Genomic DNA, 43,436 nt, shown 5'->3' on the forward strand with positions numbered 1-43,436 from the left:
TTTCATTTAAAAGCTCCTGAAAAGGAACTGGTTTTTTATGATCTTCAAATAATTCGTGAGCGATTTCAACTAAAGCCATTTCCTTTAGCTGTTCCTGTGAATATTGTTTGATACCCAAGGTCGGACACTCCCTTTCTATTACTTATATGTATCTGTTTTATCAATAATGAAAGCGATATTGTATTGTTCTTATACAAACCATACCTCTCATTATAAACAAAATAAAACAGAATATGCTACCCTTAACAGCGTTAATTTAAATAAATTTACAAGAGTGATCCGACTGATAGATATTTTGCCTTATTCTGCGAGCATTCTGGAGATAACCAGCCTTTGAATTTCTTGGGTGCCTTCGTAGATTTGCGTAATTTTCGCGTCGCGCATATAGCGTTCTACCGGATAATCCTTCGTATAGCCATAGCCGCCGAAAATCTGTACAGCTTCGGTCGTGACCTTCATCGCCGTATCCCCTGCCAGCAGTTTGGACATGGCGGAGGCTTTTCCATACGGAAGGCCTGACGATTCCAGCCATGCCGCTTGGTAGGTCAATAGCCTTGAAGCTTCTATCATTGTCGCCATATCTGCAAGTTTAAAAGCTATGCCCTGCTGCTCGGCGATCGATTTGCCGAACTGTTTTCTTTCTTTTGCGTATTGAAGCGCCGCATTAAGCGCTCCCTGGGCGATGCCAACAGCCTGTGCCGCGATGCCGTTTCTTCCTCCGTCCAGCGTCTTCATCGCGATTTTGAATCCTTCTCCTTCTTCACCGAGAAGATTTTCTGCGGGAACGATACAGTCTTCGAAGATGATTTCTGTTGTCGGAGAAGAACGGATGCCTAGTTTCTTTTCTTTCTTGCCTGACAAAAATCCTTCAAAATCCTTTTCAACAATAAAAGCAGAAATGCCTTTTTTCTTTTTTTCAGCGTCAGTGACTGCAAATACAATGTAAATATCAGCGGCGCCGCCATTTGTGATAAACACTTTTGATCCGTTTAATACATAGTCATCACCGATTCGCTCAGCAGTTGTTTTCATCCCGCCAGCATCTGAACCGGAGCCTGCTTCAGTCAAAGCGAAAGCCCCGATTTTCTGCCCAAGCGCCAGCTGTGTTAAGTATTCTGACTTTTGTTCTTCTGTGCCAAATGCAAACAGCGGCCAGCCGCAAAGCGAAATATGGGCGGAAAGCGTCACGCCGGTGGAGGCGCAGACTTTTGACAGTTCCTCCACCGCTATGACGTATGCCAGATAGTCACTTCCGATTCCGCCGTAAGCTTCAGGCCACGGAATCCCTGTTAATCCTAAATCCGCCATTTCCCGAAACAGGTCACGATCGAAGCGTTCTTGTTCGTCACGTTCTGCCGCTGTCGGTGCAACCTCATGCTTCGCAAAATCACGAACCAATTTCCGAATCATTTCGTGTTCTTCTGTTAATGAAAAATTCATCGCTTTTCCCCCATTGTCATATCAGCGCCCAAGACAGATTGAGCCAGAAGCTCCGCGACATCATACGTTTTGACACGATCTTCCGCTTCTTTTGCCTTTGTGCCGTCCCCAAGCATCGTGAGGCAGTACGGACAGCCGGAGCTGATTACCGACGGATTGACTGCCAGCGCTTGCTCTGTTCTGGCGACATTAATCCTGTTTCCTGACTCTTCCTCCATCCACATTAAGCCACCGCCAGCTCCGCAACACATGCCGGTTTCCCGGTTTCTCTCCATTTCAATAAGCTGCACGCCCGGAATGGCTTTTAGAATCTCTCTTGGCGGATCATAGACTTCGTTGTACCGTCCCAAATAGCACGAGTCGTGGAAGGTGATCGTTTCATGAACTGGGTGCTGCGGTTTTAGTTTCCCGTTCTTCACCAGATCGGCCAGCACTTCCGTATGATGATACACTTCGCCTTCAAAGCCGAAATCAGGATATTCGTTTTTAAATAAATTGTATGCGTGCGGGTCAATCGTAACGATTTTTTTCACATTATTTTTTTCAAATTCCGAGATATTCTTTTCGGCCAGTTCTTGAAATAAAAATTCATTTCCGAGGCGGCGCGGGGTGTCCCCTGAATTTTTTTCTTTGTTGCCGAGGATCGCAAAGGTCACACCTGCTTGGTTCAGCAGTCTCGCAAAGGAGATGGCGATCTTTTGGCTTCTGTTGTCGTACGAACCCATGGAACCGACCCAGAAAAGGTATTCGAATTCTTTTTCCTCTTTTTTTACTTCTTTTACTGTCGGAATCTCGGCATCTGGAGCTGCGTCGCGCCAATTTTCACGTTCCTTGCGGTTGAGGCCCCACGGATTGCCCTGTCGCTCAATACTCGTCATTGCCCGCTGTGCGTCACTGTCCATTTTTCCTTCAGTCAGCACGAGATAGCGGCGGAGATCAATAATTTTATCAACATGCTCGTTCATGACGGGGCACTGATCCTCACAGTTTCGGCAAGTGGTGCAGGCCCAAATTTCTTCTTCGGTAATGACGTCGCCGATTAAGCTCGGATTGTAATCAAGCGCGGCGGCGGCTTCCCGCGATCCGCTCCCTGAGGCTGCCGCTGCCAGCTGGTTCCCTCTCGTATGGCTGAATGCTGCAGCCGGCACCCATGGCGAGCGCGAAGTGACGGCAGCACCTTTTTCTGTGAGGTGGTCCCTGAGGCGTAAAATTAAATCCATCGGCGACAGCATTTTTCCGGTGCCTGTCGCAGGGCACATATTGGTACAGCGGCCGCACTCGACACACGCATACAGATCAATCAGCTGGGACTGCCTGAAATCCTCGATTTTTCCTGCTCCGTAGCTTTCTTTTGTTTCGTCAGTGAAATCAATTTTTTCAAGCTTTCCTGACGCTTCAAGTCTGTTGAAAAAGACGTTGGCAGGACCGGCAATTAAATGAGCGTGCTTTGACTGCGGCACATACACTAAAAAGCTCAGTAAAAACAGGAGGTGCACCCACCATGCGATATAGAAAATCACCGCAGCACCCGTCTCCCCGATGCCGCCGAGCAGAAACGCGATTCCTGAGGCGATTGGCTCGCTCCAAGAAAGCCCGTGATCATGCCAGATCAGATTCATTGCGTTCCCTAGTAAAACCGTCAGCATTAAACCGCCGATAAAAATGAGAACAAGTCCAGATTTAAAGCCTCGTTTCAGCCTGACGAGCTTTTCGATATACCGTCTGTAAAATGCCCAGCCAACCGCAACTAAGATCAGAAACGTAACGATTTCCTGAAAAAAAGTGAAGGCGGGATAGATTGGGCCAAGCGGCAGATTTTGATCCGGGACCAGACCTTTGATGATAAAATCAATCGCTCCGAACTGAACCAATATAAAGCCGTAGAAAAACATGACGTGAATGATCCCGCTTTTCTTATCCTTGAGCAGTTTTTTCTGTCCGAATACATTCACCCATATGGCCTGAAGCCGTTCCTTGATCCGCTTATCGAATTGTTCCTTTTGGCCAAGCCTGATGTAAGCAACCCTTGTTTTGACCAAATAAACAAACAAATAAACAGCGTAAGCGGTTACAATCAGAAATAATAATGCATTGACAATAAGAAAGCCGCTCATTCCAATTCCCCCTTTTTACTGATGAAAACCGTTATCCCCTGCCCCAGAATCTGTATAAGGTTATCTTTATGATAAATAATGAATGAGTGTTCAGTCAATAATTAAATTCCCGCTGTTCGGGCACAATATCTACTACTACGGAAAGGAGTGCCGGGATGAAGGTATTTTTCGTGATTCTCATTATTGTCATCATACTATTGGCTATAATCCTGCTGGATATCTTTATAGGCCGCGCCGCTTACAGAAAGAAAGCGTACGAGCCTGTTTTTTCAAAAAAGAAAAGTGATATCGAATTAATTCACTGCGGCGCTGACCTTGTTGAACGGATGATGGAAGATATACGCGATGCCGTCTCTTCTGTTCACGTGATGTTTTTTATTATGAAAAACGATGAGGTCAGCCACAATATGTTTACACTGCTGAAAACAAAAGCCCAGGCCGGTGTTTCGGTTTATTTGCTTCTGGATTGGTCGGGCAGCCAAAAAATTAAAAAACCGGCGCTGAAGACGATGAAAAACGCCGGCGTCCACGTTCATTTTCTGAACCGGCCTCGTTTCCCTTATTTCTTTTTTCATATACAAAAACGAAATCATCGGAAAATTGCTGTGATAGACGGAAAAGTCGGCTATGTCGGCGGGTTTAACATTGGTGAGGAATACCTTGGCAAGAAGGCGAAGTTCGGCAATTGGGAGGATTATCATCTGCGTATGACGGGCGAAGGTGTCCGCGATCTGCAAACGCTTTTTACAGCCGACCTGAAACGAAATACCGGCTCAGCCGAACTCGGTCCGGATGTTTGGCCCGAACTTCCGCAAGGGAATACCCCTCATAAGATTTATGCGACTGACGGCTATGCTCTTGAAAAAACGTATTTGGCAAATATCGCAAGGGCGAAAAAGCGTATTACGATTTGCACGCCTTATTATATTCCGACTAAACCGCTTCAGCAGGCTTTGGTCAAAGCAAGAAAAAACGGTGTGGACGTTACGTTGATTGTGCCCATGAAATCTGATCACCCTCTGGTCAGAGAAGCTGCTTTTACATATTATTCGGAGCTGCTTGATGCCGGCTGTCTCATCTACCGTTTTTACCAAGGGTTTTATCATGTGAAAGCCTTGATCATTGACGATCACTTCAGCATGATCGGCACAGCCAATTTTGATCAGCGGAGCCTGTTTTTAAATGAAGAGGTAAACGTTGAAATCGATGATGTTGCATTTACAAAAGAAGTCTATGCCACGATTGAAGAGGATATTAAAAAGTCGGACCTGCTGACAACAGAAAATTTCAAAAAGCGCACGTTCAGGCAGCGCCCGGCGGAATGGCTCGGTAAAGCATTATCTTATTTTTTATAAAGGAGAGTTCCTATGATTTTCAGATTCGGGTTCGTCTCAAATGCGATGAGCCTTTGGGATGCGTCTCCCGCCAAAACACTGACATTCGCCCGTTATTCAAAGCTGCCCGAGGATGAGAGAAAAGAAGCCCTTTTGGCTGCGACAAAAGCTAACTTGCGCAATACAATGAGAACCCTTCACTACATCATCGGCCACGATATTCCATTGTACCGTTTTTCCAGCTCAATTGTGCCGCTGGCCACTCATCCAGACGTAATGTGGGACTTTGTGACGCCATTTCGCAAGGAGTTCCGTGAGATTGGGGAGCTTGTGAAAAAATACAATTTGCGCACAAGCTTTCATCCTAACCAATTTACCCTGTTTACGAGCCCTAAGGAATCTATTACAACAAATGCTGTAACCGATATGGCTTATCACTACCGCATGCTTGAAGCAATGGGGATTGCAGACCGCTCGATTATCAACATCCATATCGGCGGCGCTTACGGAAACAAAGAAAACGCTCTGAAACAATTTCATCAAAACATAAAACTGCTGCCGGAAGAGATCAAGCAGCGGATGACGCTGGAAAATGACGATAAGACGTATACCACGGAAGAGACGCTTCAGGTCTGTGAGCTAGAGAATGTTCCGTTTGTCTTTGATTTTCACCATTTTTACGCCAACTCGGATGATCATGCGGACCTGAATGAAGCACTTCCACGGATGATCAACACATGGCAGCGGATCGGATTGCAGCCGAAGGTCCATCTTTCCTCCCCTAAGTCGGAGCAAGCGGTGCGCAGCCATGCGGATTATGTAGATGCCAACTTTTTGCTGCCGCTTTTGGAGCGCTTCAGGCAATGGGGAACCAATATTGATTTTATGATCGAGGCGAAACAGAAGGACAAGGCGCTTCTCCGGCTGATGGATGAATTGAGCTCAATCCGCGGCGTGAAACGGATTGGCGGCGGCGCTCTGCAATGGAAAACATAAGTATAAAAAAACAGGTTTACAGTTTGTACACATTGGGAACATACGCTATATAAGACAAGAATCGATGGAGGAGAAAGAACATGAAAAACATCAAGTCTCTAAAGGTAGCCGCACAGGCATTCACTTTAAGAAATTTGATTCATCTTTATAAAATGTGCCATTCCGGAAGCCACGAGGTTTATATTTACTCAAAGAAAACGATGTGCAAAATCAAAAGCTTAATCGAGCTGGAAACATTCCGCATGGCTCATAATGAAAAGGAATATCTGATTGTGGTTGAAGGGACAAAAGCATCTCAGCTGGTTGAAAAGTTTCAGAATATGATCGAGCCCGCTGAGAGAGAAGCGCTCTAACTTACATAAAAAAGGATAGACAGTGATGTCTATCCTTTTCCTTATGCTCGTTTATCATGGAGCTGCGCCGCCTGTACAAATCGTTTCAAATCGGTAAACCCAGCTTTGTTTCGGTATTTTGTTCATGAAACAGCGGGATGCCGGTCCCTAATACAACGGGAATAACAGTGATGTTGAAATCGTCGATGACGTCCTCTTTCAAAGATGTTAAGCGGCCGGTGATGCCTGACGTCTTCACTGATAAGCGTCACGTGTTCATCATGATAGTGTCGGACGTTCCCGTAAAACGCTCCCCGTACGGAATATTGGGTGTGAGAATATTAATATGTTCATATGTGTTCCGTCCTAATATGACAGTACCAACGGTCTGATAAAATTCACTGTACCCGTTATCACCCTTTCCTCCTATTGCTGCACCATCTCTCCAAACTGTGCTTGATGCAGTCTGCTGTAAATACCGCCGGCTTCGATCAGTTCCTGATGCCGCCCCTGTTCCTCAATACCGTTTTTTGTCACGACGACAATTCTGTCCGCATGTTTTATCGTCGCCAGTCTGTGGGCGATCACCAGCGTCGTGCGCCCCGCCGACAATTCTTGAAGCGCCTTTTGGATCGCCGCTTCTGTTTCTGTATCAAGAGCAGAAGTTGCTTCATCGAGAATTAGGATAGATGGATTTTTCAAGAACATCCTCGCAATTGAAAGGCGCTGCTTTTGCCCGCCGGAAAGCTTTACGCCGCGCTCTCCGATGACGGTGTCCAATCCATCCGGCATGTTATTGACAAGTTCTTCTAAGTGAGCCTGCTTTACAGCTTGCCAGATTTCCTCTTCTGATGCGCCCAAACGGCCATATGCAATATTCTCTCTCAGTGTGCCCGAGAATAAGAAAACGTCCTGCTGCACAACGCCAATCTGCTCGCGCAAGGAAGACAGCGTCATGTCTTGAATGCTGACGCCATCAATGGTAATGTCGCCCTCCGATGCTTCATAAAAGCGCGGAAGCAGACTGCAAAGCGTTGATTTCCCCGCTCCGGACGGTCCGACAAACGCTACCGTTTCCCCCGCCCGAATGGTCAGGTTAATGTCATGAAGGACATGTTGATTCTGATCATAGCCAAACGAAACATGCTGATAGCGGATATCGCCTTTCAGCCCGGAAACGTCTCTCGCCTCAGGAGAATCCTGAATATCCGGCTCTGTCTCCATCAGCTCCATGTAGCTTTTAAAGCCGGCAATTCCCCTCGGATACATTTCAATAATGGCGTTAATTTTGTCAATCGGCCGAAACAGGACATTTGTTAACAGCACAAACGCTACAAATTCTCCGTATGACAAGGAGCCGCGAATCACAAACCATGTTCCGCATAAGAGGACAAACAGCGTGACAAACCGTGTCAGCATATAGCTGATGGAACCGTTTTTCGCCATGATTTTATAGGATGACAGCTTAGTGATCCGGAACCGCTGATTGTTGACAGCGAAGCGCTCTTTTTCAAACGATTCATTGCCGAACGCCTGAACGAGCCGGATGCCGCCGATATTATTTTCTACCCGCGCGCTGAAGTCTCCGATATCCTTGTTCAGCGTCGTAAACGCTTTGGTCATTTTTTTGTTGAAGTAAAGCGCCAGCCAAATGACAATCGGCATGATAATAAATGTCAGCAATGCCAGCTGCCAGTTAATAAACAGCATAACCCCGAACGCCCCGAGAATCGTCATAATGGCGATGAACAAATCTTCTGGACCGTGATGGGCGACTTCGCCGATGTACATTAAATCGTTCGTCAGCTTCGACATTAACGTTCCCGTCTTGTTGTTGTCGTAAAATTTGAAGGACAGCTTTTGCAGATGGTCAAATAGCGATTTTCTCATATCGGTTTCGATATTGATTCCGAGCATATGCCCCCAATACGTGACGATATATTGGAGAGCCGAGCTGAGCGCGTAAACGACAAACAATCCGATTGAGGTCGCGATGATCAGGCCCCAGTCTCTCCCCGGAAGCAAGGTATCAATGAAATAGTTGACGATCAAAGGAAAACTCAGCTCCATTAAGCCTCCTGCAATCGCCGAGAAAAAGTCGAGAAAGAACAATGTTTTATATGGTTTATAATACGCAAAAAATTGCCGCAGCACTCTATCTTCCCCCAATGCATCAATAACTGATAAGATTTCTCAATTATACTATACACGGGCTGTATGAAAAGACAGTATTTCTTTTTTCTTACAGAACGCTTGAAAAGAGTCGGGCAACTGACTCCTTTGTCCGATCGGCCATTCCTCTTTTATAAAAACCGACAGGACTAAGTTTCTCACTTTCCATCATATCCTCTTCGAAATGGTCTTCCAGGGTGCGGATTGCTTCGGCATCCGTGAAGAAAACATTCACCTCAAAATTGAGCTGAAAGCTGCGCATATCCATGTTTGCGGTTCCGACTGAGGCGATATCGCCGTCAATGATTATCACTTTTTGATGCATGAAGCCTTTTTGATATGAATATACCTCAATCCCCTCTAGAAGCAGCTCAGGGAAATACGATCTCGACGCGTATTGCGTTAAAAAGCTGTCATTCGTCTCCGGCACCATAATTCGCACCTGGACCCCTTTTGTCGCCGCGGCTTTCAAAGCCGTGCGGATGGATTCATTCGGGACAAAATAAGGTGTGGCAATCCACACAGATTTCTGCGCTGTAGAGATCATTTCATAGTAGAGGTCACTCATGCTCTCCTTCATGTCAGGCCCTGTCGCGACGATTTGATAAATGCCTCCTCCCTCCACGGGAACTGGCGTATTGTATTCTTTTTGATCAATTAACACTTCATTAGAGACATATTCCCAATCCAGCATAAAGATAGCGTGAAGCGTTTGCACAATTTCTCCTTCCAGCCGCAGATGAGTGTCTCTCCAAAAACCGATGCCCGGGTCTCTGCTGATATATTCCTTCCCGACATTCAATCCGCCGACAAAGCCATATTTCCCGTCTATGATCACGATTTTACGGTGATTTCGAAAATTTAATTTCTGATTGAAGAACCCGTTTTTCAGCGGAGAAAAAGGAATGATGTCCACACCCGCTTTTCTCATTTTCATAATATCTCTACTTGCCAATTTGATGCTGCCCGCAGCGTCATACAAAAAACGCACCTCGACACCCTGACGCGCCTTCTCCATCATAATCTCCATCATGCCGCGGCCAAGCATGTCCGATTTGAACATATAGTATTCGATATGCAGATAAGATTTTGCTTTCCGCATTGCTTTGAAAATATCAGGAAAGGTTTCTTCCCCGTTTTTCAAAACCTTTACCTTGCTTTTCGTGTTGATATTCATATGTGAAGCCCTGATGGAATAGGTAAAAAACCTTTCTTGATTGTCCTTCAATCCGGTCACTTCAGGCGTTTCCTCCATGTCAAACTGCTTTCGAAGCTTCTCCCTGTTGTACATTCGTTTTGTTTTAAACAGCTTTCCTTTTACATACAGCTGTCCGGAAAACAGATAAAACATGTAGCCCGCGATCGGAAAAAAGACAAGAATATGTATCCATAACAGCGTGTGCTGTGATGTTCGGTTTTCAAGGATTAACGAATAAATGCTGAACAAAATAATGCCGGCATAGCAAAGCAATCCTCCGTAAAACTCAAGTCTGGAAACCGGAAAAACCCAGATGATGTATGCCCCAATGAGCATGATATATAAAAAGAAAAACTCCAGTCTCCTTTTCAGCATTTGTCCCCTCTCCAATCCGATCCGATTACCTTCGTATTTCCTCTTATTTCTAACCTTTAAACCTTTCTATGAAAAAAGCCTCTCCGCACACGGGGCGGAAAGGCTTATGATGATGCTTCCTGTGTTTGGCCGGGTGTGATGTTCTGGAGCAAAGCCGGATTGAGGGAGTAGCTGCTTTTGATTTTATTTTTGAAGAAGCTGACGATCAGGCCCGTGACCGCAATCGACACTAAAGAGAAGAGCCCTTTCAGCAATCCGACGGAGACAATGCCGACCAGCACTACGCCAAAATCGAAGAGGAAATTCACCGTACCCGGATTCCAGCCATAGCGCTTTTGCAAAAATAAAGCGAGAATATTAGCACCGCCAAGGGATGCCTGATGATAAAACATGAGCGACAGGCCGAACCCGATTAATGCTCCGCCGCAAATCGCGCCGGCAAACGGTGAAAAAGAGACAGACGGCAGCCAGTGATCAACGCTTGTAAACAGAGTCAGTGCTGTGACTGCAAATACAGTGGATAGGGTGAATTTGACGCCCATTCTGATGAGAGAAAATACATAAAACGGGATATTGATCAGAAAGAAGATTATGGCAAACGTGGAGTGAAACAAGTATGTCAGGCTTAGTGACAATCCGGCTGTCCCGCCGGTTAATACGTGAGAATGTCTGAGTGTCAGGACCCCGGCGCCTGTCATAAGACAAGCAGTGAAAATGAGTAACATCCGCTTCATTCTTCACTCTCCTTTTTCACATGTTATGTCCAAATACAAACATAACAGGATCCCTGGCTGCCCAGCTATTACCTTGGCAGAAAATATCTTATGTTTTTATTCTTTCATCAAACGATTTATCATAAAAAATCCCCCTCTTTGAGGGGGGATTTTTACAAGCGTTTCCGATACACGACATAGCTTCGTGTCAAATACTTGAGCGGCAGACTGAACACGTGAACCAATCTCGTAAACGGCCACAGGATAAAAACGATGTACCCTATCAAGATATGAAGCTTAAACCATAGGGGGACACTCTCCATCAAGGAGGCGTCAGGCCTGAACAAAAAGATCTCCCTGAACCACGGCCCGATTGTTGTCCGATAATCAAATCCTCTCGAATCGATGTTGAGAAACGTGGCGGCAACGCCTGTCAACATCATGAACAGCAGCAGGATGAGCATAAGGATATCCGATGGCGAACTGGTTTTGCGGATTCTTTTGTCAAACAGCCTTCTGTACGTCAGAATGAAAAGTCCGGTACATGCCGCAACCCCCGCCGGCAGGCCTGCGCCAATCGCCATTTTGTGATAAACATGCTCTGAAATGCCAATGGAGGTGTACAAGGCTTCCGGCATCAGAATTCCCATGAGATGTCCGCCGATAACGCACAGCATGCCCCAGTGAAAAAGTATGCTGCCCGCCGCGAGTTTTTTCTTTTCTAACAGCTCGCTTGATTTCGCCGTCCAGCCAAATTGGTCATGCTGGTAGCGGTAAATATGGCCGCCGATAAAGATCGTTAAAACAATGTATGGCAATACGCCCCACAGGATCTGCCCGCTCATGCCTGAACAGCCCCTTCAACGCTTTCACGCACGCCGATGTTTTCCAGTGCGGCCAGCAGCACGTGCAGCAGCTCAGCATATATGCTCTTATTTTTTTCGAGGCGGGATGCCAGTTCCCTCACATTGGACCTATATTTCTCAAACACGCTTCTCGCTGCTTCAATCTCCGCAACCGCTGCAAATTCCAGCATAAGCGGCAGGTAATCAGGCAGCTCTTTGTCAGTCTGCAGGAAGCCTGATTGCTGGTATGTGTTTTTTAAATGCAGCAATTCAACGCCGCGTTCTCTTTGCTCACCTGAATGAAAGTAAGTGACGTACATATTCGTTTTTTTCCCGAAGTCAAACGTATAGACATAGTGGTCAATCAGCGCTTCTGGTGAAAAACAGGCTAACGCCTCTAAAAAGCGCAGCAGCTTCTCACGGATTTGCCGATTGCCAATTTCATGAATCAGAGCCTTCCAATCGGGAAGCTCAGCTCTCCACTCTTCATCCGGATACGAAAGAAGACAGGAAAGAGCAGAGAATGCGATTTGCCGATCTGTGGTGTTCATCTGTTTACACCTCATTTATCAAAAGTTAGAAACAAGAGCCCGGGCCGCCGGAAAATGATAAGCCGCAGCTCCCTTGTTCAGTGTATAAATCAGAAATGTTTTCACGGTGGCTGCTCGGAATCACAAAGCGGTCATCATATTTTGCGATCGCAAGCAGCCGATACATGTCTTCAATTTGCTGTTCTGTTAAGCCGACACTGGAGATCAGTGCCGGGTCGATGGATTTATTCGTCTGGACCGCCCTCATATACTGGCGCATGACAGACATTTTCTTTAACGTTGACCGAATATGATCTGTATCACCGGCCGTTAATAGCTGCGCCAAATAGTCAATCGGAATTCTCATTTGGTCAATAGCCGGAAAAATGTCTTCCGCTGTTTGCCGGCTTCCCTCTCCTTCAAAGACATTCATGATCGGGCTCAAAGGTGGAATGTACCAAACCATCGGCAATGTCCGATACTCCGGATGAAGCGGCAGGGCAATTTTCCAGTCGATGATCATCTTATAAATGGGCGATTGCTGTGCAGCCTCTATCCATTCTGTCGGGATGCCCTGTTCTTTTGCTTGTTTAGCAACCTCGGGATCATTCGGATCAAGAAACACTTCTAATTGAGAATGATAGAGATCCTTTTCATTTTCAGCAGATGCCGCTTCCTCCACCTTATCCGCGTCATACAGCATGACGCCCAAATAACGGATTCTCCCCACGCATGTCTCAGAGCAGATGGTCGGCAGTCCCGCCTCCAAACGCGGAAAGCAGAGTGTGCATTTTTCGGCTTTGTTCGTTTGCCAGTTAAAATAGACTTTTTTATAAGGGCAGGACGAGACACAATATCTCCATGACCGGCATGCGTTTTGATCCACAAGTACAATACCGTCTTCCTCACGTTTATACATCGCGCCAGACGGGCAGGACGAGACACATGCAGGGTTGATGCAATGTTCGCAGATACGCGGAAGATACATCATAAAAACTTCATCGAATTCCGTTTTAATAGACTCCTCCATCTTTTGAACGTTTGGATCTTCAAGCCCCGTAATGTGGCCGCCCGCCAGATCATCCTCCCAGTTCGGCCCCCATTCAATATTCATAAAATCTCCCGTCAGCGACGATTTTGGCCGCGCTACAGGCTGGTGTTTTTTCTGCGGACTGTTAGTCAGCGTTTCATAATCATAGTTCCAAGGCTCGTAGTAATCATCAATGGTTGGCTGATTCGGATTATAGAAAAGATTTGCAAGGCGGTTGGTTTTCGGGCCTGATTTCAGCTCGAGCTTTCCTTTTTTTAAGGTCCAGCCGCCTTTATATTTGTCCTGATCCTCCCATTGCTTCGGGTAGCCGATACCCGGCTTTGTTTCTACATTATTGAAATACATATATTCGGCACCGGAACGGTTTGTCCATGTGTTTTTGCAGGTTACGCTGCACGTGTGGCAGCCGATGCATTTATCTAAGTTCATGACCATTCCGATTTGCGCTTTAATCTTCAAGCCAATCGACCTCCTTCAGCTTGCGGATGACCACATTCAGATCACGCTGATTCCCCGTAGGTCCGTAGTAGTTAAAGCCGTAGCTGAGCTGGGCATAACCGCCGATCATCTGTGTCGGCTTGACGTGAATTCTTGTCGGACTGTTATGGGTGCCTCCGCGGTTATTGGTCAGTTTTGTGCCGGGCACGTTGATATGGCGGTCTTGGGCATGATGCATAAACGCCATTCCTTTTGGTATCCGGTGAGACAGCACCGCTCTCGCTACGACAACCCCATTTCGGTTAAAGCATTCAATCCAATCGTTGTCTTTGATATCCGCATCCCCCGCATCATCTTTATTCATCCATACCGTAGGCCCGCCACGAAATAGCGTAAGCATCGGCAAGGAATCAAAATACATGCTGTGCACGGACCATTTATTATGCGGCGTCAAATAATTGAGGACAATTTCTTTGCCCTCTTGATCAGGCCGCTTGCTTAGAAACGGACGATGCTGGAGGATCGGTTTAAAGGTCGCCATCGTTTCCCCGAATTCCATCATCAGTTCATGATCGACATAATAGGATTGTCTGCCTGTCAGCGTACGCCAAGGAATCAATTTTTCCACATTTGTCGTAAACGGCGAATACCTGCGCCCGCCTTTTTCAGAGCCTGTAAATGCCGGAGATGTGATGACCGTTTTGGGCTGGGCCGTGATTTGTTCGAATGTAAAGCATTCTTCCTCCCGTTCTTCCGCCAGGTCTTTCAGCTCCAGGTTTGTGATGTTTTCAAGCGATTCCCATGCTTTTACGGCAACTTTCCCATTAGAAGTGGACGATAGGGTTAAAATCGCTTCTGCCGCCTGCTTTGCTTCACTTATATTCGGACACCCCTTTGCAACGCTGTCCGAGGTGATTTCTCCCAATCTCTTTTTGAGTGATTCATATTCATCGGCTATCGACCAGCTCATGCCTTTTGTTCCGCTCGGTTTTAAGGCGGCGTTTGAGCCGAGCGCAGTCATTTTATGAAAGATTTGCTTGTAGTCCCTTTCAACGACTTGAATGTTCGGCATCGTTTTCCCCGGGACGGCTTCACATTCGCCTTTGCTCCAGTCATTGATTTTGCCGAACGGCTGGGCCAATTCCTGCATGGTGTCGTGAAGGAGCGGCGTCGCGACTACTTCTTTCACCGGGTCCATATCGACTTCTTCTGCCAGCTCAGAAACGGCTTTAGACAGCGCCTTGAAAATATCCCAGTCTGACTTCGATTCCCACGGAGCTGAGATCGCCGGAGCAAAAGGATGAATGAACGGATGCATATCGGTGCTGCTGAGATCGTGTTTTTCATACCATGTCGCCGCTGGAAGCACGATATCGGAATACAGCGCGGTACCGGCCATTCGGAAATCAAGATTGATTAACAAATCGAGCTTTCCTTCCGGAGCCTGCTCACGCCATTTGATTTCTTCAGGACGGATGCTGTCGCTGTCGTCATTCATCAAGCCGTTCGTCGTTCCCAAGAGATGCTTGAGAAAATATTCATGCCCTTTTCCCGAACTGGAAATCAGATTCGCCCGCCATACAAAGAGATTTCTTGGGAAATTCACTTCATTGTCAGGATCTTCAATGGCGAATTTCAGCTTTTTCTCTTGAAGCTGTGAGGCCACGTACGCACCAACGTCTTCAGGTGTTGTTGCCCCCGCTTTTTCAGCTTCTTTGTACAGGTCAATTCCGTTTTTATCAAATGTCGGATAAGACGGAAGCCATCCGAGTCTTGCCGCCAGCACATTGTAGTCAGCGTGATGCTTGTAGCGGGAGGATGCCGCGATCGGTGATGCCAAGTCACTGACCGGCTGATCCTCGTAGCGCCACTGGTCAGTCGCAAAGTAGAAAAATGAGGTGCCGTTTTGCAGCTTGGGCACACCCTCCCAGTCCTTTGCATTTGCAATCGTCTGCCAGCCTTCAGCAGGGCGGAGTTTTTCCTGACCGACATAATGAGCCCAGCCTCCGCCGTTAACACCTTGGGCGCCTACCAGTAATACGAGATTTAATACTGCCCGGTAGATCGTGTCAGAGTTGAACCAGTGGTTGATCCCCGCTCCTACAATAATCATGGAACGGCCCTCTGTATCGATCGCATTTTGGGCAAACTCTCTAGCTATCTTAATGACGGCTTCTTTTTTGATCCCTGTCACCTGCTCCTGCCAGGCTGGCGTAAACGGTTCAGGATCGTCATACGAGCAGGCTGATTTCTCCCCGATCCCCCGATTCACGCCGTAGTTAGCCAAGATCAAGTCAAACACGGTTGTGACATACACATCTTCATTATCTATGGCCAGTTTTTTAATCGGCAGGTCTCGCTCAAGCACTCTGTTTCCCTCATTTGAGAAATAAGGGATTCGAACCGTGCCGATCTCGTCCTCTATGCCGTGCACTGAGAGCCGAGGTTCAATCGGTTCGCCTGTTTCTTCATCTATCATGTGCAGGTTCCATTTCTTTTGGCCGTCCCAGCGGGAGCCCATTGTTCCTTGCGGGATCGCGAATGCGCTTGTACGTTCATTCCACACCGCAGGCTTCCACTGATCATGCCCCGTCTGCCGCCCGATGTCCTTCGCATGAAGAAAACGCCCGGCTGTATACACGCCATCCTCTTTAGTTAGAGTGACAAAGAACGGGAAATCCGTGTATTGCTTTGCGTACTCTATGAAACGCTCTGTCTTCTGATTAACGTAAAACTCCTGCAAGATCACATGCCCCATCGCCATCGCAAGCGCGCCGTCTGTTCCTTGACGAATGCTCAGCCAGTCATCCGCAAATGTTGAGGATTCCGCGAAATCCGGGCTGATTGAGATGACTTTTGCCCCTTTATAGCGCGCTTCTGCCAAAAAGTGCGCATCAGGCGTCCTTGTGAGCGGGACATTGGAGCCCCATGTGATGATATAGCCTGAGTTGTACCAATCACTGCTTTCCGGGACGTCTGTCTGGTCGCCCCAGATTTGCGGGGATGCCGGCGGAAGATCCGCATACCAATCATAGAAACTGAGCATAGGGCCGCCAATCAAAGACATAAACCGCGAGCCTGACGCGTGGCTGATCATGGACATGGCCGGAATCGGGGAAAACCCGACATTCCGGTCAGGCCCGTATTTCATGACTGTATAGAGCAGAGAGGCCGAAATCAGCTTCAGTACCTCCGGCCATTCAGCGCGCACAAAACCGCCTTTTCCCCGCGCCTGTTTATAGGACTTCGCTTTATCCGGATTTTCAACAATCGATTTCCATGCTTCCAAAGGGCTTTGATGAGCCTGCAATGCTTCCCGCCACAAATTGATCAGCACACCGCGTACGTATGGGTATTTCACACGGAGCGGGCTGTAGATATACCATGAAAAACTGGCCCCTCGCGGACAGCCTCTCGGTTCGAAATCAGGCATATCCGGGCCGGTTGACGGATAATTCAGGTTTTGCCCTTCCCATGTGACGATGCCGTTTTTCACGTATATATTCCAGCTGCAGGACCCTGTGCAGTTGACGCCGTGGGTGGAGCGGACAACCTTATCGTACTGCCATCTGTTTCTGTATACATTCTCCCAATCACGATCTTCATAGGTTGTTTGACTATGTTTATTTGATTGATGCTCAATAGGAGAGAAATAGTTTAATCTCCTAAACAACGGACTCATTTTCTTTTTTTTCATGAGTATTTCACTCCTTCCGAGTCAGGTATTCTAAGTTCACTATAAACAGAGGCAGGATATTTCCTTGTGAACTATGTCACACACTCCCCTTTTTTCACAGAAAGTTCACATGAAGAAGAAGGAATGGAAAGACTGATCAAAAAACCCGACTCCTTTTAGGAATCGGGTTCAGCGTTTTCATCCTGAGATCTATGCAGATAACGCAAAAACAGCTCATAAGAGAAAAAGACATTTTGCTGGAGCATCACCAGAAAATTCATCTGCAGCTTCGGGTAATAGGACATGATTTTTTTTAATATGTAAAAAGGGATATTGAGCATAAGAATGTCTTCGGATGTGCGAACTGAAATGAATGGAGATAAGAACAGCCCGCCTTTTCGATCGACGGGAAACACATCGCCTTTTTCCCACAGCGCAACGGTTTGCGACCCTTCAGGCAGCCTGCTGTCAATAAAACGAATACTGCCTTTTAATACAATATAAATGGATTGAGAATGGAGAAAAGATGGATCCTGATCACATGACCCGCGGATAAACGTCCCGTTATTCAGCAATGTTTCGACAATGGGTAGAGGCACTTCATTAAACATAGGAAGTTGTTTCAAAAAAAATAAATAGTCACACTGATTCATAGGGAAGCCTCCTGTGCTAAGGATAGCTTTAGTGTAGCCCGGCCGATCCATGACAGCAGTGATGTATTTCACAGATGAAATGATGAATGTCACATATTGTCGGTATTGTCGCTTTTATAATGAAACAAGAAAGGAGTGTTTCGATGAGGGCGCTTATTCCGAAGCAGCACGGCGCTTGGGCCATGCTGCTCATTCCATTTTGCCTCGGTACGGTGAAGGGAGGAGCGGTTCTTTGGCATATTCCCCTATTTTTAGGCTGGCTGTTTCTTTATTTGGCTGTTCATCCTGTTACGCTGGCATTAAAAAAGAAACAAATCAACGCCTATCAAAAGTGGATATTTTATTACAGTGTTCCAACCTGCAGCTTTTTGCTTGCCGCTGTCATCCATAAGCCGTCTTTTATCTGGCTTGCCTTTTCTTTGCTGCCGCTGTTTCTCATTCATGTGTATTATGCCCGGCGAAAAAATGAACGAGCGCTGCTGAATGATTTTGCGGGCGTCTTTTTCTTTTGTGCAGGAGGATTCGCCAGCTGCTGGCTGGGGACGGAAACTCTTGACGGCTGGGCATGGTTTATTTTTGCACAATCTGCTTTGTTTTTTATCGGAAGTTCATTTTATGTGAAGTCGGTGATCCGGGAGAAGAATAATAGAGGATTTGCCTACTGGTCGTGGGTCTATCACCTGCTCCTCCCCTTACTTTCCGCAGCTTTCGGCGCGGGCTGGGCCGTTCTCGCCTTTATCCCCAGCAGTTTGCGTGCTTGGTTTTTTCACGGAAAGAAGTGGCCTGTTCAAACGATCGGCATTCTTGAAATCGTCAATGCGTGCTTCTTTTTCGCCATCATGTGCATTTGGCTAACAAGATAAAAACAAGGACATATTGCTGTCCTTGTTTCCACTTAATCAATATTGCAAATCTCTAACGGGCAATGTTCGCATTCAATCTCACACCGTAAATAGTCCCGCTGATGCAGTACAATCTTTCCGGATTCCTCTATTGAAATAACCCCTTGTTTGCGGAGATCACCCAGCATGCGGTTGACGCTCTCTCTTGCCGCCGCGCAAAATTTCGCCAAATCCTGGTTTGTCAGGGCAATGTTAATGAGAATGCCGTCACTCCGGTTCACTCCATAGCTGTTTGACAAGCGGATAAGGGTGGAATAGAGTGCCCCTTTTTTGCCATGAAGAAGAAGGTCTCTGATTTTGGATTGAATTTTGCGCAAATGGGTGCTCATCCATTTCATAAATTCAAATGTCAAAGCACCATTGTGGATTAGTTCCTTTTCAAGTCTGCCTTTATTGATGACAAGCACTTCGCCATCCTCCAGCACTTTTGCACTGAGCATATATCTTGGTTCTTCTGTGAAAAGTGTTAATTCACCGACAATATCATTTTTTTGGCAGATTCTAAGCGTCAGGTCTTTGCCGTCAGACGTCAGTTTCCCGATTTCAATGAGTCCTGACTGAATCAGATAAAGCTCTTCTGCATCCATTCCTTCTCGAAACAGGTATGTGTGTTTTTCGATTTTTCTTTTTGTGCTGATGGATTCCAGCAATTGATGAAGATCACTGGAAATAAGATCCTTATCAGATGTTCGAACAGAGAGAAAGTTCATGAGCTCACCTCGAAGAAAAGTCACGTTGTGTATTTATTGTAACGTGAAATCATTTGCGCTTTTCAGAAAAAACTTACAATCTCGTGAATTCCCCAGTCGCTGGCGGCCCTTCAGTTTACGCTGTGCCCGCTTCTCTCTGTATGTGTTTTCATTCTTTCCTGCCAATACATCCATATGACAATGACAAAGCTTGCTAACGCGACTTCCGAAAGCGCCATAAATCCGATGGCGTATTGTCCCGTCGCCTGAAATACACTCGCTAGGATCAGCGGAGGGAAAAAACCGCCTAATCCGCCCATGGCAGACACAACTCCGTTGGCAATTCCCGCTTGTTTAGAAAAATAGAAAGGAACCAGTTTAAAAACCGTCCCGTTTCCAATCCCTGAGCACACCGCAACCGTTAGCGCCCCAAAGGCATAAATGCCGATCGTCGGCGAAAACGACAGAATCACGCCCGATAATGTCAGGCCGGCAAAGACAAACATCAGGATGCGGAGCGGACTCACTTTATCAGCCAGCCACCCGCCCGCCGGCCTGAGCAGCGTGGATACAGCAATAAAACCTGCCGTCCGCAGCCCGGCATCCGCAGGACTCAGATCAAACTGTTCAACAAGAAAGTTTGGCAGATAGATTGTAAACGCGACAAAAGCGCCAAACGTAATAAAATAAAAGAGACTCAGAAACCACAGCACATGATTTCGGTAAACAGCTTTGATTTGAGTCTTTACGGACACCTTCACTTTCTTCTCATGCCGGTCACCGAAGAAAAAGTGCAGCAAAGCAAATAAAGCCAACAGGACCATATACATTTGCACCGTACTTTTCCACCCCGCCGCTTGTGCAATCACGGGAGCTGCAAATGTAGTGATCGCGGTTCCGATATTCCCGGCGCCGTATATACCGTTTACAACGCCATGTTTTTCTTTAGGATAGTACTTCGGAAGAGATGTAACCCCAATGGAAAAAACGGCTCCCCCAATCCCTAAGAAAAAACCGCCCGCGATTAAATCAAACAGAGAATCTGCAATACTGATCCAAAATACAGGGAATAAAAGCAATATAAAGCTGATCATAAAAATGATCCGCGCGCCAAATCTGTTGGTCAAATATCCCAACGGAATGCGGAGAAGCGATCCTAATATAACGGGTATGGCCGTTACCAAGGAAATTTCGCCTTTGCTCAAATGAATATCTAATGTGATCTGGGAGATAAGTGACGAAATCAGCACCCAAACCATAAACCCTGCCACCAAGCTCAATGACTGCAGCGATAATTGAAAGTGTTGACGGTTAATCATTCGGCTTGCCCCTTTCACTGATTCAATAATCAGCCTTATCATACAAAAACTCGGTGAAGAAGTTTGTGAACTATATCACACGATTCTGTAACAAAAAAAAGGACAAAGCCCTCTGGCTTTGTCCTTTCAGCATGATTACATTTTTTCAGGAGCCGATACGCCGATCAATTGAAGCGCGTTGTTCAGCGTGATTTGCGTTGCCTTCATTAAAGCTAGGCGCGCACGGCTTTTCTCTTCGTTTTCAGGGTCGATGACTTTCTCCGCATTATAGAAGCTGTGCAGAGCTGAAGCCAAGTCATAAATATAATTCGTCACACGGTGCGGAATTCGTTTTTCCGCCGCTTCCGCCACTGCCTCTGGGAAGCCGCCGATTGTTTTCAGCAGATCATATTCTTTTTCTGATTGAATAGGGCTGAAATCTAGATCCGCCGCCGGTGTGAGTCCTTGTTCTTCCCCTTGGCGAAGCATGCTGCAAATGCGGGCATGTGCGTATTGCGCATAATACACAGGGTTTTCGTTAGATGTTGATACAGCAAGATCCAAGTCAAAATCCATATGCGTGTCAGCGCTGCGCATCGCGAAGAAATAACGCACGGCATCCAAGCCGACTTCGTCAATCAGGTCGCGCATCGTTACCGCTTTCCCCGTCCGTTTGCTCATTTTCATTTTCTCACCGTTTTTGTAAAGGTGCACGAGCTGAATGATTTCTACTTCCAACGTTCCTTTTTCATAGCCAAGCGCTTCAATTGCCGCTTTCATACGCGGGATGTAGCCGTGATGGTCGGCGCCCCATACGTTGACCAGCTTATCAAAGCCGCGGTCAAGCTTATCCTTATGGTACGCGATATCAGGAAGCAGGTATGTGTATGTGCCGTCCTTTTTGATCAGTACGCGGTCTTTGTCATCACCGAAGGTTGTGGAACGGAACCAAGTCGCACCGTCTTCCTCATAGACATGGCCTTTCTCACGCAGCGCGTCCAGCGCTTTATCGATTTTTCCGTTTTGGTACAGTGATGTTTCAGAATACCACACGTCAAACGGCACGCGGAAGTTTTCCAAGTCTACGCGAAGCTTTTCCAGCTCGTATTTCAAACCATATTCTCGGAAAAATGCGAGGCGTTCGCTTTCTTCTACGTTGACGAAACGGTCGCCGTATTCCTCAGCGAGACGCTTTCCGATTGAAATGATATCCTCGCCGCGATAGCCGTCCTCCGGCATCGGTTTTTCCAATCCGAGCGCTTCAAAGTAACGGACTTCCACAGAAAGCGCCAGATTGTTAATCTGGTTTCCGGCATCGTTAATGTAATATTCGCGGCTCACATCATAACCCGCTTTTGCAAGCACATTGCACAAGGAATCGCCCACAGCCGCACCGCGCGCGTGGCCTAAGTGAAGGTCGCCCGTCGGATTTGCAGATACGAATTCCACTTGAACGCGTTCACCGTTTCCGATGTTTGTTTCTCCATACGCGTCTCCCGCTTCCAGTACAGATGGGATCAGCTTCGTTAAATATTGATTGTCCATATAAAAATTGATAAAACCAGGACCGGCGATATCAAGCTTTTCAATAGAAGCCTTTCCTTTATCAAAAGAAGTGACAATCTCCTCAGCGATTTGGCGCGGCGCTTTTTTTGCGATTCTCGCCAGCTGCATCGCCATATTTGTTGAATAATCGCCGTGTGTTTTATCCTTCGGTGTTTCTAAAACGACGTTAGGAATCTGGCTTTCTTCAGCCAGTCCCGCTTTCAGAACGGCTGCTTTAATTTCCTCTTTCAGCACGTCCTTCATTTGTTCCGCAATGTTCATGCGTGAGTTCCTCCCTCATACGTAATCGTCATATTATGTAAATGCTGCTGCTCGTCTCCGACATGCATATCATATGCGATACTGATACGGCCTTTTTCTTCGCCGAGATCAGATTGAATCGATTTTGTGCTCGTTTTCAGCTCAAGCTCACCAAATGACATTTTATATTTGGCGATTGTGGAAGCTCCAGTTACAAAACGCTGGTTCATTTTGACAGCGCCTGATCTCATGACAAGCACTTCGTCTTCGCTTACTTTCACAATCGTTTTCACTTTGCCTAAGTCGTGTTCTTCATAATAAGATAGATACACTTTATTCTGTTTCACATAGTAAAATCCGGTGGTGCGGAATTCGATCACTTCTTCGTTTCCGTCATCCTCGACTACAGATTTCACATGGATTGTTATCGGTGTCTCTTGCTTCATTCTGACACGTCCTTTTCATCTTTCCACTTTGACTTGAATAGTATAATCATTCGGTTTGTAAACTTCAACTGCTTCTATCTTACCATCATTGCTCATCAGATTTGAAGATAAACCTCAGAAAAAGCAATTCCTTTATAGAAGAGAAAATCATACCACTAATTACCTTGAGGGAATATTACATTTTTCCGAATTCTACCGTTTACAATTCACATTTTCTTCAAAATATATGTATTGAATTGGTAATTTGATAGTTTTAATATAAAAGTACATCAAAGATCTGCTAGAAAAACAAAAAAAGGGAGGATTCAATTATGAAAAAAGCTGTCATTGTAGAAAACAAAGGTTGTGCAACATGCTCAATCGGAGCCGCTTGCTTAGTGGACGGCCCTATCCCTGATTTTGAAATTGCCGGTGCAACAGGTCTATTCGGTCTCTGGGGATAAGGTTCTCCGGAAAAGGGCATAGTAAATTACTATGCCCTTTTTAACTAAAATACAAAATTTAACTAAAATCTACATCTTGGTTATACATACACAATGATTTTTACATTTGAATCATATGTATAGGGGATGGTATTTTGTTTATAGAGCAGATGTTTCCATTTATTAATGAAAGTGTAAGAGTCCACCAGTTGCCTGAGGGCGGTGTGCTGGAAATTGACTACTTGCGTGATAACGTCTCGATCTCTGATTTTGAATACTTAGATCTCAACAAAACGGCTTACGAGCTTTGTATGCTGATGGACGGTCAAAAAACGGCTGAACAGATTTTAGAAGAGCAATGCGCAAAGTATGATGAGTCGCCGGAAGACCATAAGGACTGGTACTATGACATGCTCAGCATGCTTTTGAATAAGCAGGTCATTCAGCTTGAAAACCGTGCACGCTTTCACAAAATCGTCACCAGCGGAAGCAATGAATTTCCAATGCCGCTGCATGCCACATTTGAGCTGACACACCGCTGCAATTTAAAGTGCGCTCACTGCTACTTAGAAAGCTCGCCGGAAGCGCTCGGCACCGTATCCATTGATCAATTTAAGAAAACAGCTGATATGCTGTATGACAACGGCGTTTTAACGTGTGAAATCACAGGCGGCGAAATTTTCGTTCATCCGAACGCCAATGAGATTCTTGAATATGTGTTAAAGAAATTCAAAAAGGTCGCCGTCTTAACCAACGGAACGCTGATGCGAAAAGAAAGCCTGGAGATGTTAAAAGCCTATAAGCAAAAAATCATCGTTGGCATATCACTGGATAGCGTACAGTCCGACGTGCATGATTCATTTAGAGGGAGAAAAGGCTCTTTTGCCCAAACCTGTAAAACGATAAAATTGTTGAGTGATCATGGTATTTTTGTCAGAGTCGCCATGTCGGTTTTCGAAAAAAACATGTGGGAAATCCACGACATGGCCCAAAAGGTGCGCGATCTCGGTGCGAAAGCGTTCTCTTACAATTGGGTTGATGATTTCGGAAGAGGCAGATATATTGTCCATCCGACGAAAGATGCCGAACAGCACCGCAAATTTATGGAGTATGAGCAAAATGTCATTGATGAATTTAAAGATTTGATCCCGATCATTCCGTATGAAAGAAAACGCGCGGCGAACTGCGGCGCCGGCTGGAAATCGATTGTGATCAGCCCGTTCGGAGAAGTACGCCCGTGCGCGCTCTTCCCGAAGGAATTTTCATTGGGAAATATATTTCATGATTCATATGAAAGCATCTTTGACTCCCCTCTTGTCCATAAACTGTGGAAAGCGCAGGCGCCGCGGTTCAGCGAGCATTGCATGAAAGACAAATGCCCGTTCAGCGGCTATTGCGGAGGCTGTTACTTAAAAGGGCTGAACTCCAACAAATACCACAGAAAAAACATCTGCTCCTGGGCCAAAAATGAACAATTAGAAGATGTGGTCCAGCTTATTTAGGAGGGAAACAATTTGTCACCAGCACAAAGAAAAATTCTACTGTATATCCTTTCAATTATTTTTGTCATCGGCGCGGTCGTCTACTTCGTAAAAAGCGATTATGTGTTTACGCTGATTTCTATCGCCATCGCCATTATTTTCGGTATGCGCGCGCGGAAGGCTGACTCGCGATGAGCATTTTGGATATACACGATGTATCCGTATGGTACGAGCAAGACAACGTTATCTTAGAAAACGTAGATTTACATTTAGAAAAAGGCGCCGTTTACGGACTGCTCGGGGTAAACGGCGCCGGAAAAACAACGCTGATCAATACGCTGACTGGGGTTAACCGCAATTTCAGCGGACACTTTACGCTGTGCGGCATTGAAGCGAACGCCGGCATGCCGCAGAAAACATCAGATGAGCTGAAGATCCGCCGCTACTTCGCTGCCGATTATCCACTTCTTTTTACAGAAATTACGGCGAAGGACTATGTTTCTTTCGTTCATTCTCTGTATCAGAAAGATTTCTCAGAGCAGCAGTTTAACAGTTTGGCAGAGGAATTTCACTTTTCCCAATACACAAACCGGAGAATTTCCGAGCTGTCCCTCGGCAACAGGCAAAAGGTTGTGTTGATGACTGGGCTATTGCTCGGGGCTCCCCTGTTTATTTTGGATGAGCCGCTTGTCGGCTTGGATGTGGAGTCAATAGAGGTCTTCTATCAGAAAATGAAAGAGTATTGCAAGGCAGGCGGAACGATTTTGTTTTCTTCCCATCTGCTCGATGTGGTGCAGAGATTTTGTGATTATGCGGCCATCCTTCATCACAAACAGATCCGGAAGGTCATTCCGATTGGAGAGGAGACCGATCTTCGGCGTGAATTTTTTGAGGTGATCGGCCATGAATAACCTGTTTCCGATTCTGTCATTGCTGTTCAAGCAGCTTTACGGCCGCCAAGGAAAAAAAGACGCCATTCGTATCACCGCAGGGCTTGCCGTTCTGGCCTTGTTTGAAATCGGGCTGATCCGCCAGGCAGGCATTGATGAATCAACTTTAGGAAAAACATACATCACACTCGCGCTTCTGTTTATGAATGCGTACATGGTATTTCTCTCTGTTGCATCCCAATGGAAGGAATCTTACATGAAGCTGAGCTGTCTGTTGCCGATCTCTTCCCGGAGCTTCTGGCTCGCTCAGAGTGTGGTTTTGTTTGTTGATACTTGCTTGAGAAGGACGCTCTTCTTTTTCATATTACCGCTGTTCTTATTCGGAAACGGAACGCTGTCAGGAGCACAAACCCTGTATTGGCTCGGCAGATTTTCGTTTTTTACTGTCTATTCAATTATTTTCGGCGTTTTGTTAAGCAATCTCTTCGTTAAAAAAAGGAGAACGGCACTCCTGCTGCATGCGGCGGTATTCACCTGCGTGTGCTTCAGTGCGGCTTTGATGCCTGCCGTGACGATCCCGCTATGTACGATTCACATGCTCTGGGCTATTGCGATTGACTTCCCTTCATTTTTGCAGGCGCCTCAGCAGCAGAGCAAGATGCATTCTTTTATGCGGTCATCAGAATTTTCGTTTTATAAAAGAGAATGGAACCGGTTTATTTCCTCTAAAGCGATGCTGTTAAATTATATCGTGATGGGGGCATTCAGCGGCTTCTTCTCGTTTCAGATGATGAACACCGGCATTGCCGATCAGCATGTCGTCTATATCGTAATTAGCGCTCTCCTGCTGATCTGCTCACCGATTGCTTTATTGTATTCTCTTGAAAAAAATGACCGGATGCTGCTGATCACGCTTCCGATTAAACGCAGAACGATGCTTTGGGCGAAATATCGCTTTTATTCCGGTTTATTGGCCGGCGGGTTTATTTTGATTGCCATGATAATGGGCTTGATCAGCGGCCGGCCGATTTCACTTTTGACTTTTTTGCAGTGTATGGAATTGCTGCTGGCGGGGGCTTATATTCGGTTAATTTCAGATGAAAAAAAGCCGTCCTTCAGCTGGCAAACGGAGCAGCAGCTCTGGAGCGGTTTCTCTAAATACCGTTCCTATGTATTTTGTATTCCTCTTTTTTTAGCAACTTTAACAGGCACTGTTATTTCCTTGGCAGTCATTCCGATTGCCGGGCTGATCATTGTCTATTTACTGCAAAAACAGGATGGTGGTTTCTTTGATACAAGCGGAAAAAGAGAACGGCTTGGAAGTTAACCTGCTGACGACTGATCAATTTTCAACCATCTCGATCGCCGCGAGCTTTCTGAAGCCGATCGAAAGCGCGGCGGAACCTGAGGAGGAAGCAATCTATTTTTACGGCGCGGCTGCACACCAGAAGCAAAATATCATCGACACCTTCGGCTATGCCGCCGGCCGCCGCTTCATGTATTCAGCAAATCTCTTTTTTGACCAGCAGCTGAAAACGTACGGGACACGCATGATTCACCCGTTATATGGTGAGGGGTTTCAAACAGATACCGTTCTGAACACTTTTGTTGACATGTCCTCTTTTCCGGTTTCTCTTTCTGCCAGCGCAGCGGAAAAGGCAAAAGCCGAACTGCTGCTGAAAATGGAAAAGAAATTCGCTGACCCGTTCTCCTATTCAGCAGCCCGTCTGGCGGAAGAAGCCTTTGGAAACCCGATGTATGGCACTGCTATGTTTGGCCGAAAAGAAAAGCTAATAGCTGTGCATCCTAAACGTTTTCTGGATGCGTCGGAATTTATCGCTGATTTATTTTCTCAGCAGAAACAGCTGAACATATTAGGAAATATACAGTCATGTGATGTTCAGGGACATGCCTCAAAGGCGTCCGCCGTGTCTGCTGTAAGAAAACCTGTGAATCAGCATATTTTTGAAACAGAGACACGCAGTACAGCGGGACCGTCCGTTATGACACTTGGCTTTGACTGCGGAGACATGAAAGATATCCGCGATTATTTAGCCATCCAGCTGATAGACGGATTGCTCGGCAAGTACGGCCATTCCGCTTTATTTCGGCATTTTCGCGAAAAAGATTTGGCTGTTTACCATGTAATCACCCGCTATGACATCATGAGCAATATGCTGCTTGTTTCCGTATGCACCGACCAGATTTATGAAAACGAGATTCCTCCAAGAATATTGGAAGCTGTATCAGGTTTTCACGCGGATGGACCCGAATTAAACAAGGCAAAGCAATTTTTAATCAATGAAATCCTGCTGCAATTTGATTCTCCTGAAGGGCTCTTAGCCTATATGGGAATCCTGCGCCGTTTCTCTTGCACAAAAGAAGACTTGCTGGACAGCATCTCAGCGGTCACTTGCCGTGATTTGCTGCAATTCACCAAGAAAATTACATATATCGGAGCTCATGTAGTAAGGGGATGAGAGATATGGAAAAGGAAGCCTTTTTTCAACAGCTGGATGAACGAACCGATATCAGATACGCAGAAAACGGAATGAAAATATTTAGGTTACAATTTCCCCGCGCTCATTTAAGACTGTGCAATGTCAAAACCGACTTTGGAAGCCGGGATGTCCGCTTACAATCAGAAACCGACGGCAGACTGCTGCCATATGGCACAGCGCACTTTTTAGAACACCTCCTCTTTTGGCATAACGGCCGTAATCTGTATAGTGATTTTTTTGAACACGGAGCGCTGTTGAATGCATTCACTACTTACACTGATACAAATTTCATGTTTACCTCATTGCCGGATCGGCTTAGACAAACCATTCCAATCCTGCTTGACGCATTATGGAACCACTCGTTTGATGAGCAGATCATTGCTCAGGAAAAAGCCGTGATTACAAGTGAAATAGAAACGGCGCTTCTTAACCACCAGCTTCATTACCATTATCAGCTAATCCAGATGCTGTCTCCTGCCTCACCAGCCGCAGTCTTCCCCGCGGGCAGAAAAAAAGACATTGAGGCTCTAACGGTCTGTGATCTGCAGGAAGCCTATGCGGCCGCCTACCAGCCCCATCGGATGACGCTATTTCTGATCGGCGGCACAGAAGACGCGGAAACTCTTTTGCCTTCTCAGCTCAGGCTGGAAAATCGCTCTAGCAGCCGCTCTGACAGAAAAATCATTCCTGCATGCCCTCCCCTCTCACAAAAAGCCGTAAAGGGTGATGAGGAGCAGCCGGAAGACACTTGGACCGGAATACAAATCGGGGCGCTCCCAGGAGAAAACGGACTTTTGACATTGAAGCTGTACTGGGACATTGCCTCTCGCATCCTGTTTCACATGGATTCGCCGTTTTTTCAAGAGATCCGGCAAACGTACCGCTTGAATATCCAAAGCCTATCCGCGGATGTTCACTTATCAGAGGATGGCGGCTTTTTGATCCTTCACAGTAAAGGGGCACATTCTTCCGCATACATTGATGTAGCATCTTACTATATCACGCAGCAGAAAAACCGTACCGAAGCCTGGCTTGAATACGGCAAGGATTCTTTAGTCAACGTGATCATCTATGACAGTGATTACGTGCGTAAATGCTTTGAATGGGCGGCAGAGTGTGAACAGTACGATTACTCGTTTCTCGGCCTTTACCGCACCATTCAGCAGATGAATTCTCATGATTTCTTGGCTCTCATTGAAGCAATGGTTTCTTCTAACAAAGCAGTCATTCATGTACCCCAGAAAGAAGTGATGAGACAATGAAAAAAAGCACTGTCTTTACTTTATTATTGCTGCTTGCGGCCATGGCGGCTTATTCCTTCGGCTGGTTTGACTCAGGTGCCGAAGCCGCAGGCCGATATGTACAGCTGATTAAAAATGACGCTGCCCGCCTTGGGCTGTTGGCTTGTGCCGCTTCCGTACTAATGCTGCCCGCCTTTCTCTATCTTCACTATGTGACGCAATCTGTCAAAAACATGACAGCAGCTTTTCAGAAACTCACACAGTCTCATCAAAGCTGCTGTGACTTTCAGCATCGCAAGCTGTGCAGCCGTTATGCCGGCGATGTAAAAATGCTGCGCGACAGCTATAGGGGCATCCGACAATCATATGTGATGGCTGCTGTATTATATCAGGTCATCGTTTTCGGCTGCATGTTCGAAATCGTTAAAGCCGTTCCCTTCAGCTTTCACACGCCCCCTTCCATTACAATGGGGCTAGCGGTGTTACTAATTCTGTATTTATTGTTTTATATGCGAACGTATTTGCTGCAGCTATTCCAGCATGGCAGCCTGTTCAGAAAAGCACTTGTGGGCGTGCTGACAGGAGCCGGGATATGGTGGATGTTCAGTTTTACTATAAGTGAACTGCTGTTTCTGATCATCTTAGCTGCCATCCAGCAGATCGGGTCTTTTATTTATAAACGATTCTCTTATCGCAGTTTCGCTTCTCTCGACCTGTGAAGTAAGCTACATCGCAATCGCAGACGGACCCGCGCCAACCGGAATGACCGTCACGGCTGTATAATCACTCGTGCGGTACACGGTCACTGCATTGTCGCCGGGCTGTGCCGCGTAAATGTATTGATTGTCGGGTGTGACTGTTAAATCAAAGGCATTAGGAAATGATACGTTTGCAATGATACTTTGTGTAGCGGTATCAACGACATGTAAATTGTCAATGAGAAACGGTTCACTATAAGTCTCTAAAAAGTAAGCTCTAGTGCTATCCGCAGAAAATACAATCGTCCTCAGGGTGTCAAATAGGCGGTCAAAGTCGCCTCCCCTGCTTAATGGTGACAAACTGATTTCTGTTACATTTTTCGGCCACAGTTCATTATTCATCACGTAAGCAAAATTACCAGCGTAAGGGGTTTGAATTAAGCTTGGATATTCAAATGTATTAATGATACTTGCTACCAACTGGCCTGTATTCACATCATATTGATCAACCGACCATCCACTCGTATTGGCGATATAGACAAACTGTCCATTTGGATCTAGGGCAAAATCTGAGGCACCAGGTACTGGGAAGACATTAATCACCGTTTGGAAAGCCATGTTAATTATATAAATAGAGCCAGCGGCCATCACATACGCGAACTCGTCTGTTGGATCAAATTCAATCTTTCTAGGCCCTCCTCCAACAGTAATGGTATTTATAATCGTTAGTGTGTTGTTATCAATTACTGAGACAAGGTTGGTATTCCCATGAAGGACGTACGTGTATGCTTTATCAAAAGTAACGCCTAAATTAGTCGGGACAGCAGAAAATGGAATCGTTTTTACAACAGTGTTTAATTCTGCATCAATAACTGAAACCGTGCTGTCTCCAGTATTGGCAGTAAACACGTAAGAACGTTTCTCCTGCTCCGGCACTAGAATGATTGTTCCCGTTACGGTCAGTGGATTTCCGTAAAAAGGCGGAACAATCACTATATTTTCTAGTGTAACTTGGCTCAGATCCGGACAGTCCTCTGCCTGTCCGGAATAATAAACAATTTGATCAATTTCCGCTGTATGAACCTCTGAGATTGCTGCCTCTCCCTGTCCATATTCATTCCGTACGGGTTCAACACTAACCAATAATTCAATCGTTCCTTGAAGGCGAATGCCATAAACAACCCCTGCCTCGGTTATACAAGGTTCACTGATACATGCAAGATTATCAGTATTCCACGTCACGTTCCCAACTGCCTCAGCCGGATCAACAGTAAAACCTAGCGGCACTTCAATAGGAACTTGAAATGGTGCTTCACGGCTATCTTCTTCATCACAAAAACAGAAACAATTTTCCTGTAAAGCAGAAAGGTCATTCTTTTTCATGATTTCACATCCCTTTTAGAAAGGCACAATATACAATTGGTTAAATCGCAATGTCACTCGGTGAAACGCTAAGCGATATGACAGTTTCCACAGAATAGTCATCCGTGTTGTAAACAATGATGCTTTGCTCTATAAAACGAGTTGCATACAGAAATTCGCCATTCGGGGTAAACGCAAAATCTCTTGCCGATTGCGGAAGATTTCCTATTACGCCTGCACCACTTGGACTGACGGAATATAGATTGTGAGTGAAACCATCAAACAAATACAATCCTGAACCGCTCTTAAACATTTGATACTCACCCTCATACTCCAGCTCTTGGGTGCTACTGATCGTAAACGTATCTAAATCAATAATCGTCAAATAATTTAAGAAGTGATCTTGTTCTAATACATAGGCATACCGCTCCGGCGGATTTGTTTCTATAGAATTGACAATAAGCTCTCGTTCAATCGTTCCTGTAACGTCACCGGTAGATAAATCCACTTTTTGCACTAAACCAAAATCAAGAACATAGGCGAACAACCCATTAGGATCAATTGCAATATCATACCCTTCAACAGGAATAGACCTTTCTACAGTTGAAGTTTCTATTCTGATCACATAAATAGCATTACCGGCGAGAACATAAGCGAAATCGTGCTCAGGCCCAAATTTAATTGTTTCAGGCGGCTGATTTAGCAGTATGGATGCAGTAACAGTCAATGTGTCATAATCGATGACAGAAATCATATTATTGTTAAAATGCAAGACAAACACAGAGCTTTTATCCGGGGTCATCTCAATACCTGTCGGCTCGTACGGAAGAGCAATCGTTGTCACCACGGTATGAGTATTGGTATCAATCACAGAAACCGACTGATCATCTGGATTCGCTGTAAACGCATAAACAGGCTCCGGTCCCGGTACAAGCACAATCGTTCCCGTCACCGATAAAGGACTGCCGTAAAACGGCGGGACGACAACAAGGTTCTCGATCGTGATGTCACTGATATCCGGGCAATCATCCGGTTCATCAGAATAATAGACGACTTGATCGATCTCTGCATTGTGAATGACAGAAACAGCCCCCTCCCCTTGTCCATATTGGTTTCGCACAGGTGAGACACTGACGAGGATCGTAACGGTCCCCTGCAGGCGTACTGCAAATTGAACACCGACCTCATCAGGCTCAGGCCCCGTTTGAATTAAACAGCGTTCACTGACACAGGATAGGCTGTCTGCATTCCACGTGACATTCGCTACCGCTTCAGCCGGATCAACAACAAACCCCTCGGGCACTTCTATCGGCGCTTGAAACGTGGCTTCACGGCTGACTTCTTCCTCACAAAAACACAAACAATCTTGTGTAGCTTCTGCTTTTTCTTTAAAGGAAAGCTTGTTTTTCCTCATTTCATCACTTCCTTTTCAACATACACTGCTCACGCAGATACAACAGAATATGGAAGGTGAATGTGTTTGCTTGTACAAACAGCCGAGGGTAAAAGCTGTTTTTGAAGAAATTCCGGCCACCATGCGGTGTAACGAAAAAAAAATTGCGGTTTTTTTGCGCTTTTGATCTGAATGAAAATGATAAAATATGACATATATAGAATGGTGAAGGGAGGAATTTTCAAAGGTGACAAGTGTCATATCTTCTTCTTCCGTGGGAGAAAAGATTAATGAATGGTACATGTACATACGCCGATTCAGCATACCGGATGCGGAATACTTACGAAGAGAAATCAAACAAGAGCTGGCTCAAATAGAAGAAGACCAGGATCTTCATTTGTATTATTCACTGATGGAATTCCGGCACAATCTGATGCTTGAGTATCTTGAACCGTTAGAAAAAATGCGGATAGAGGAACAGCCGCGACTGTCCGATTTGCTGCTTGAAATTGATAAAAAACAGGCTCGTTTAACCGGACTGCTTGAATACTACTTTAATTTCTTCAGAGGTATGTACGAACTGGACTGCCGGGAATATATATTAGCCATTCATTTTTTTAAAAAAGCAGAGAGCAAACTGAATTTTGTTAAAGATAAAATTGATAAAGCTGAATTCTTTTTCAAAATGTCAGAAGTGTATTACTATATGAAGCAAACTTATGTGTCCATGGACTATGCACGTCAAGCCTTTGAAATATACAATGAACAAACTACATATGATATCAGAATGATTCAATGCCAGTCCCTGTTTGGAGCTAACTTTTTGGACCTGAAACAGTATGATAAAGCAATTGCTCATTTCCAAAAAGCTTATACACTTGCTGAAGCAGAACAGCAGCCGCAGCTAATGGGAAGAACGCTTTATAATATTGCACTTTGCAAGCAAAACCAACACAGCCTTGAATCAGCGATAGAGTATGTAAAAAAATCTATTCATGTTTTTGAAGAATCGAAAATGCTACCTTCACTGCCACAAGCCTTTTTCCTAATTACACAAATTTATTTTAAATTAGGTAAGATTGATAATGCTTGTGAATATCATAAAAAAGGAAGAGAATATTCAATAGCTGCCGAAGACACTGTGTACTTAATGGAGTTTGAATTTTTGGAATCTTTATACTTGTCTGGACCTGATGAAGAAGCAATAGAAAAATGTTTTGTTTTCCTTGAAAGTAAAATGATGTATGCTGATATTGAAGACTTTGCACTCGATGTTGCTAAGTATTATCATCAGAAGGAAAATTACAAAAAAGCATCTACTTATTTTTTAAAGGTTGAAGAAGCAAGACAGCACATTCAAGGGGGGGTGAATTTATATGAAATGGAAGTATAAATTATTACTCGCTTGTTTAGCTGTGAGTGCTGTATTTGTCACAGTGGAAGTATCAAATTCATCTACAGAACATTTTGATGTTGCACAACGTGCTATGATCTAAGACCGCCTTCATCGGCGGTTTTTTTCGTTCCCTCTTTCCAGTTTCCCCATCCATGCTGTCTTGACCCTTGAAGAAGATGTTTGCAAAGCACGGGAACAAAAAACATCCAGACAAGAGTCTGGATGTTTCTCTTATTTCACAAACCCAAGCAGCATTTCACGGATGATTTTGCTGGCTGTGTTTGCCGTTTGTTCTGAGTGGTCGTACACCGGTGCGACTTCCACTAAGTCAGCGCCCTTCACATGTACCTCTGAGCGCGCGATTTCATGCACGGATGCAAGCAGTTCTTTAGACGTGATGCCGCCGGCGTCAACAGTTCCTGTTCCCGGTGCGTGTGCAGGGTCTAATACATCAATGTCGATTGTGACATATACCGGACGGCCTGCCAGCTTCGGAAGTACCTCTTTCAGCGGTTCAAGCACTTCAAACTTAGAGATGTGCATGCCGTTTTCCTTTGCCCATTCGAACTCTTCTTTCATGCCGGAACGAATTCCGAATGAATACACATTTTGCGGTCCGATCAATTCTGCCGCTTTGCGGATCGGCGTGGAGTGAGAAAGCGGTTCTCCCTCATAATCAACGCGAAGATCTGTATGTGCGTCAAAATGGATAATCGCCAGGTCTGGGTATTTCTTGTACATCGCTTTAATGACAGGCCATGACACGAGGTGCTCCCCGCCCATGCCCATTGGGAATTTCCCTTTTTCTAAAATGCTGTCCACATATTCTTCAATCATATCAAGACTTTTTTGCGGGTTGCCGAATGGCAGCGGAATGTCGCCGGCGTCAAAGAAGTTTAGGTCCGCCAGATCACGGTCCAGATACGGGCTGTATTCTTCAAGGCCGATTGACACTTCGCGGATTCTTCCCGGGCCGAAGCGTGATCCCGGACGATAGCTCACTGTCCAGTCCATCGGCATGCCATAAAGGATGGCGTCCGCCTCTTCCCACTCTGGACGGCTCGCGATAAATACTTTTCCTGAATAAGCTTCATCAAATCTCATCTATAAAACCCTCGCTTTCCTGTAAAAAAGCGCAAGATTCGCTCCTGCGCCATACATTCATTATTTAATCAGGTCACTCACAAATTTCGGCAGAACAAACGCCGCTTTATGAAGATCTTTTGTGTAATATTTCGTGTCAATGTCAAAGAAACGGCTGTCTTCCACTGCAAGCGGATCATATTTTTTCGAACCGATTGTAAATGTCCACAAACCGCTTGGGTATGTCGGAATGTTCGCCGTATACAGCTTTGTAATCGGGAAGATTTCCTTCACGTCACGCTGTACATTTGTGATTAATTCCGGTGTGAACCATGGGTTGTCCGTCTGAGCGACGAAAATGCCGTCTTCTTTCAGCGCCTTCGCGATTCCGGCATAGAACCCTTTTGTAAACAGGTTAACAGCAGGTCCGACTGGTTCAGTTGAATCTACCATAATGACGTCATATTGATTTTCAGATTTCGCAATGTGCATAAATCCGTCATCCACTTGCACGTCAACACGCGGATCGTCAAGTTTTCCTGCAATAGAAGGAAGAAACTTTTTAGAGTATTCGATGACCTTGCCGTCAATATCAACAAGTGTCGCTTTTTTCACGCTCGGATGCTTCAGAATTTCTCTGATGACGCCGCCGTCACCGCCGCCGACAACCAGCACATGCTCAGGATTCGGGTGCGTAAACAATGGCACATGCGCCACCATTTCGTGATAAACGAATTCGTCTTTTTCTGACGTCATGACCATACCGTCCAAAAACAGCATGTTGCCGAACTCTTCTGTTTCCACCATTTCTAAATGCTGAAACTCAGTTTGTTCTGTATGTAATGTTTGATTAACCTTCAATGTAATGCCAAAGTTTTTCGTCTGCTTCTCTGTGTACCAAAGTTCGCTCAATTGTCATCTCCCTTTCAAGGCTGTATTTCATTTATTGTAAGCGTCTTTTCAGCTTTTATTCCCGGTTGAAATCGCATTTTCACCTAAGGAAAAAGTATAGAGGATGGCGGGGAAAAAGTAAAGATGCGTCCTGTATGCGATGTTTAAAAACAATCTTTTTTTCTCATAATAGTAGAAACATAAAAAAAGGGGGAACCATTGTGGATGCAATGACAAATAAACGGCTGAGACTGACGCTCAAAACCGTTCGCGCCTTTATCTTTCTTGGGGCTTTCGCGTGCTTAGCGGCAGCTGCTGTGTTTATGACTGTCATTTTGATAGCTAAATACCAGGGCGCTCCCTCAGTTCAAGTGCCGCAATCCACGATTTTATTTGCAAGTGACGGCTCTAAACTCGGGGAGACGAACTATGGCGAAAAACGCTATTGGGTCCCCTTAAAGGACATGAATCCGACGATTGTAAAAGCGACGGTGGCAATTGAAGACCAGAACTTCTATGATCACCATGGCTTTGATTATAAACGCATGGCCGGTGCGGCGCTGGCCGACTTAAAAGCGCTGGCCAAGGTTCAGGGCGCCAGCACCATCACTCAGCAATACGCGAGAAACCTGTATCTTGAACACGACAAAACGTGGAAACGCAAATGGAATGAAGCGTTCTATACAATCCGCCTGGAACAAAACTATTCTAAGGACGAGATATTAGAAGGCTATTTAAATACGATTTACTACGGACACGGCGCCTATGGCATTGAAGCCGCATCCCGCCTCTATTTCGGCAAGCATGCCAAAAACCTGACAGATGCGGAGGCGGCGCTTTTGGCCGGTATTCCGAAAGGACCTTCCGGCTATTCGCCTTATGTCAATGAAACAAAGGCTAAGGATCGCCAAAAAACAATTGTGCGGATGATGGAAAAGCAGCGGATGATCAGCCGCAAAAAAGCGGACGAGCTGATCAAAGAGCCTCTTTCCTATCAGCCGTTGAATAAACACGCCATCAGCAGAAAAGCGCCTTATTTCTATGATAATGCGATGAGAGATTTGGAAAAAAAACTCGGCATGACGCGGGAGCAAATTGAAACGAGCGGGTTAAATGTGTATACAACCGTAAATAAACGGCTTCAGCGCATTGCCGAGGAAACCATTACCGAAACAGTTAACGCCGGTTCTGACATTCAAGTCGGATTTTCAGCCATTGATCCACGCACAGGACATGTTCTCGCTCAAGTCGGCGGTAGAGATTATCAAAAAAGCCCATTTGACAGGACGACACAGGCGAAACGCCAGCCCGCTTCGACAATCAAACCGTTACTGTATTATAAAGCGATCCAGAGCGGGTTTACGCCGGTGACACTGATGAAAAGCGAAGAAACCGAGTTTCAAATAGACGCAAAGGGAGAAACCTATTCTCCAAGCAACTATAATGGTTATTACGCAAACAAACCGATTACGCTTCTTCAGGCACTGGCGCTGTCTGACAACATTTACGCTGTGAAGACCCATCTCTTTCTCGGGATGAACAAGCTCGTTCAGGCGGCAAAGGAATTTGGCATCACCGCGCAGCTCCAAGCGCTGCCATCCTTGGCCCTCGGCACAGAACCGGTGCGCCCGATTGAGATGGTCAATGCTTACGCTATGCTTGCAAATGGCGGGAAGCAAATTGAACCGACCTTTATCACGAGGGTAACTGATGCGGCCGGCCATGTACTGTACGAAAGCCCGAATCAGCATAAACAAGTACTGGATGAAAAAGCTGCCTTTGTGACCGCTAATATGATGACAGGCATGTTTGATACAGATTTAAACGGCTATACATCCGTGACAGGACGGACAATCACGGACCGCCTGACTAGAACCTATGCGGGAAAATCAGGCACAACAAGCGCGGACAGCTGGATGATCGGCTTCAATCCGAAGCTGGCTGCGGGTGTGTGGACGGGCTATGACAAAAACAGCACCATCGACTCAGTCGAAGAAAAAAACTATGCCAAAACCATTTGGGCGGAGTTTATGGAGGATGCGCTCAAAGGAGAACCCGAAACAGCCTTTAAACCGCCAAAAGGCGTGACCGGCGTCTACATCGATCCGGCAACAGGCTACTCCTCCGGCCCCGGCTGCGCAGCCAAGCATTACACGTATTTTGTGAAAGGCACAGAGCCAGCGAATGTGTGCTACGGTTCAGAGCCTGTCAAACAAACAAAAGACCAGCATCCAGTCAAGGAAAAGCCCGCCTCCCCGAAAAAGTGGTGGGACAAATGGCTGGGACGGAATCAATAAAAAATAACCCGGCTGCTTAAATGCCGGGTTATTTAATATGGTTCTTCGATTATCCATGGGAGCAGCGTCACGCAGTCAAGCTGGAGAACCGGTTTCGGGAATCCTTCGGGGATAAAGTGGTCATCTCTCGGCAATTCAAATGATATATACCAGTTACGGTCCGGATCCCATTCTTTTTTCCCTTCTATAATACGTCCGACAATAAAATAGCTGGCCACATAAAGATGACGGTCACCCTCCTGTCCAAATTCATTAATATCGGTACAAACAGACGGCTGAAGACCAAAATCCTCAAACATTTGCGCCTTCTCACGCGGCAGTGTTTTCATTACTTCCCGGTCATTTTCACAAAGAAGACATTCGCACATATCCTCAATATCTTTTGCATACTGCCTTCTCGTTTCCTCCACGTCCGCTTCAATGACCCAATCACCAATCCTCATGGTTTGAAACATGATATCTCTCTCCTATCTGCCAAAAAAAAATGAAAAACCCCGAGTCTTGGTTCGGCTCGGGATTTTCCATGTCCTATTTCTGTATCACCAGTTTACTCAATGTTCACAGAAAATAATTCAAATTTTCTAAAAGTTCACAGAAAGTTCACAAATTAATTTTCTTCTGGAAGCAGTCCTTTTTTCAATTCATCAGAAGAGCGTTCCCACAGGCCTTGGTCATGGTTTTTCAGAAATTCGCCAAGCACTCGCTTCGAGCTGTCATCCATTTGATCAATGATAATGTTCCGTTTCATCGATTTATCCATCAGATTCACATGCTCCGGCAGCGATTTGTAGCCTCTTCTGATGCTTCTGTCGACCGTCATTTCACAGGCTGTTACCCCTGCGTAATAAGGGCCCTCTTCTCTTCTGTCAATCGTCACCCATACCAGCCAGTATGGTTTGCCGTTTGGAACTTCTTCTTTATTAGGCAGAAATTTAATTCCTTTTTCAACGACGCTGCGGGCGTGCATCGCGCCGATGTCAACGAACGCTTCTTTTTCCTCTACATCGACGAATACAGGGGAAATGTTATCAAGGCTGAGTGCCCCTACGCCGAATCCGCCGTGTCCGTCTGTCGGATCACTTTTGATAATATTAAACCCGATTGATTTTTTCTTTTTTTCTTCCATGAGTTCTACCTCCTACAAAAGCGGTTGAAATATCGCTGAAAACAGCTGTAAAATCCGATCTCTTCCGGCATTTAGCAGTGGCCAAAGCACGTAGGATCCGAGCGGTGTCACAAACAGTACCAAAAAGACGATAAAGCCGTAGCTTTCCGCTTGCGTCATCTTGGCACGCGCCCCCGGCGGGACGAGATCTTCAATAATACGATAGCCATCGAGCGGCGGCAGCGGCAGCAGATTAAATAAAAACAGAACGAGGTTCAGCTGTATCCAGATTGAAAAGAACTGATCCAGTCCTGTACTGAATGCCGCAAGCAATTCCATTCCGTAAGCATGCATCAACACTAACAAAGAGAAACCGATAAACGCAAGAATCAGGTTACTGATCGGCCCGGCAATGGATACGAGTACGCCGGCCAAACGAGGTTTCTTAAAGAAACGGCGATTGACGGGAACAGGGCGAGCCCATCCAAAGCCGGCCACCAGGATCAAAATGGTTCCGAACGGATCAAGGTGTTTGATAGGATTCAGCGTCAGTCTTCCTTCTCTTTTCGCCGTATTGTCACCAAATTTATATGCGACATAGGCGTGAGCGAGCTCATGCATTGTAAACGAAACAATTAAAGTAATGACCAGATATGGCATTAGAGACAACGGATAATATAAAAAACGGTCCAAGTGAAATGATCCCTCTTTCTGAAAATGCAAGAATTTACTTTATTCAGTATACTATAAGAAGCCTCTTTTCCTAAAGAGAGGAAAACGATATAAAGGAGGATTCACACCTATGCCATACGTAACCGTCAAAATGCTTGAAGGCCGTACAGACGAGCAGAAACGCAATCTAGTTGAGAAAGTAACAGAAGCCGTGAAAGAAACGACCGGTGCCTCTGAAGAAAAAATTGTTGTCTTTATAGAAGAAATGAGAAAAGACCATTACGCGGTCGCAGGCAAACGCCTCAGCGATATGGAATAATCTTTTATAAAGCCGGCGCTTCGCAAGCCGGCTTTTTCATCTCTATTTCGTCATTTTTTCAATAATGGCTAAAAACGATGCCTTCTCTTCGGCAGTTAAACGTTCAAACATGCCGTCAATCAGCTGCTGGCGGTTTTGGATCATTTGAAGAGCCGCTGCCTGCCCCGATTCAGAAAGCGTAATCCATACGGTGCGGCGGTCATTGTTATTTCTGGATCTCTCAATAAACCCTTCCTGCTCTAAGTGGTTCAGAGCGGTTGTGGTGGCAGAGGGAGACAGTGTGACCTCCTTCAGAATATCCTTTATGGTGCAGCTCCCATGTCTGTATATGATCCGCAGAATAAATCCTCTTACATTATTCACGTGTTTTGGAACGGTGGCTTCATCTAATTGCTTCGTGCTTTTCAAATATTTTGTAAGTGCGTGATCCAGCAAATTTGCTTCCAGTTTGTCATGGTCCATGTAGATTTCCCCATTTCGAGATGCATTCATAACATACGAACGATATGATTTACTTATTATTTTACTGATACCAGATAGGGAAAGTCAAAAAAGCAAACAGCGAATTCGCAACTTTTCTCCTACATGCTTCGATTTTTCACCTGTTTGACAATATTCTCTTTAAATACCTGAAAAGGAACTTGTTCACTCTTCTGATGTCCGAACTGACGGACGTTTACCGCCTTTTCATTCACTTCCTGATCCCCAAGCACCAGCATGTACGGGATTTTCTGCATCTGTGATTCTCTGATTTTGTAGCCAAGCTTTTCATTGCGTTCATCAATATTGGCCCTTATCCCGAGCCGCTTTAGCTCACTCTGCACTTTTTTGCAGTAGTCCATATGAACGTGAGAAACCGGTATAATTTGGACCTGCGTCGGCGCAAGCCAGACTGGGAAAGCTCCGCCAAAATGCTCGATCAAAATGCCGAAGAAACGGTCAATTGAGCCGAATACCGCCCTGTGAATGACGACGGGACGAACCTTTTCATTGTGCTCATTTATATATGTTAAATCGAATTTTTCAGGCATTTGAAAATCAAGCTGGATTGTGGCGCATTGGTGGCTCCGTTTCAGAGCGTCTTTAATATGAAAATCGATTTTCGCTCCGTAAAACGCTCCATCCCCTGCGTTTACTTCATAAGGAAGATCCAGGTCCTCAAGGACGTGTTTCAAGGCGTTTTCAGACATTTCCCACACGCTGTCTTCACCTGATGAATCCTCAGGGCGAGTGGAAAGTTCAACCGTATACTCGAAACCGAATGTGCGGTATACCTCGTCAATCAGCCGAATGGCTTCTTTGATTTCACTCTCGATTTGATCTTCCCGAACAAAGATATGTGCGTCATCCTGGCAGAACGTCCGGACGCGGAGCATTCCGTTTAGAGCACCGCTGTATTCATGGCGGTGCACCTGGCCGAACTCCGCCATACGAATCGGCAGATCCCGATAAGAGTACAGGCTGTTTTTAAAGATGAGCATATGGCCGGGGCAGTTCATCGGCTTCATTGCAAATGCAGTATGATCTACTTCTGAAAAATACATATTGTCGCGATAGTGGTCCCAGTGCCCCGACTGCTCCCATAACCGCTGATTCATCATAAACGGCGTACGCACCTCGGCGTAGCCGGCATTTGTTTGCAGCTCACGCGAAAAGCGTTCCAGCTCATTGCGGACAATCTGCCCTTTTGGCAAATAAAACGGCATTCCCGGCGCTTCTTCCGAGAACATAAACAGCTCTAATTGTTTTCCCAGCTTGCGGTGATCCCGTTTCGCTGCTTCTTCCAGCATATGCAGATGCGCCTCAAGATCTTTTTTCTTTTGAAACGCAATACCGTACACCCGCTGAAGGACTTCATTTTGGCTGTCTCCTCGCCAATAAGCACCTGACACCCGTGTTAATTTGAACGCCTTGATCATTCCTGTTGAAGGAAGATGCGGCCCGCGGCACAGGTCAACAAATTCTCCCTGCTGATACAGCGTAATGTTCTCCCCGCGTGGAATGTCTTTCAAAATCTCCAGCTTAAACGGCTCGCCTTTTCCTGCAAAAAGCGCTTCAGCCTCCTCGTAAGAAACCTCTATTCGCTTGATATCCATATTTTCGTTTATAATATGCTTCATCTCTTTTTCGATGGCCTCTACATCTCCGGAAGTCAGGCTCCGATCAAGCTTCATATCATAATAAAATCCGTCTTCAATGACAGGCCCTATTCCCAAGGACACTTCGCCGTACAGCCGTTTCACTGCCTGAGCCAGCACATGCGCTGATGTATGGCGAAGCACCTGTAAGCCTTCTGGAGAATCCAGTGTGATAATTGAAAGCTCAGCATCTTCCTCCAGCTTAAAGCTGACATCAACGAGCCGGCCATTAACCTGTCCCGCTGCTGCTTTCTTTTCCAGACTGGAGCTGATGGAGGCAGCCACCTCTTTGACTGTAGTGCCTTTCGGATATTCCTTTACCTGTCCGTCCGGAAGCTGAATACTTACATGTTTACTCATTTCAAACACTCCTTATTAATTTTTGTATATAAAAAAACACACCCGTCCCTCTGTAAGGGACGAGTGTGTAATTAACCCGTGGTTCCACCCAAGTTCCCAACGAACATTTATGTTCATCGGCTCGGTGCTATAACGCAGCATCAACGGCATTGGATACTGATTGTTCCCCAATGCTGCTC

The 43,436-nt window shown here is 45.7% G+C and carries 39 protein-coding genes and 3 pseudogenes; 17 read left to right on the plus strand and 25 right to left on the minus strand.

The genetic code is table 11. From position 1 onward, the window contains the following. The 3 genes and pseudogenes from NST16_RS20590 to NST16_RS20600 all read right to left on the minus strand — a co-directional run. Window positions 1–118 (minus strand): annotated as a pseudogene (locus tag NST16_RS20590) (DNA-directed RNA polymerase subunit delta); the annotation flags it as partial. A gap of 182 nt (window positions 119–300) precedes the next feature. Continuing rightward, on the minus strand, window positions 301–1,440 hold the full coding sequence (acdA, locus tag NST16_RS20595) for an acyl-CoA dehydrogenase AcdA (protein WP_340888585.1): 1,140 nt from the start codon (window positions 1,438–1,440) through the stop codon (window positions 301–303). Next, entirely contained in the window at window positions 1,437–3,554 is a 2,118-nt protein-coding gene (locus tag NST16_RS20600; protein WP_340888586.1) for a heterodisulfide reductase-related iron-sulfur binding cluster, read from the minus strand. Before NST16_RS20600 ends, acdA begins: the two co-directional genes overlap by 4 nt. Before the next feature lie 155 nt (window positions 3,555–3,709). On the opposite strand from NST16_RS20600, the gene cls (NST16_RS20605) reads away from it, so the two are divergent. The 3 genes from cls (NST16_RS20605) (at window position 3,710) to NST16_RS20615 (ending at window position 6,237) form a co-directional block, all read left to right on the plus strand. Next, a complete protein-coding gene (cls, locus tag NST16_RS20605) occupies window positions 3,710–4,909 on the plus strand; it encodes a cardiolipin synthase (RefSeq protein ID WP_340888587.1) in 1,200 nt (399 codons plus the stop codon). 12 nt (window positions 4,910–4,921) lie between these two features. Continuing rightward, entirely contained in the window at window positions 4,922–5,884 is a 963-nt protein-coding gene (gene uvsE, locus NST16_RS20610; protein WP_268446869.1) for a UV DNA damage repair endonuclease UvsE, read from the plus strand. A gap of 80 nt (window positions 5,885–5,964) precedes the next feature. Continuing rightward, a complete protein-coding gene (locus NST16_RS20615) occupies window positions 5,965–6,237 on the plus strand; it encodes a hypothetical protein (RefSeq protein WP_010332264.1) in 273 nt (90 codons plus the stop codon). A 41-nt stretch (window positions 6,238–6,278) separates the two neighbouring features. Here NST16_RS20615 and NST16_RS20910 read toward each other — a convergent pair. The 9 genes and pseudogenes from NST16_RS20910 to NST16_RS20660 all read right to left on the minus strand — a co-directional run. Beyond that, window positions 6,279–6,640 (minus strand): annotated as a pseudogene (locus tag NST16_RS20910) (dihydrofolate reductase family protein); the annotation flags it as partial. A gap of 2 nt (window positions 6,641–6,642) precedes the next feature. Then, window positions 6,643–8,370 carry an ABC transporter ATP-binding protein gene (locus tag NST16_RS20625; protein ID WP_340888592.1) on the minus strand — a complete coding sequence of 576 codons (1,728 nt, stop codon included), beginning with the start codon at window positions 8,368–8,370 and terminating at the stop codon, window positions 6,643–6,645. A gap of 88 nt (window positions 8,371–8,458) precedes the next feature. After that, entirely contained in the window at window positions 8,459–9,961 is a 1,503-nt protein-coding gene (gene cls / locus NST16_RS20630) for a cardiolipin synthase (protein WP_340888594.1), read from the minus strand. Between the two features lie 104 nt (window positions 9,962–10,065). Beyond that, on the minus strand, window positions 10,066–10,695 hold the full coding sequence (locus NST16_RS20635; protein ID WP_340888596.1) for a YitT family protein: 630 nt from the start codon (window positions 10,693–10,695) through the stop codon (window positions 10,066–10,068). Between the two features lie 152 nt (window positions 10,696–10,847). Continuing rightward, the gene (narI, locus tag NST16_RS20640) at window positions 10,848–11,519 is read right to left on the minus strand and encodes a respiratory nitrate reductase subunit gamma (protein ID WP_268446862.1); all 672 of its coding nucleotides are present in this window, start codon (window positions 11,517–11,519) and stop codon (window positions 10,848–10,850) included. Further along, on the minus strand, window positions 11,516–12,070 hold the full coding sequence (gene narJ / locus NST16_RS20645; RefSeq protein ID WP_340888598.1) for a nitrate reductase molybdenum cofactor assembly chaperone: 555 nt from the start codon (window positions 12,068–12,070) through the stop codon (window positions 11,516–11,518). Before narJ ends, narI begins: the two co-directional genes overlap by 4 nt. A gap of 25 nt (window positions 12,071–12,095) precedes the next feature. Beyond that, window positions 12,096–13,559, minus strand: coding sequence for a nitrate reductase subunit beta (gene narH, locus NST16_RS20650; RefSeq protein ID WP_340888600.1), 1,464 nt, complete (start codon window positions 13,557–13,559; stop codon window positions 12,096–12,098). Next, a complete protein-coding gene (locus tag NST16_RS20655) occupies window positions 13,549–17,235 on the minus strand; it encodes a nitrate reductase subunit alpha (protein WP_340888602.1) in 3,687 nt (1,228 codons plus the stop codon). The genes narH and NST16_RS20655 overlap by 11 nt, the downstream gene beginning before the upstream one ends. Window positions 17,236–17,390: 155 nt before the next feature. Next, complete coding sequence (locus NST16_RS20660) at window positions 17,391–17,867, minus strand: Crp/Fnr family transcriptional regulator (protein ID WP_340888603.1); 477 nt, start codon at window positions 17,865–17,867, stop codon at window positions 17,391–17,393. A gap of 143 nt (window positions 17,868–18,010) precedes the next feature. Here NST16_RS20660 and NST16_RS20665 point away from each other — a divergent pair, with 143 nt between their 5' ends. Then, window positions 18,011–18,730, plus strand: coding sequence for a YwiC-like family protein (locus NST16_RS20665; protein ID WP_340888604.1), 720 nt, complete (start codon window positions 18,011–18,013; stop codon window positions 18,728–18,730). Between the two features lie 32 nt (window positions 18,731–18,762). On the opposite strand, the gene NST16_RS20670 is transcribed toward NST16_RS20665, so the two are convergent. From NST16_RS20670 to NST16_RS20685, 4 genes are all read right to left on the minus strand, one after another. Continuing rightward, window positions 18,763–19,479, minus strand: a complete 717-nt coding sequence (locus NST16_RS20670) for a Crp/Fnr family transcriptional regulator (RefSeq protein WP_010332274.1) — start codon at window positions 19,477–19,479, stop codon at window positions 18,763–18,765. A gap of 110 nt (window positions 19,480–19,589) precedes the next feature. After that, complete coding sequence (locus NST16_RS20675; protein WP_010332275.1) at window positions 19,590–20,777, minus strand: nitrate/nitrite transporter; 1,188 nt, start codon at window positions 20,775–20,777, stop codon at window positions 19,590–19,592. Window positions 20,778–20,912: 135 nt separating this feature from the next. Further along, entirely contained in the window at window positions 20,913–22,583 is a 1,671-nt protein-coding gene (gene argS, locus NST16_RS20680) for an arginine--tRNA ligase (RefSeq protein ID WP_340888605.1), read from the minus strand. Then, window positions 22,580–23,008 (minus strand): DUF1934 domain-containing protein, encoded by a 429-nt coding sequence (locus tag NST16_RS20685; RefSeq protein WP_268446848.1) that lies wholly within the window; start codon window positions 23,006–23,008, stop codon window positions 22,580–22,582. The genes argS and NST16_RS20685 overlap by 4 nt, the downstream gene beginning before the upstream one ends. Window positions 23,009–23,319: 311 nt before the next feature. Here NST16_RS20685 and sboA point away from each other — a divergent pair, with 311 nt between their 5' ends. The 9 genes and pseudogenes from sboA (at window position 23,320) to NST16_RS20725 (ending at window position 30,262) form a co-directional block, all read left to right on the plus strand. Beyond that, complete coding sequence (gene sboA, locus NST16_RS20690; RefSeq protein ID WP_003222002.1) at window positions 23,320–23,451, plus strand: subtilosin A; 132 nt, start codon at window positions 23,320–23,322, stop codon at window positions 23,449–23,451. Further along, window positions 23,408–23,548, plus strand: a pseudogene (locus tag NST16_RS20915) (bacteriocin-like protein SboX). The gene sboA and the pseudogene NST16_RS20915 overlap by 44 nt, the downstream one beginning before the upstream one ends. 37 nt (window positions 23,549–23,585) lie before the next feature. Next, window positions 23,586–24,932, plus strand: coding sequence for a subtilosin maturase AlbA (gene albA / locus NST16_RS20695; protein ID WP_340888608.1), 1,347 nt, complete (start codon window positions 23,586–23,588; stop codon window positions 24,930–24,932). A 12-nt stretch (window positions 24,933–24,944) separates the two neighbouring features. After that, complete coding sequence (albB, locus tag NST16_RS20700) at window positions 24,945–25,106, plus strand: antilisterial bacteriocin subtilosin biosynthesis protein AlbB (protein WP_010332279.1); 162 nt, start codon at window positions 24,945–24,947, stop codon at window positions 25,104–25,106. Beyond that, window positions 25,103–25,822: an ATP-binding cassette domain-containing protein gene (locus NST16_RS20705; protein WP_010332280.1), complete on the plus strand. Its 720-nt coding sequence runs from the start codon at window positions 25,103–25,105 to the stop codon at window positions 25,820–25,822. Before albB ends, NST16_RS20705 begins: the two co-directional genes overlap by 4 nt. Then, window positions 25,815–27,128: a bacteriocin biosynthesis protein AlbD gene (locus NST16_RS20710; protein ID WP_340888614.1), complete on the plus strand. Its 1,314-nt coding sequence runs from the start codon at window positions 25,815–25,817 to the stop codon at window positions 27,126–27,128. Before NST16_RS20705 ends, NST16_RS20710 begins: the two co-directional genes overlap by 8 nt. After that, a complete protein-coding gene (locus tag NST16_RS20715; RefSeq protein ID WP_340888628.1) occupies window positions 27,118–28,281 on the plus strand; it encodes an insulinase family protein in 1,164 nt (387 codons plus the stop codon). Before NST16_RS20710 ends, NST16_RS20715 begins: the two co-directional genes overlap by 11 nt. Before the next feature lie 5 nt (window positions 28,282–28,286). Continuing rightward, window positions 28,287–29,564, plus strand: a complete 1,278-nt coding sequence (locus NST16_RS20720) for a M16 family metallopeptidase (RefSeq protein WP_340888615.1) — start codon at window positions 28,287–28,289, stop codon at window positions 29,562–29,564. After that, window positions 29,561–30,262: a bacteriocin biosynthesis protein AlbG gene (locus tag NST16_RS20725; RefSeq protein WP_340888616.1), complete on the plus strand. Its 702-nt coding sequence runs from the start codon at window positions 29,561–29,563 to the stop codon at window positions 30,260–30,262. Before NST16_RS20720 ends, NST16_RS20725 begins: the two co-directional genes overlap by 4 nt. Window positions 30,263–30,268: 6 nt before the next feature. On the opposite strand, the gene NST16_RS20730 is transcribed toward NST16_RS20725, so the two are convergent. Both NST16_RS20730 and NST16_RS20735 read right to left on the minus strand, forming a co-directional pair. Next, a complete protein-coding gene (locus tag NST16_RS20730) occupies window positions 30,269–31,624 on the minus strand; it encodes a YncE family protein (protein WP_268448083.1) in 1,356 nt (451 codons plus the stop codon). Between the two features lie 40 nt (window positions 31,625–31,664). After that, the gene (locus NST16_RS20735) at window positions 31,665–33,017 is read right to left on the minus strand and encodes a YncE family protein (protein WP_340888622.1); all 1,353 of its coding nucleotides are present in this window, start codon (window positions 33,015–33,017) and stop codon (window positions 31,665–31,667) included. Between the two features lie 226 nt (window positions 33,018–33,243). On the opposite strand from NST16_RS20735, the gene NST16_RS20740 reads away from it, so the two are divergent. Further along, complete coding sequence (locus NST16_RS20740; RefSeq protein WP_340888623.1) at window positions 33,244–34,389, plus strand: Rap family tetratricopeptide repeat protein; 1,146 nt, start codon at window positions 33,244–33,246, stop codon at window positions 34,387–34,389. Continuing rightward, window positions 34,373–34,492: a PhrC/PhrF family phosphatase-inhibitory pheromone gene (locus NST16_RS20745; protein WP_024123223.1), complete on the plus strand. Its 120-nt coding sequence runs from the start codon at window positions 34,373–34,375 to the stop codon at window positions 34,490–34,492. The genes NST16_RS20740 and NST16_RS20745 overlap by 17 nt, the downstream gene beginning before the upstream one ends. 131 nt (window positions 34,493–34,623) lie before the next feature. Here NST16_RS20745 and speB read toward each other — a convergent pair whose 3' ends face one another. Next, a complete protein-coding gene (gene speB, locus NST16_RS20750; protein ID WP_010332291.1) occupies window positions 34,624–35,496 on the minus strand; it encodes an agmatinase in 873 nt (290 codons plus the stop codon). 60 nt (window positions 35,497–35,556) lie between these two features. Next, window positions 35,557–36,387, minus strand: a complete 831-nt coding sequence (gene speE, locus NST16_RS20755; protein WP_168749008.1) for a spermidine synthase — start codon at window positions 36,385–36,387, stop codon at window positions 35,557–35,559. 200 nt (window positions 36,388–36,587) lie between these two features. On the opposite strand from speE, the gene NST16_RS20760 reads away from it, so the two are divergent. Further along, window positions 36,588–38,663, plus strand: coding sequence for a transglycosylase domain-containing protein (locus tag NST16_RS20760; RefSeq protein WP_168749009.1), 2,076 nt, complete (start codon window positions 36,588–36,590; stop codon window positions 38,661–38,663). 32 nt (window positions 38,664–38,695) lie between these two features. On the opposite strand, the gene NST16_RS20765 is transcribed toward NST16_RS20760, so the two are convergent. The 3 genes from NST16_RS20765 to NST16_RS20775 form a co-directional block, all read right to left on the minus strand. Then, window positions 38,696–39,118 (minus strand): hypothetical protein, encoded by a 423-nt coding sequence (locus NST16_RS20765; protein WP_326203975.1) that lies wholly within the window; start codon window positions 39,116–39,118, stop codon window positions 38,696–38,698. Between the two features lie 152 nt (window positions 39,119–39,270). Further along, window positions 39,271–39,789: a YwhD family protein gene (locus NST16_RS20770; protein ID WP_010332295.1), complete on the minus strand. Its 519-nt coding sequence runs from the start codon at window positions 39,787–39,789 to the stop codon at window positions 39,271–39,273. Window positions 39,790–39,801: 12 nt separating this feature from the next. Then, a complete protein-coding gene (locus tag NST16_RS20775) occupies window positions 39,802–40,461 on the minus strand; it encodes a site-2 protease family protein (protein ID WP_010332296.1) in 660 nt (219 codons plus the stop codon). Between the two features lie 109 nt (window positions 40,462–40,570). On the opposite strand from NST16_RS20775, the gene NST16_RS20780 reads away from it, so the two are divergent. Next, window positions 40,571–40,759 (plus strand): 2-hydroxymuconate tautomerase, encoded by a 189-nt coding sequence (locus tag NST16_RS20780; protein ID WP_003222038.1) that lies wholly within the window; start codon window positions 40,571–40,573, stop codon window positions 40,757–40,759. A 42-nt stretch (window positions 40,760–40,801) separates the two neighbouring features. On the opposite strand, the gene NST16_RS20785 is transcribed toward NST16_RS20780, so the two are convergent. After that, window positions 40,802–41,221 carry a MarR family transcriptional regulator gene (locus NST16_RS20785; protein ID WP_010332297.1) on the minus strand — a complete coding sequence of 140 codons (420 nt, stop codon included), beginning with the start codon at window positions 41,219–41,221 and terminating at the stop codon, window positions 40,802–40,804. A 119-nt stretch (window positions 41,222–41,340) separates the two neighbouring features. Further along, window positions 41,341–43,257 carry a threonine--tRNA ligase gene (gene thrS, locus NST16_RS20790; protein WP_340888627.1) on the minus strand — a complete coding sequence of 639 codons (1,917 nt, stop codon included), beginning with the start codon at window positions 43,255–43,257 and terminating at the stop codon, window positions 41,341–41,343. Window positions 43,258–43,436: the final 179 nt, after the last annotated feature.

This window comes from Bacillus sp. FSL K6-1005, assembly GCF_038000225.1.
GTDB classification, from domain to species: Bacteria; Bacillota; Bacilli; order Bacillales; family Bacillaceae; genus Bacillus; species Bacillus mojavensis.

Excerpts from the sequence above, each read along its gene's own strand:
- narI (WP_268446862.1), bottom strand. The coding sequence starts at position 11,519 with ATGAGCGGGCAGATCCTGTGGGGCGTATTGCCATACATTGTTTTAACG.
- NST16_RS20730 (WP_268448083.1), bottom strand. The coding sequence starts at position 31,624 with ATGAAAAAGAATGACCTTTCTGCTTTACAGGAAAATTGTTTCTGTTTT.
- NST16_RS20635 (WP_340888596.1), bottom strand. The coding sequence starts at position 10,695 with ATGAAGCGGATGTTACTCATTTTCACTGCTTGTCTTATGACAGGCGCC.
- NST16_RS20655 (WP_340888602.1), bottom strand. The coding sequence starts at position 17,235 with ATGAAAAAAAAGAAAATGAGTCCGTTGTTTAGGAGATTAAACTATTTC.
- NST16_RS20710 (WP_340888614.1), top strand. The coding sequence starts at position 25,815 with ATGAATAACCTGTTTCCGATTCTGTCATTGCTGTTCAAGCAGCTTTAC.
- NST16_RS20780 (WP_003222038.1), top strand. The coding sequence starts at position 40,571 with ATGCCATACGTAACCGTCAAAATGCTTGAAGGCCGTACAGACGAGCAG.
- narJ (WP_340888598.1), bottom strand. The coding sequence starts at position 12,070 with ATGAACACCACAGATCGGCAAATCGCATTCTCTGCTCTTTCCTGTCTT.
- NST16_RS20735 (WP_340888622.1), bottom strand. The coding sequence starts at position 33,017 with ATGAGGAAAAACAAGCTTTCCTTTAAAGAAAAAGCAGAAGCTACACAA.
- cls (WP_340888587.1), top strand. The coding sequence starts at position 3,710 with ATGAAGGTATTTTTCGTGATTCTCATTATTGTCATCATACTATTGGCT.
- NST16_RS20615 (WP_010332264.1), top strand. The coding sequence starts at position 5,965 with ATGAAAAACATCAAGTCTCTAAAGGTAGCCGCACAGGCATTCACTTTA.
- NST16_RS20785 (WP_010332297.1), bottom strand. The coding sequence starts at position 41,221 with ATGGACCATGACAAACTGGAAGCAAATTTGCTGGATCACGCACTTACA.
- cls (WP_340888594.1), bottom strand. The coding sequence starts at position 9,961 with ATGCTGAAAAGGAGACTGGAGTTTTTCTTTTTATATATCATGCTCATT.
- NST16_RS20770 (WP_010332295.1), bottom strand. The coding sequence starts at position 39,789 with ATGGAAGAAAAAAAGAAAAAATCAATCGGGTTTAATATTATCAAAAGT.
- NST16_RS20720 (WP_340888615.1), top strand. The coding sequence starts at position 28,287 with ATGGAAAAGGAAGCCTTTTTTCAACAGCTGGATGAACGAACCGATATC.
- NST16_RS20675 (WP_010332275.1), bottom strand. The coding sequence starts at position 20,777 with ATGATTAACCGTCAACACTTTCAATTATCGCTGCAGTCATTGAGCTTG.
- NST16_RS20600 (WP_340888586.1), bottom strand. The coding sequence starts at position 3,554 with ATGAGCGGCTTTCTTATTGTCAATGCATTATTATTTCTGATTGTAACC.
- NST16_RS20765 (WP_326203975.1), bottom strand. The coding sequence starts at position 39,118 with ATGTTTCAAACCATGAGGATTGGTGATTGGGTCATTGAAGCGGACGTG.
- sboA (WP_003222002.1), top strand. The coding sequence starts at position 23,320 with ATGAAAAAAGCTGTCATTGTAGAAAACAAAGGTTGTGCAACATGCTCA.
- NST16_RS20705 (WP_010332280.1), top strand. The coding sequence starts at position 25,103 with ATGAGCATTTTGGATATACACGATGTATCCGTATGGTACGAGCAAGAC.
- NST16_RS20665 (WP_340888604.1), top strand. The coding sequence starts at position 18,011 with ATGAGGGCGCTTATTCCGAAGCAGCACGGCGCTTGGGCCATGCTGCTC.
- NST16_RS20660 (WP_340888603.1), bottom strand. The coding sequence starts at position 17,867 with ATGAATCAGTGTGACTATTTATTTTTTTTGAAACAACTTCCTATGTTT.
- NST16_RS20685 (WP_268446848.1), bottom strand. The coding sequence starts at position 23,008 with ATGAAGCAAGAGACACCGATAACAATCCATGTGAAATCTGTAGTCGAG.
- speB (WP_010332291.1), bottom strand. The coding sequence starts at position 35,496 with ATGAGATTTGATGAAGCTTATTCAGGAAAAGTATTTATCGCGAGCCGT.
- argS (WP_340888605.1), bottom strand. The coding sequence starts at position 22,583 with ATGAACATTGCGGAACAAATGAAGGACGTGCTGAAAGAGGAAATTAAA.
- acdA (WP_340888585.1), bottom strand. The coding sequence starts at position 1,440 with ATGAATTTTTCATTAACAGAAGAACACGAAATGATTCGGAAATTGGTT.
- NST16_RS20670 (WP_010332274.1), bottom strand. The coding sequence starts at position 19,479 with ATGAACTTTCTCTCTGTTCGAACATCTGATAAGGATCTTATTTCCAGT.
- uvsE (WP_268446869.1), top strand. The coding sequence starts at position 4,922 with ATGATTTTCAGATTCGGGTTCGTCTCAAATGCGATGAGCCTTTGGGAT.
- thrS (WP_340888627.1), bottom strand. The coding sequence starts at position 43,257 with ATGAGTAAACATGTAAGTATTCAGCTTCCGGACGGACAGGTAAAGGAA.
- NST16_RS20745 (WP_024123223.1), top strand. The coding sequence starts at position 34,373 with ATGAAATGGAAGTATAAATTATTACTCGCTTGTTTAGCTGTGAGTGCT.
- NST16_RS20725 (WP_340888616.1), top strand. The coding sequence starts at position 29,561 with ATGAAAAAAAGCACTGTCTTTACTTTATTATTGCTGCTTGCGGCCATG.